Raw genomic sequence first — 57296 nt, forward strand, 5'->3', positions numbered from 1 at the left:
CGTTTTCACCTTTTGCTGTATCAGCATAATTTCCGCTACACATTGTAGAGAAGGTGTATGTTTTCTGATAACTTGCTTTACGTAATATTGATCTGAAAAGAATAAATGATGCAAGTTAAAATCCCCTTCCTTCAGCTTTCCGATAGTATACAGTCCTTTATTGACAATATCATAACCCTTCTTAGTATATTCCAGCAATAGCTGAAGCTTTATGATCTGCCTGGTGAGATATTTTCTTTCTGTTTTATTTTGGTTAAATATGGACTGCGCATCGCAGGTAGCTACTACTACCGTCAAGCTGATTGCGAGCCATATGTATGCAAATCGTTTCATAATTTTCTTTTATGATTCTTTGTCTGGCTGTTCTCCCGTTGCAACTGTGCTAGTATCTTGACAGCGGGGCGTTTCTTAACTTCTTCTAAGAGGTATTTGTGGATGTCGTTGGCTGGAGGAATGGGATAACGGGGTGTTCCGATAAAAGTTTTGGATATAGAATCAATTTCTGCATGAACAGACTTGATATGCAGATCTTCGGAAGAAGGATGATAGTAATAATGCAGCCGGTAGTGCATGGTTTCCGCAGGTATATCCGTTTGCAGTTTCCCTTTTACGATAAAGTCATGTTTTTTGCCGGTATCCTTTCCCGATTTTCCAATTTCTGCATAGAATTTTCTGGTAAGAGAAGCGTCATTATATCCACATTCTTTCAGGAGACTTAATTCCGCTTCAATCATGTCCCGCATTCTGTTCTCCGTATCTTCCCTGACCGTACTACGGATCGTATCGCTTAGTAGCTTCACTCGTTGATAAAGTTCTTTTGCATTCCATACGTCGCTTCCCTGTTCGATGGGTACGGACAGCGGGATGCCATTAAACAATGCTTCTACTTCTTTCAGGGATAATTGGGATAAAAAGGCATCATACTGGTAGCGGAAGGTGAACAGCACAATATCCTTTTTCTGGTTAAAGAACCCGAATGTATGGAAGGTCACAGGTTCTGTATCAAGCAATGTCATGTCCTTATCCAGCAAGTTGTTGATTTCCGTTTTGAGGTATTCTTTATAAGCGCCATCCGGTTCTCCGTTCTGCAGGCCATTTTCATGATAGCCATTCCATTTCAGCAGCAAAGCCTGTTCTTCTATGATAGCATCCAATTCTTTCATATTCCTGCTTTTTGATACCATTGCTGTAAAGTATCCAATTCCGCCTTTGACCGGGCGCGTTGCAAGCTCAACAAACGGTTTCGCTGGTTAAACTGCCGAAGTGACGCTAAGTGCGTGTCCAGCGCCTCACTGGTTTTCCGGATCATCTCCAATCGCTCCCCGTCAGACATTTGTACGCTGAATGATTTCATGACCGATACAATATCGTCTACACTACCAATGCTTGCTTCCAGGATGTTAGTGTAAACATTATAGATGTAGGTCATCTCCGCCTCTGAAAAGTTTTTGTCCTTACTTACTACTAGCCAGGCATGTTTATACTCCTCAAAAAGTTGCTTTTGTGTGTCAACAATGTCAGTAAACTGTTTATAGGAAATGATGGATTTTACACGCCACAATTCGTCGAAATATTCCTGGTAGATCTCCTTTTGTCTTTCCGTCCAATCAGAAATTTCCTGTAGTTTCAGTTTGGACAGCGCATTTTCGATTTGTCGTTGTGCATTCTGAAGATCAATGGTTTTACTCTGCGCTTTTTGTATGCCGAGATCGATAGCGCGAATCACTTTTTTAGTTAGTATTTTTATGGCCTCCAGCACCACCACTTGTGAGTGTGCTGTGCGCGCCGTAAAAAGCAGCACACCGGCGACCAGAATCGCTTTATATAATGGAGCACGCATAGATTTAAATTTTGTGAGTTCACTGTTACGCCCTTACGGGGGAAGGTGTCGCATTTTGCCTCATTTCAGCAGCCAGCATGGAAATTCCCCTTTTAATACTGCCGTATCGTTTTGTGTATTCCTGTACCTGCATCTTCTCTCTTTCCTCCGTCGTATAAGTCAGGTACTCTTCCAGGCTCACTTCTGTTCTGTATACCTTACTGATCACGCCGCCCAGAGAAATAAAAACTTCCTTATACTTTTTGGTTGGGTCATTGGCCTTGTTCATAGAAAGAATCAGCGTTTTTTCTTTATCGGTCAGGCCGAGTAATTCCTGTATCCGGTCGAACTTATTGATGTATTTGGACTGATCGAGCAGAATCTTGCAGTCACTATTGTTAATGATAGCATCCTTGACAATGGGGGAACTGATGATATCGTCTACTTCCTGTGTAACGACTACGGCTTCTCCAAAAAACTTTCTGACGGTCTTAAACAAATAGCGGATATACTCTGCCATGCCCTGCTTGGCAATCGCTTTCCATGCCTCTTCTATGAGGATGATCTTGCGAATACCTTTCAGCTTCCGCATTTTGGAAATGAAGAGCTGTGTAATAATGATCGTCGTAGTTGAAAATAAAATGGCGTTCTCCTTAATATTATCCAGTTCAAACACAATGAAGGGTTGTTCCAGCAGATTGAGGTTTTCTCTGGCATTTAACAGATAGTCGTATTCACCACCGCGGTAGTAGGGCTTTAAAACGTAAAGGAAGTTGTCAATATCAAAGTCTTTTTCCTTTATGCCCTCCTTGCGCAGCGCAACCATGAAGGTTTCCTGTAGAAATTCATAAAATGTATTAAAGCACGGAAAGACTGTCGGATTGGCCTTGAGATAATCTAAATACGCCTGGAGCGCGCTGGATAGCGAGATATATTCTGATCGTGTGAAAGATTCATCCTCTTTTTTCCAGAGCGCCAGCAAAAGGGTCTTAATACTTTCCTTTCTTTCGGTATCCAATCCTTCCTCACCGATAAAGAAGGGATTGAATTTTATGGGATCATTTTCCGAATAGGTAAAATAATAGCCATTTACCAGTTCGCAGAGCCCCCGGTAACTATGTCCCACGTCCACTACTACGCAATGGGCGCCACGTTCAAAGTAGCTTCTTAGGTAATGATTACAGAAGAAACTTTTTCCAGCACCACTCCCTGATAATAGAAATTTATTTCTTGAGCTAGTGATACCCCGCGCCAAAAATTCATCTGATATGTCGACGTGCTGTGGCAGGCCGCTGATGCGGTCCCCTAACCGCAACCCAATGGGTGATAAGGAAGTTCGGTAGTTGGTTTCCTGTATAAAAAAGCAACTAGCCTGTTCTGCGAATATGTCGAAGGTTTCGCTTGCAGGAAGATAGGCTGCTCCTCCGGGCACGCCGGCGAAGAAGATTTGTGGTGCAGTCACGGATTCCTGCTTGGCCCGTGCATCCATTTGTGCCAGGGCTGCGGAAATATTGTTGCGGATTTCCTTTTCTTCACTTTTATTATCTGTCCAGGCAAGTATGTTATAGTGTGCCTTTATAGGCAGGCGCTGTTGTGAAATGGCTTCATTCAAAAACTGGTTGACCGCATCCCGGCTAAGACTGTTTTCCCGTGAGTAAGCAGACAGCGATTGCAGGCGCAGACGTTTGCTCTCCAACTTTTTGATGGTTTGTTGCGCATCCTCTATCAACAAGTACTGATTATAGATATGGTTACAATTCAGCAGCAGACCCAGTGGAGCGGCCAGTGAAACAGAGAACTTGGTTTTGTCGGTACTGTACTTATCGTAATTAGTACGGGGGCCACATAACGATGGCATATCTTCAATATCAGCCAGCGTGAACAGTTGGGTATGAAGATCCCCGATTTTTAGTTCATCCAGCAGTTCTATGTCCCGGATCATTGGGGGCTGGTCCTTGTGGAGCAAGAAACAATACCGTTCTATCAGGCCAGGGCTATCTGTTGTCCCGATAAGGTCGGGGGTATTTAGCCTATGTGCCTGAAAGTAGGTGCTGTCTTCCAGGATTTTGAAGAACTGACCAGCTTTATCAATGAAAGTTTGCAGTTCCCTGGTGTCAATAGTTTGGTTAGGTACAATGCCAGACCGGATCAGGCTGGATGATAAGGGAGAAGCGGAATGTTGCCCACGTGCCCTTTTTGTCAGGAAGAGGTAGCACTGGTGATCCAGGTAAGGACGCTCGTTGAAATACCGCTCGCTACATTTAGATAAAAAGGAGCTGTCCGGGTCTGAGAAATCAGACTGGTATGTGGCTTGCATAAACCAGTCCTGTTTATGCAGTATGGTATGCACCGGCAATAAACGGATGGCCTTCAGCCAGGTCTGATGCAGTGCCTCATAATCTTTATCAGACAGCGTAAAGATCTCCGGTAATGTGAGCTGGTAGGCCAGTGTGATATCTCCCTGCCGGGAAAGCAAACAATCTTTTTCAATTTTGTATAGCGGCAGAACGTCTTCCAGTTTTTTTCTCTTCCTCATAATCTCTTTCACTTAAATGGGTAAAACATCGTGTGGTAGAAGCGCTGATATATGCTGGCAGCCGCTTCCTGGATGTATGTTTTATTAATCCATGCTCCCCGAACTTTTTACTGAACCGCTGAATGCCGGTATATAGTACGGCGCCAGTGGGAATCACTATTCCCATACAGAGATAAGTATGCAGGCCGGTAATATATAACACGGCAAACAGCAGCAGGAGCGCCACCAGCCCGATAGCCAGATAAATAATATACTGCGCTTTGATGCCTTTGAATTCTATGCTACGGCTAATGCCTTTGTTAATAGAATATACTGTAGACATAGAACAACGATTAACCTATACCAAAAAATGATCTTAAGGCCGTTGCCACGATGACCAGGAAAATGCAGGCCCCAAACCAGCTCGCAGCAGCTTTAGAGGTGTCCTGATCCCCACTTGACCACTTATTATAGACTTTAACGGCACCAATCAATCCTACGACTGCTCCAATTATATAGAGTAGTGTTACGCCGGCTTCGAAGTAATCATTTAATAGATCGGTTGCAGATTCAATGCCGGCAACGCCATCTGCTTGTGCCAGGCAGTTAATGACCGCAAATAGTAGTACTGCGAATAGTAATAAGAAATTTCTGGCGACAATACGTTTCCTTCCGCGCAATTTTCTTTCACACATACGTATTTTTATTTTTGAATTTGGAAAAATATAGAAAGCCCGCCTGCATTGTCACTCAGCACTTTCCGATTCACTAGCAGACGGGCTTCACCTCACCAACAACCAACCACCCTCCTGTTAGTTCCAAAGCGATTGTATTTCCTCAGTTGTTAGTTTAATCCCGCAATCTCTTTCGACAGATAAAGCGATATAAGTATTGATGGAATCGAAATATTCTGTGTCCAGCAGTAACTGGTAAGGCTGCACGATTGATCTGATCTTGGTGCTTACTTCTTCGGGATTGGGCGGCTGGGAAGCAATATGGTTGATAGTATCCTGGATCTTATCCACAATGTTTTCTGCTTCTTTTAAAAGTATCGTATCCTCATCTTCCAGTATTTCGAGCCCGGTTTCGTCTTCCGGTTCGGATATCAGGACATGGTCGGCGGCGGGAGGAAGTGACATAGGAGGAACCGTTTGCTGTGCTTGTTGCATCCGGGGAATAATATCTGTATGCAATGGTGTGCTTTCTGCAAGTACGGTTTTGATATTTTGTGGCTTCAGTATTCCTTTTCGGTACAAAAACCAGTAATATATGACTAACAGGCCAATGACAATTACTAATGCCGCTTCCATCTGGCTACTTTGAATTAACATAAAATGCTTTTTCAGTGAAACAATCAAATCATTCATGTTTCAAAGATGGGGTGAAGAAGAAGCGATATTTCAGAGTATTATCCGAGGCTCGGAAAAATAATTTTACTTTGATGGTTTATACTGCTGGTGCATTTTATCCATTCTTTCTTTCAGTTTTACTACCAATTTGTCCATAAAAACGGCTTCCTCCTTTTTGCGGGAGAGGATTTCCTGAAAGGTGCGGGATGTGTTTTTGAGTTCGATAGAGAACATTACTTCAAAAACTTCGAATATTTCATGCAGGGATTCTTCCAGTATATTGGCTTCTTTACAGGCGTAACCGAATTCGATGAGTCCCACTTTGGGCCCTTTCCAGGTCAGCTGTCGCTTGTTCCCCGGAGGTTGAACTTTGGCGGCACCAGCAATGGGTGTCATGGCGTGCTGCAAATAGGCGCTGAGCATATCGTTGGCTATGATTCGGGAAAACAAGTAATCTTTGGCCGTAGAAAAGTCGGGATCTGCGTCGATATGCTTGTAAGAAGGAAGGAATATGCCCGTGGTGGGGTTTCTGGCAAAGTATTCCTTATCCAGATAGGTGGCGCCCATGCGGTAGTAGAGGTATATGTCCCGGTGGTAGTCGGAAAAATGCTGTATCCGTTTCAGATGCTTTTGGTAATATTTATCCAGTTGCGGGCGGTTTCCAGCTGGCTTTCTTAGCTCGATCTCCCAAATTTTACTGTAGTAGATCAGTTGACCGTGAAAACGGGGTTTAACAGACTTGAAGAAATGAATTTCCTGTTCCTCCGAGAGAAGCGGGTACTTACGGAGCTGCGTTCTCAGCGCTGTCAGGTGCCGGAGGCAAATGCCTATGCAAGGTTGGCAGTACTGAAGAGGAGATGAATCAGTTGTATTGACTACTCTCAGGGCTGCGAGTAATTGTTGATAGGCTTGCTCCCAGTGGGTTGCAGAAGGCGTGTCTTTGGATTTCATACTACGCTGTTTAATTATTCTAACAGAATCACAAAAACAACACCTGATGCAGATTACCGGGTAATTACCTGTAATTACCCGTAATTACTTTTGTGTAAGGAAATTACCTGGATTACTGAAGTTCATTAAGATTAGTTTGTTTTACTCTCGTTTTCAGTACGGTGGTTAATTTCTCCAACCATTCAATAATTTCCAATATGGATTGAAGGACGGCAGCATTTTTAGAATAGAATTGCGTGTGAAAGGAATTTTCCGATATAGATCTTTGCCCGGCGGTGGAAAAATGAGCAGCAAAGAATCGAATAATATCCTTTGGTTTAGCTTCAGGAAAGAAGCGGATCGTATCGAGAGCGTTTGCCAGTTGTGCCAGCTGGAGAGAGGTAAGGGGAACCTGTAAGGTGGTAGCGTTGTGTGATTCGTCTGGAAAGGAGGACTGTGTCAGCAGTGTTTCTTTATCGATCAGGTACTGATACTCTTCCTCAATAACAGAAAGGACCTGGTGTACAATAGAAGGTTGTCCCGGCAGCAGATTCATATCGGGTTTTTGGTGTAGTCTTCGCAAGGTGCTTACATACCAGTTGACTTTCTCTACGCGGTCTGTCAGGGAGGGTAAGGCTTCTAGTTTATCGTGGAGTCGATCCGTACAGAAAATCCGGTATTCGACATTATTGAAATTGAGATAATACAGCTTATAATGGATTTGCCAGTTCAGATCATTTTTGTCCGACATATCCAGTAAGGGTAACCACTCATTGATGAATTCCTGGAAATACAGCAATGTCCTGTAACTGTAGGGATTGTGATTCCTTTTCAGAAACTCGTTGAGCGGCCGGAAAGCCACGTCCAGTAAATCTTTTTCAAGATTCTCCCGGAAATACAATTGTTTGAGCTGTTGGAAATTGAAATCTATAATGGATTTGGCATTTTGGAGAAAGGAAGTCGGTAGCGGCAGATCTTGGTCGATATACTGCGTATAATATTTTAGCAGATGCGAAAGGATTTTCTCCAGTGAAAACTGAAGGTTCTGATAAAGTTCAGCGAGTAGCGGATTGTTCTGAAGTACAGAATGGTGATTATATTCTTCTACCACATCCATAAACCGTAGCAGGTCCAGGTGGTTGGCCTGAATGTAACGCTCCGCGGGTTTGGGTTTCAACAGGTGTACCTGTGTTTGGAAGGCTTTAGTGACCTGGTGCGCCTCTTTTGCTATCCAATCGTTCCAGCCCTGGATATCTGTGACTGAAGGAGAAGCGCCATTAAGTGCGATGGGGTTGATACTTGCTATAAAGTGCTCTAATTCATGAATTTCAAATTTTATCATGGAGTTGCCATTTATGGTTAAACAAACCAGATAATTATCTGAACGGTATACAGGATAAATTAATCTGTTGGGTTATATAATACATATGTTATTCATACCAAATATTTAGTGATAAGTCTGAACCCACCCGCAAAAAAAGGATTGCGACTCATCCGTGGAAAAATGAGGCTTGGGGGGTAGGGAGGATCATTGTTTCGGTGACTATTTAGTTCGTCATTCAAGCTAAGATGTTGTAAGGTATTAAATTGTAGGCACTTATCAAAAAAAACGAACTTATCCGTGAGGGTTGATAGTTTACATTGTATTTGTAAAAATACTATACTTTTGCCTGTAGGATATTCATTATGTGATCATTAGATATTAGTACCATAGCGTGGTACTGATTTTAGCTATATTGGTTCTAATTTTATTTATTGAGTTGCAGGTGTTCCCTTTTTTAGTTGCCGGCTGAACTCAAATTAACACATCCCCAAAATTGGAGTAGAGTGGAAATGTGACGCAAAACTTATATCTTATTGAATTATTTTGCAAAATAATGAATAGACTTATACTTATTGGAAATGGGTTTGACCTAGCACATGGAATACCTACACGTTATAATGATTTTTTGTTGGGATACCTCAAACGAGCATTTGTCGAGGCGGGGAAAGGAAAGAATTATCAGGACAAGCTGATGATGATTGATGCGCATCTGTATAGCGAACAAATTGGAAATCGTGGCGGTTTACCGCAGACTACGGATGAATTGTTAGACTACTGCTACCAAAATGGGTTTCTGGAAGAGCTGTTATATAAACGTAAAGTTCCTTTCGGGTCACAAGATGTCTTTACAAATTTTACGGTAAATATTCATTCTGATTTTTTCAAATTCCTGTTGACAAAATGTAAAATTTCCAATTGGGTTGAAATTGAGAATGAATTTTATTTTCAGTTAAGTAAAATTGTGCAAATGCAAGATGAGCATTTAAAGGAAAAGGCTTTACGTGCATTAAACGAATCGATGGATGGCCTTATCAAGGCGCTTCAGAAGTATTTAAGTACCATAGAATGCAAGGCCGAGAATAGTAAGTATGAAAATATTTTAAGGGATTTTATCTCACTTAAAGAAATACCGCTGGTGAAATTGGAGGGCTATACGCAACCCCAACAAACCATGATACTCAATTTCAATTATACTTCAACGATTAATCGGTATGTTGAACGCCTCGACAAAAGTTTACAGAATACGATAAAAATCAATAACATTCACGGAACTTTAAGTGATCCCGATAATCCAATGGTATTCGGTTTTGGGGATGAGTTAGATGAATATTATAGTTTAATGGAGAAGTCACGTATCAAAGGTTTTTTTAAGTACATCAAATCATTCTGGTATTTCAGAACGGAAAACTATCACGACCTGATTCGTTTTATAGAATCGGACAGTTACGAAGTCGTCATATTAGGGCATTCCTGTGGCTTATCTGATAGGACTATGCTGAATATGGTATTTGAACATGAAAATTGTAGGAGCATCAGAATATATTATTATGAGAACGGAATACATAATAACTTTAATGAATTAACAGAAGAAATAGCCCGGCATTTTTCTAATAAAACTTCTTTGAGAGCGAAAGTGATTCCCAAGCCTAAATGTGTTCCAATGCCACAAGCACCTGTTTCTGTACATCAAGAAGTCCTATCCGTGGGTAAACCCGTAAGCTGAAAAGCAAGGAGTTGGTGGATGATCTCTTGCATGAGGAAGGCCAGCGTCCCACCTTGATTCCAATTTTTTGCAATTGCGGTTGAAACAGCCTCACATGGTATCGAATTTATTGCGATCATAACTTGATAACAATTGCTTTCACTACACCCCAAACTTCAAATTCATCATCCCCCTTTACCAGGTATGGCGTGTACGCGCTGTTCTCCGGATGTAATACCCATCCAGCGCGGGATTTCACCAGTCGTTTGATGGTAAATTCTTTGTTCAGCAGGCCCACTACTATATCACCATGATGCGCCTTTTTACCTCTATCTACGGCAACGACGCTACCATGTGGCATATGAGCTTCTTCCATGCTGTTGCCGTTTACACGAATAAGGAAAACAGAGGGTGTAAGGCTTAATAGTTCTTCTGGTGTAATTTCATTTTCGTGGTAGTCCTGGGCCGGACTTGGGAAGCCGGCGTTGATAGCGGTATCAAAGAAGGGGATTTTATGGACGTGTTTTCCCGACCGCCCTGTGGCAGTTTTCTCTACTGTTCTCATGTCGCTAAATTTACTAGCAATATTAACTAAAATTTTTAGCATTCAAATTGTTTGTTCTCAAATCACAATTTTACCCTGGTTGGTCTGCCTTCAAAGAGAGAAAAATTGATCATTTTTGTTTGATTTTCACCTGAATATGGATAGCATTGGTTTGAGCTCTGTATGCTGCGACATTATTGCCGGGTAATTTTTTTCCTATACCCATAGTGCCGAGGACCGACCCGGATTTTATTCTGTGTTATTTTCTTGACCAGCTTGCCGTTTATGTACACTGCCATGTCTGATACGAGGAAATTAAACCCAAAACGATTGAGTGTTTTTAGATTCACAGAGGGGCAATCGTCAAAATAGTGGCGAATTTTAGTAATATAAACGTCCATGTTACGGGATATGAGATAGTTATATTTTCCCCATACTTCGGTAGCGATTTGTTCTTTGCTCAGTGGTTCATTGGGATGTTCCATGAAGAATTTCATGAGATTTCTGGTGCGGTCCGTTAGATTTTTCCTTATAGGTCCCTGCATCAGCACATGTTCGTTATAATCAAATATGGTATTTTTTTCAAACCTGTATTGTGCCGTAAAGCCAGATCCTATTTTTTTGGAACGGCGCAACCATACGGCGATACGAAGCAAGAGCTCCTCTAAACAGAATGGCTCTGTCAGGCAGACATCAGCGCCAGCCTTGTAACAGTCTATCCTGTCAGTGTCGGCTTGCGTTTCCACCAGCAAAAATATGGGTATGGTGCTATTCATATTTCTGATTTTTGTTATTAAGGTGGAGCCGTTTGTCTGTGAAAATGTAGTTTTTATGAGGCACAGATCAAAGAGATATCTTTTAAAACAGGCAGCTGCTAGTTCCATATTGGTACAATGAATCACCTCGTATCCGTATTCCTCTAAATGATTTTTGGTAGTTTTTTCTCGGTAATAGTCGGGTTCAACTAAAAGGAGCTTTACTCGTATATCTTTTATCTCCATTGGATTTCGTTTTGGCACTAAACAATGATTGATCGTTTTTGGGCGGGCACCCTGAATACACTAAATCCCTTCCTTAGAAAAGGACGGGCTTCATATGATCTTACTTTTCGATTATGAAATGTGCATCGTACCTCCGAAGTTTCGAAAGTATGCTGCGTATTCTTGTCTTTACCGTACGTACCTATAGGGATGTTTAATGCCGCGGCCAGGTCAGACCCGGTAAAGCCGTAATAATATTTTAATTGAATGATCTTCACTTCCTGTTTATTTAATGAGGCAAGCATGATGCTGATATCGGGATATACGGGAAAGTCCCTGTAGCAAGACATACAGGAAATGCGATTGGGGGGGTACGTCCTGCGTTCCTGCGATATCGTTTTGGCATATTTGCTTCGTAGAAAACCAATTGTTGCATGTTGGGCAATATTTGCCATCCAGGTAAATGGCATCCCTTTAGCCGGATCGTAATTGTTCCTATATAGAAAGATTTTGTAGAATGTTTCCTGCAGCAGATCTTCTCCATAAATTTTATATCGATCTCCTAGCAGACGGCATATTTTTTTCTTTAAGGCGGGGTGATACTGTTGGTATAAGTCCGTAAATGTTTGTCCAACATCTCGAAGGGAATGACTGATACCATTGGGCGCCGAGAATGAGCGCGATTGGATGGGTAGTATTGGGTTTATATATCTCATTTGTCTTAAATATTAACGGAGACAAAAACTACTTTACTACTATAAGACAATATATGGGGGAAATGGGGTGAAATTGATTACTGTATTTTAGGATAAGATTGATTAAATAATTGATAATAATATATAAGAGTGTCCGATTTCTGCATGTACACGAATTCTCACCGTCCTCCTACTTCCATTTAGAAGATGATCGATCAAAAAAGAGAAAATTTGCTAGATTTGCTGGGCCACACTCATCAGCTGAAGGTGCTGGTAACAGTTGCCGGTATGACGGGTGTAACCAGAAGGAATGAGCCGGAAAATTGGATTTATTGTAAGAATTCTTGATAGAATGGTAGTAACAATGAAAAAACGTTCATTCGTAACATTGCTTCCTTATGTCATTTTACTTGCCATCTTATGGTTGACTATTCTGTATTATGGTTTTTAAAGGTACGGTATTTCAGAAGCTCTGGCAGGAATTTAAGTGTTAAAGGCGCCTCCGATGGAGCAGCAGGATAATCAACTCCCGATGTAAAAAGCGACAGCTGAAATAGAAATAGTCCAGATGCATAACATCACGTTGATTGGTACAAGGCATGCAGAATGTGGCAAATGCAATTCAGATGAATTGTATCAGATTATTGGGAATATACAACCTGAAGTAATATTTGAAGAAATTCCTCCGTCCTTCTTTGATGCCTATTATATAAATAAAACTCGAAACAATTTAGAGACAGACGCTATAAATAAGTATTCAGAAACCCATAAGGTAAAACAAATACCGGTAGACTGTGATAATGTACCTTCTGAATCTTTTTTTCAGGATCATGGTTATATGCTTAAACGGATAGAGGGCCTTATAGATATAAACGGCTTTAATTATCGAAGTTTAGTCGATTCTAACTGGGCATATGTACAAAAGTACGGTTTCAAGTATCTCAATAGTGTTTGCTGTATTAACATGAACGATGAGATATACAATACGATAGAAAAAAGTTTGCAAATATTGAACAACGGTAAACTATTTCAAACCCATCAATTAATGAGCGAAATTAACGAGAAGCGGGAAACGGTTATGCTTCAAAATATTTACAAATATAGTGAAGGCCATAGCTATGATAAAGCTATATTCATTTTAGGGGCCGGTCATAGAAAATCAATTATGCAAAAAATTCAGAAATATCAGAGGTCAGAAGAATTAAAGCTGAATTGGACGTTTTATATGTAATAGTTAATGTTTCTGTATCCTCCTGGCCGTGGCATATACATATGTGGACTGTCACCGCAAGGCTATAGCTGCAAACGGATAAGTTTATCAGCAAACAATCGTCGATCGGCGTTCATAAATGATTGTATGATGGGCATATGGCATTCTTCGTATTGATTTCCAGAACCACAATAACATCTGGATCGCTGGTCTTTACCTTCAAGCAGTAGTTCTACTAGCTGTTCTCCCACGGATTTGTATTTATACCAAAGAGGGGAGTTTACCTCTCTTCTACCTTCGGATGTTTCGGGTGTGTTGGCTAGAATCAGATTCCTTAATGAATCCACTGCTATGAAATCATCCACGATCTTATTATTTGTGATGTTCAGTTTAATGGTATCAATCACTCTTCCATCATAATTTATCCTATCGTCTGGTATAAAGAGCGTATTGTCAAATGCTGGTGTAGATGGCGTTACGTCAATTAGATTACCCAAAGGATTCTCCCATACAGCATGGTGAATGGCATCTACCGTGAACTGTGACTGAATCACTATCCAGCCGTATTGCAATCGTCCGCCCTTTAACAACACTTTCTGCGCAACGTTTTTATAACAGAAATTTATTTGGGCATTCTCCAGTGGGATCACAGGTACGTGCAGCATTTCATATTCAGAATTTATGTGATCAGCCATTTTCAGGGTGTGTTCTGTGATGGAATTTGTAAACATGATTAGTAATTACGGTAATGGGTGATTTTTATTTTCGTAAGTAATATACTAAAAGTAGGCTACCTTTTTCTTAATGTGAAGTTAAGGTGATTCGATTCCACTCTTAAATGCCTGACAATAATGCTTATTTCACCCCTGTCTTTGGCTGCTCCATCACACCTAGAAAGTGGTGCCCCAACCAATCCAGCAGCATAAACTCTCTTTGTTCCGCTATGCCGAGGTCGGATGAAAAGAAGGCGTTCATTTTATCAAACGCTTCACTATGGCTATAGTATCGTATATTTTCTACTAGCCGGCGACGCATCCAGGGAAAAAAGGAGGTAAGGATTTTCCATCTTCCACTTTTCGGCGTGATGCTTACGAAGCGTGTAATTCCCACAGATACTTGCAGTGTATAATTTGCCGCCAGATCAAACAGGCACGACTGATGCTCTTTTACCATAATGCTTCCATTCCAGGTAATACCTGAAACCAACGCAAAAACCAATGTGGAGGTACTTGCCGGTGAAATGTGGAATGTACGTTCCCCCATTGAATGAACAATTACATGCTTTACTTCAAAATTGCTCAGTGAGAGGCTTTCTACTAGTATCAGATTTTCCGGGGAGAAAAATTGCACAGCGATATCGCTTCCCTTTATATATTGAGGGACTTCCGGATTTTCATCGGGGGATACCGCGGTAAGCTGTAGCTGATCAAAGGTCATGACAATGGAATAATACTGAAAATAATATTTACTGCTGCAATAGGATCGCAGTCATGAACGGGGCCGCTGCACCTGCGATCGACCAATCCAAGCCAAAGCCTCGGCAGGTGTTTAAGCGCAGCGGCACCTCCGAAACCCGCTCTGGAATAGGGTTGATCGGCTAGAACCCAATACCACTACGGGGCTTGATGCCTAAGTGGTTCTTGAAAAGAACGGCTGACAGTGAGACCCGCTCTGGGACGGGATCGGTCAAAAGCCAATACTACAGCGGAATTTGGTGCCTCGGTCGAGAAGACATGACTATAGGAAGATCCTCACATCAATTATCCGAAAATGCTGTATTGTTCCTTTCTAAACTGCTCAGTAGCAACTGGTCGATCTCCTGCTGCAGCTCGGGTGAACATTCTATATGGTGTAGCCGAAAGAATTCATCCCAACCGGTGGCCTCAGGTGCGGGGCTTATACCATTCGCCTCCTGGACGAGTATGATTTCTCCATTCTCATCTTGCGCCAGTGTAAACTTCTCTTTCGTATTTGTGAGCAGGCGAGCCAGTTCACTTTCTACAAAGAATTCAACGGCATAAAGTATGCTCTCCTTACGGAGTATTTCATACAGGCGATAGCAAATATATGGCACGGAGAAGTGCGTATCTCTGCTGATCTCCCGGCATATTTGATGGTAGATTCCGGTTGACATAATGGTAAATTTCATAGCACGTTTTATTTGATCGTAATGCGTCTGGTCGGTCAGAAGACACGACCAGGAAGACCACTCCCTCCTCCTTAAACATCTGCCGAGGCATCTAAGTCTACGACAAGAGATTCAGCATCCAATCGGTCAGCTATTTGATCTTCCAAGAACTGGCGGTGATCCTTCACATACTCCATGTAGAATATGCGGAAAAACTGTTCCCAGGTCCACGTAGATCCTTCGGGGCTAATAGTCGCTCCGTCTTTGAATACTATCTGTTCTCCCCCTACTTTCGGTACCAGGTCAAATTCACCTCTTCGATTCAATAAAAAGCTGAAAAGGTCACTTTCTACGAAGAAGGCAATGGCCGTCTTGATATCCCGTTTGTACAGCTCCAGAAACACCAGGTGGCATACGTAAGGCACCGGCATATGAAATTCATCCGCCAGCTTGTGACATATTTGGTGAAAAGATCCGTTGGAAGAAAAGATATTGTATATCATGGAATTTGATTTTACTTATGATGCTGTGATTCGGTTGTGTCTTCTGACCAACCACCAGTGGCTCATTCCCTGTATCCGATGCATGTAGGTCAGAAGACGCGACATGGAAGGTGATAAGAAAATGCCGCGGGAAAAACCCATGGCCATAAGAAATAACCAGCCATTGCATCTGCTGGCCGGCCAGAGGAAATGGTCGGCTGTACTGGAAAGCTGTAGACAACTTTTTGTATAACATTTTTCAATTATTTATGATCCAATCCCACCTCCAGGGTGCCGTGGTTGTGTCTTCTGACCAACCACCTGTGCCCCGGTGTGCCGGTGCTGGTCTACAGCGGCTTGAGCTGGTCGGTCGAGCATGCTAATAAAATGGCGAGGATAGACATCCCTACCAGGTTATGCATACATTAGACATGAGACTTTTTTGCGCAGGTCGGTCAAAAGACACGACCTACAATACCGAATATATTTTGATTGTTATTTCCAGGTCGTGTCTTTTGACCGACCTGCATCACATCAGTTTTATTGTTTTCTACAATGCATCCGCTTTTCGTATGCTGATCGACCTGCCTCCCATCGGAGGTGTCGCTGCACTTCATGACCGATCACCACATATACTACTAAAACCCTGGTTGATACCAAGGTTTTCTTTTCTCAAAACTAATCGCGGAGCTTTTCAGCTCACAAGTATAACTGTACTGCTTTTCGAGATGGGAGGTGCTACGAAACCAGGTACGTTTTCGTTATACTATAATGATCTCAGTAAGGTGTTTTGGGGAGAGTACATTGGATGAAGATGATATCTTTGATAGTTACTTAGTTCGTTCTCTTATGTGAGGTGAAGCTGCCGACGCTATAGGCTTTGCCAGGGCTTCCTCTATTTCTTTCATCAATCCCTGTTCACTAAGTAAGGGAGTACCGCGCTGAACCAGGATGCCATTCTTATCAATAAGGAAGGGTGATGGGTATCCGGTGATGTTATAATGGCGAATAAAAGGATGTTGGGTTCCCTGTCCATCGGTGTATAAGTTGGTAGCATGCTCACCCGTATAGGCTCCTCCTTTGAGTCCTCTTAACCATAGATCTTTAGTTCCGTCTATACTGATGGTAATAAATACGACATCGTCATTTTTTTTATATGCTTCTTCTACTTTAGAAAGCACACCTTTGTAATATGCTGCGCATCCCCCGCAACCGGAATACCAAAGATCGATAAAAACGACTTTCCCTTTTAGGTCAGCAATTGAAATGTATTTACCACTAGCGTCAGGAAGGGAGAATTCCTTGATAGGCGATCCTAAAGCTGCCCTATTAATATATTCTTGCAAGATAGTGTAGTAATTATAGTTGGAAACAGTTTTAAGCATGTCTTTAACTATTTCCTGTTTATCTGGTCGAAGAAAATAATCTACGCTATTGCCGGTAAAATAATTACTTAGTATTAAGCGATCACGAAAATCGCCTGAATATCTTGATCTAATAGTTTCATAGGCTCCCTGATAACTGGTATTTATTCCATTTCTGATAAAATCATTAATTATTTTATAGTTAATATAGCTTACTAAGTAAGGAGATGTCCACAAGGTTGAATCTGACGTTTTTAAAGTAGCAGGAACGCAGTAGCGGTCGTACAGGGAATTCAACTCCGTACTTCTGCGTAATCTTGTAACAGAATCTGCTCTTTGATTAATACCTGCTAGTCCGTAATATATGTAAAGTTTGTTCCACTTTATCCATGATACGCAGTCAGTCAAGAGCAATGATAGGATATTGCCTTCTATTTTTCCACCATAACATTTTGCTTCTTCTATTGCTTCCTTTTGCAACTTGTCCCAGAGAGTTAATTGGTATTCCGCAAACCCATATTCATTACCATTTAATGAGTACTGTTTAGCTTCGTCAAAATTCACTTTATTTTGAAAAGAGGCCGATGATGTTTTGCTTTTAAGGCGAAAAGCGAAAGTATATTTGTCGGAACCAGCCCCGGAAAATAAAGCCTTATACTTATTGCTATCGAAATTGCCATCACCCGAAGTTACCCTGTTCTTAATTTTACTATATGTTAGGTGTGCTTCAACATTATCACCAGAGTCCATCAGATACAAGGAAAGTACCTCATAAAGTTGACCTTGGAATTTGTATTTATCTAGTCCGAGGGAAAAATAAGTAGGTTCGTCTATATTAGGTATGGAAAACTTAAATGTGCCATCGTGTATGGGTGAGGTAAATTCCCTATGCTTTGTAATGTAGCGCATGGAATAGTCTATCAAGCCGTCCCATATGTACATGGTGACGGTGTCCCCTTCCTGGGCGCCCTCAATGGAACCTGATAATATAGCAGTATTACTCTGCGCTTTTAATTGAACTTGAAACAGCAATAAAATGATAACAAATCTAGGAAACATGTTGTTCTTTCTTTACCATAAGACAACAAACCAGGTAAGTTATAGTGTCAAAAATGGGGAGTAAATTTTGAGGGGGGCTGTGCCGGCATGATCCGGCACCTCCGATGGGGCTGCTGCCCGCTGGCGGGCAGGCTGGTCAGAAGACACAGCCTGGAATACGAAGCCTCGGCAGGTGATTAAGCGCAGCGGCACCTCTGGGGGTGATAGCTCGCACCGCCGACATAGGTTCAGTTGATAGGTCGGAAAGACAGGATCTGGAGGACTTAGTAGGCAGGCTGATAGGTGCCAGAATAGGCAAAGTCGGTCAGAAGGCTTTTTACCACATTCAGGTTGCGTCTTCTGACCAACCTGCTAATAGATTGAGACCACGCTGGCTTCCAGGTCGCCATTGACCGACCAGCTCAAGCCGATGCCGGCTAGACAGCTCATCAGGGGCCGGTTATGAATAGGACTTAACTGCGGTTCTATTGCAGCAGCAAATATTATCTTCCGCATTATTCCTTTGTCATGACCTTTGATCAGCTACAGCTCGCCGCGGTATTCCTCGATGAAAATCCGGAAGTTCCCCAATATATCAAGGGAAGCGATGTAGCGTTGCAATTTTTCTCTCCGGAAAACCTGACGCCGCCGATCAGCCAGCAGCCCCACCACCACGTTGGAGGTGCCGCTATTGCTTAAACACCTTCCAAGGCTTTGACCAGAGAACCCCATTCCAGATCGTGTCTTCTGACCGACCAGCTGACCCTTCGCCAAGGAGCCGTATTCCATGCCGTGCCTCCTGGACCAACCAGCTTCCTAGCTGTGATGCCGGACTCTTACCCATCTGATAATCAATTGGTTGAAAAACGAACTTTTGATATTTTCAAAATGTCATAAAATAATGATAATTTATCTCTGATTTTGACACTGCCGGTTACAAATATTTTGTCTTCTTTTTTATTAGAGGGATTCTTCAAGTTAACCACCAAGTTGTAACTGTATTTATTGTAACTGTAATTTTTCAAAACTAATCGTATGCTGAGAGGTCTACTGCTGTCACTCTTTGTGGGGATATTCTTACCCTGCACTTTTGCTACTGCCAACCAAAATGATAAGAAGTTATCTATTTCCGGCACCTATACTTATAAGGAATTGTTTAGTATCATGCTCCAACAAACGGGCAAACAGGTTTCCTATGCCCACAACACTATTAATGATCAGGAAAAGGTCAAAATTGATCTAAAGGAGGCTACCATCGACGAGGTCCTTACCCTGGCATTGCGGGGAAAGAATATACGCTGGATCTTGTCCGACAACTACATTAGTCTTAGCGCGAACAAGTCTACCAATCCGGATTCAAAGACAATAGCACCTGCAGACACCATACCACAGCATACCATAAGTGGGCTCGTCACAGACACTTTCGGTATTCCCTTGCCTGGAGCCACTGTCTTAGTGCGGGGTAGTTCCCAGGGCACTGCAACCGATGGTAATGGCCGCTTTATACTAAGAAATATTAAGCCAAATGCTGTGTTGGAAGTCGGCTATACAGGATATGAAAAGCGGATCACAGCAGTGGAGGGGCGCAGCGAAATCACATTAATACTGTTGCCTGCTGTAACAGAACTAAGCAACGTCGAAGTATTTTCTACTGGTTACCAGAACATACCAAAAGAAAGAGCAACGGGTTCATTTGTACAGATAGATAACAAGCTATTTAATAGACGCGTAAGTACAAATGTTTTGGATAGATTGGATGGAGTGACCCCAGGGCTGATTTTTAATAGAAACACCCAGGGCGGCCCCCAAAATCAATCTGCTATTGCTATCAGGGGAAGGAGTACCATATTCGCCAATCCTGATCCTCTAATAATTTTGGATAATTTTCCATATACAGGAGATATTAATAATATCAATCCCAACGACATAGAATCCATTACCGTATTGAAAGATGCTGCAGCAGCTTCTATCTGGGGAGCTTATTCAGGCAACGGAGTTATCGTGATCACTTCTAAAAAAGGAAAGTACAGTGAGAAACTAAGTGTATCGGTTAATAGTAATATTACTGTTGGCGAGAAGATCGATCCTTTTTATACGCCACGTATGTCATCAATCGATTTTATTGAAGTGGAGCGTTTTCTTTTTGAACAAGGGGCATACAATGCAACACTAAATAATGTTTCTAGCTATATTTCTCCTGCGGTCGATGTAATGTTCAAGAACAGGCAAGGGTTAATTTCTGATGATGAAATGGAAGCACAATTGAGGGCGCTAGGAACTGGTGATTTTAGAAGCGATCAACTGAAATATGCGTTGCGGAATGCTATAAATCAACAATACAATATTGGTATCAGGGGGGGGGCTATGAACAACCAATATTTCCTATCTATAGGATATGACAAAAATTTATCCGGGATTAGGTATAACAATATGGATAGGGTAACGATCAATGGAAATAATACTTATAGCCTACTCAACAAAAGAATTGAGTTTACAACAGGTTTTATCCTATCGAAGAGCAAGTCAAATGCGGCTCCTATGGCATCCGGGATTATTGGATATGAAAAACTGGCTGACGAAAATGGCAATTTCTTATCAATAGGGGGCAATTCTTTAAGGCAATCTTATATAGACACAGCAGGTAGTGGGCTGCTTTTGGACTGGAATAACCGACCATTGGATGAAATGAGATTGGCAGATAACGTTACTGACATAAATGATATTCGCGTCAATAGCGGATTAAAATTTAAAATTACTAGTGATCTAGAAATAAACGCCCTTTACCAATACGCAAAGGGAACGACTGAAAATAATGTTTATTATAATACTGAAACCTTTACAGCTAGAAATCTGATCAATACCTATTCTCAAATTAATAGGCAAACAGGTATTGTATCCTATAAAATACCCAATTCTGGAATCTTAGATTACAATAGCGCTTCTTACGAATCGCAAAATGTTCGAGGCACTATTAACTATAACAAATCGATAAAGGGTAGGCATAATATTACAGGCCTTGCCGGGTTCGACATATCAAAGAAAATAACGCTCTACGCCCCAGCTAACAGGCTATATGGTTATGATAAGAATTTCGAAACCGCGGCACCTGTAGATTTCTCTGCTTTCTTTCCACTATACTATAGTGCTTTTGGAACAAGCCAAATCCCCAATAATCCCTTTGGAATTGTAAGGAGAAGAATAACAGATAATAATATTTCGTATTTCGCTAACATAGGATATAACTATGATAATAGATATACTTTGACGATCAGTGCAAGAAAGGATGAATCCAACATATTTGGGGTGAATATAAATAATAAGGGGGTTCCGCTATGGTCTATTGGAGGATTATGGCAAATCAGTAATGAAGCTTTCTATAACATTTCATTTCTTCCCTACTTAAGAGCGAGAATCACTAATGGATATAATGGGAATGTAGATCGCACCCTTTCTTCATTTGTGACAGCGAGTAATACAATAGGATATATCAATAGTTATAATGCGCCTGGATTGATAGTGCTTAATCCCCCTAACCCTGAATTGCGGTGGGAGAAAATCAATGTAACGAACTTTGGTGTCGACTTTGGATCGAAGGGAGGTGTCATTGCAGGATCCCTGGAATATTTTACAAAAAAGGGGGTAGACCTGATCGGTAATGCTCCTTTTGCACCCTCTACCGGAATCACCCAATTCAAGGGAAATACTTCCAGATTGAACACAACCGGTTTAGACATCGTTTTAAACACTAAAAACGTTAACAGAAAATTAGTATGGACAACGAATTTTATCCTTAGTATAGCTAAGGATAAAGTGATTGATTATAAAGTGAAAGAAAACAATGTGTCCTTTTATGTGGGGGGAAGTACAACACTATACCCCTTTGAAGGGCGACCATTATACAGTTTGTTTAGCTATAAGTGGGGGGGGGTAGATCCAGAAACTGGCGATCCGATGGGGTATTTGGATGGAGAGCTTACTAAAGATTATACTAAACTATTGACATCCCCTAACTTGGACGAGCTTATTTTTCATGGGCCTAGCAATCCCACTATATTCGGAAGTGTTAGAAATACATTTAGCTTATTCGGGTTTGAACTATCAGCAAATATCATGTACAAATTCGGTCACTATTTTAGAAGAACGTCTTTAGATTATACATCTCTATTTCAGTTAAATTCAGCGAATGCCATATACAATCCAGACTATACAAAACGGTGGATGAAAAAAGGGGATGAAAGTTATACTTCTGTACCTTCAATAGAATATCCAAGAAATCCAAACAGAGCTTCATTTTATAATGGATCAGAAATTCTTGCAGAGAAAGGTGACCATATCAGGTTGCAGGATATTCATCTTTCCTATAATATTGCACTGCCTGCAAGCCTTGAACTCAAAATTAATTCTGTTCGAATATATGGCTATGTCAATAATATAGGTGTACTATGGCGTGCCAACAGATTGGGGATAGACCCTGATTTTGCGCCACGCCTCAATAGCGGTAACGTATATCCAAATGTAAGGAGCTATGCTATTGGGTTGAATGTAGGGTTTTAGCTATAGCCTTCCTTATTACCTTTTGGTGTTAAAATTCCTGGTCGCGTCTTCTGACCGACCAGTACAAGGTAGGAAAAATGATGATAACGTGTAAGAGCATCAGTGGTCGGTCAGAAGACACGACCACGGCAAAATTTAGTAAAATATTAAAAAGTGTAACATGAAAATATCAAATATAAAAGCTGTAATTCCCCAACGCCATATTTTATTTACATCATTGCTAGTCATGTTCATCATAGCACTTTTTACATCCTGCCGTAAAGAGTTACTAAATGAAAAGCCATCGGCCTCATTGACAATCCCGTCAGATATAAAGGACTTTCAGGGAATGTTGGATTATGCACTAGTAATTAATTCAAATAGCCCTTCACTGGGTGAAGAATCTTCAGATGATTTTTATATGGAAGATGCAGTCTATAGTAGCCTAGACGTAAAAACAAGAAATAGCTATATTTGGAAGAGAGATATATTTGAAGGAATTGGTGGTGTGATTGATTGGAACTCACCTTATCAACAAGTGTTTTATGCCAATATAATATTAGATCAACTGAATAGCGTAAAAGATATTGAGAAGAATACCCTTGAATTTAATAGGATTAAGGGGGCTGCGTTATTTTTAAGATCATACGCATTTTGTGATTTACTTCAAACATTTGCATTACCATTTGATGAATCAACTGCGGAAACCGATCTAGGTGTTCCATTAAAACTTTCTTCAGATGTAAATATAAAACCGGAAAGAGCCAGTATTCAACATTGTTATGATCAGATAATAAATGATCTTGTGGCTGCTGAGAACTTGATGACCAATAATGTAGATTATGATCATCCTAATAGAGCGTCAAAGCCAGCAGTATTTGCTTTGCTTTCAAGAATATATCACTATATGAGGAAATACGAGTTGTCTGAACAATATGCAACAAAGTGTTTAAATATTTATAATAATATTGTTGATTTTAATAGCCTTAATACTTCGGCAAGTAATCCATTTGGAGGGGTTAAGGCTGAAGGAATGATTTACCTTAATAAAATTAATCCAGGACTTCTATTTCATTCTTTGCGTAGCAACGCTATAATCGATAGTAGTTTATATATGTCATATGACGATAATGATCTACGTAAGTCAGTTCTCTTCATTATTCGTAATAATAAACCATTTAGGAAAACTTCCATGGGTGGATCTGGGGCTTATTTTACAGGCTTGTCTACAGAAGAAGTTATTCTCAATAGGGCCGAATGTTATGCTAGGTCTGGTAAACACGATCTAGCAATGAAGGATTTAAATGATTTGCTTGTAAATCGATATAAAGCGGATGAGTTTTCCGAACTGACTGCATCTTCAGCAAGCGAAGCTCTTGGACTTATATTAAAGGAGAGAAGAAAGGAGTTAGTTTTCCGTGGTATAAGATGGTCAGATATTCGTAGACTCAACAAAGAAGGCGCTAATATTACATTAAGGCGAATTATCGCGGGAGTTGAATACACTTTGCCACCCAATGATAAACGCTACGCCTTGCCGATCCCTCCAGATGAAATGCTGCTGAATCCAATGCCGCAAAATGAGAGGTGATTGGTCTATGCGTCAAAAACGGATTAAATTGCATGATTTCTCCAATATAGCCATCCCGGTCAAGAACGTGTAAACGCCCGAGTAACAGGGTATTGAAATGCCAGCTATTAAAGAATAGCTTAGCTCTTTGAAATATTGGACTATGGAACAGCAACTGACCCGTCAGGAGGCGAATAATGGCAAGACCATTGTTCGCCGGTCCGAGGAGGACATCCTAAAGCACCTGGATGAGCAGGAAAAGAGCGGCTTCACGGTTAAGGAATACTGTGAGCTTTATGAGATTGTAGAACAGACGTTTTATTCCTGGCTAAAGAAGTACCGGCCCAAGCCAGAGGATGAGGTAAAGGGTTTTGCGCCGATAGAAGTGGTTTCGCCAGTGGTACCGGTCTGGCCGCAGCTCTTTGCTGAGGTTGGCAACATCAAGATCTACAAGGAAGTACCAGCTGAGTATCTAAAATCTACTCATGGATACAAATCTCATTGAAAATTCCATCCGGCCTATCGCCCTGGGTCGTAACAACTACTTGTTCGCCGGCAGCCATGATGCCGCGCAAAATGCGGCGATCATTTACTCACTGCTTGCCACCTGCAAGCTGCATGAACTAAATGCCTACGATTGGCTGAAATACGTGATCACTGTTATGCCCACCTTCCCGGCCAGCCGCATCCAGGAACTGCTACTGCAGAACTGGAAGTCCCTCATCACTGTTCCATAGTTACCAGTATCAAAATAATTGAGCTGCAGGCGCGCCTGGGTACTCCCCGGCCTGTGGTTCATTGAAACAATATTTTCTAATCAAAAAATACCGGCCAACTAAGGCTGATACCTGTAGTAGGCCGAGGGATTACAGAACGTCATCGATTTTGGCCGGGTTTCTTTTTTCATATTACACGGACATCAAAGTTCCTGGTTGTGCTTCTGATGGGCCAGTTGTCCCGCTGGGATTTCCGGCCGAACATAACTTATCGATCAGTATGATCTGTTCAGTTAGGTACATCCATGTAGTGGTTGGTTAGAAGACATAACCACTGCATCAACCTTCGCTATGGCAAATTATGGTCTTTCAAATACTCCAGTGCATGTAAACCAGCGTCCTGCAGGTGCGGAAGCTGTCACAGCATAAACATAACGGCAGAGTTTTACATGTTCTTGTATGCAAGTATAGTTTCCTTCGGAGGGATGCTGTAGTGCGTAATGTCCAGAAAGCCGTTCGGGTGCACTCGGATCGGGTGGAGTTCCATCCGGTGTTATTATTGCCGAATATCCTATACCTCCTTGAACATAGCACGGAGGCTCATTATCAAATGAAAATGCATAAACGCTACCGATACCAAGTATTAGAGCTGCAACTAGTATAAGCAGTTTAATATTCTTCATGCGAAACAATTCAAGGTGTTAAAGAATTTAAAGCCGTGGTTGTGTCTTCTGACCAACCACTATATCTTTTCTCCGATACTGTACAAGGCTTATGCTTTTTACTCCCTCCCTGGGCGCAGGAGGCGGTTCCATCCCCCTGAAAGCCGCAAAAGGTTTCTGACAGGCTCTCCGGGAGTTTAAACTCCGTTGAATCCATTACTAATATGGAAGTAAAAAGCTGCTGAAGATGGCTGGGTAACGTTTGTTCCAGCTTACTGAAGCCGGTAGCCTGCGCCACTGAAGTAATAGATTTTACTGATAATATTTCTCCTAATTTTTCCATTAAACGGCCAATTTGAATGCCAGCACTTGAATGTCGTTTCTTCCTCTATGAAATTTACCAGATAATTCTGGTTGACGGCTATTGTCAGAAGACACCGCCACGACAGAACACCATCGGATAATCAGTTGAAAATGATCAGTATGGTCCCTGTATTCCAACCAACTACCTCAGCCTACCCTAGAACGAAGGAGGGCCACCTCATCAAGCTATTGCTATGGCAAATTGTGAATTCTGGCTCCGGAACATTGAAACCACCTTCCATTTGGAGCTTCTTCAGTGATTGCATATATAAAGCGACATGTTATAGTTGGATTTGTTACACAATTATATGTTCCAATTGCGCCACTCGGATTATATATACCAGGTATTCTGTTAGGATCGCTCGGGTTAGGAGGGGTTCCATCGGGAGTTGTTACAGTTAAATAGCCTATGCTACCAATGACAAAACATGGTGCTTCATCAACAAATTTGAAGGAAAAAATCAAAATTGGAACTAGCATAATCGTTCCAAAAAATAAAATCTTCTTCATTTTTTAGTAGTTGTAATTAGAAAATAGTAAAAATAAGTTAATCCGGCTCATTATAAATCAGATTGCCAGTACAGCGATACCACCTGCCAAATGGATCGAAATCAGTAAAAGCATACACATACCTGCATATTGTTTGATTATTGGCTATGCAACTATATCGATACTCTTCATGTTCGTTATAATGCGATGGAATCCTTTGAACATCGAATGGGTCCGGCGGTATTCCATCAGGCGTACAAGGTTCGTAATAACCAATGCTCCCTGTTTTATAACAGGGATATTCATCTTGGGATAAGATGGCGGAGCTAAAAATGAAGGCGGTAGCAACTAAGTAGCATACCATCATTATTCGTTTCCGATTGGGTAATATCTTTCCCCTTTTTTTCATTGATTAGTTTATCAAGACTTTTCTTTCCTGGTCGTGTCTTCTCTGTTGGACATGAGAGTATCGGCCTGTAATAAAACCTACGGGATCTCCAAAAGAGAGGCCCCGTAGGAATAAATACTTAATCTTCAAATAACACTAAGTTTCCAGTACAAGTAAACCATCTACCTGCCGGTGCCTCGTCAGTTACCGCATAAACAAATCGGCATGTAACTGGGGGATTAGGCACGCAGGTGTGATTGCCGACAATCTCCTCAGTTTGGTAAGTTCCTTGAATTCTTTCAGGAGCAGTAAGGCTGGGAGCCGTACCGTTAGGAGTTATTATTGATGTGTAACCCACACTTCCTTCAACGAAGCAAGGTGGTTCATCAGCAACAGAAAATGCATAAGCTGCACCTACGCCCAGTACCAGGGCAACTGCTAAAAACAAAGATTTGATCTTGTTCATGGTGAAAAATTTAGGGTATTAATAATAAGTGAATTATGGCTATCATTTTGGGGCAGGTGACGGCCTCCCTGCATTACGCGCGTAAATATGTTGCAGTAATTATGCTCTTGCGAATGATCTGTTCGTGGAACTCTGGTCCTTCCTGTGCAGCAGTATTCCTATCACGCCTATGATCACAAAAAAGCTGTTGAAGTAAATGTGCTGAAACCATGTGAGGCTGGAGATCGCGCCACCGCAACTACACGGAATGGCACCTTTGAAGAAAAACCATAAATACACGACATATCCTGTAAAAATGGTCATCAATCCCGTTGCCGTGTATAATGCAAGTTTTCGTGTTTGCGTGAATGCCAGTCCTATGCAAATCAAAATTTCAAATGCAGGTACTGCCCAGGTCATAAATCCGGCAAGCTGATCCGGAAAGGGCTGGTTCAGCATTTGTAGGTAGGATGTTTGATAGTGGGACAGTTTGCTCACACTGGCATATAAAAACATAACGATGAAAAGAAATACGATTATTTCGACAATGATGGCTCTTGCTTTCATGGAGAAAAAGTATGAGTTATATAATATTAGTCTACGATGTTAGTCCGGGCGGATGCTGGCTTTAACACTCCGATCATCCAAATCTTCAATGATCTTATATTCACCGACACAAGAAATCCAAATGCCATAGGTGGCGTCGTATATATACCTGCAATGAAATCTATCATCCACTATACAGGAATAGTCAAAGGCATATGCTCCAGGGATTCTAAACGGTGACGATGGATCAGGAGCTGTGCCATCGGGTGTATACGGAGAGGTATACCCAATGCTACCTACTGAAAAGCAGTCGGCTGCTTGCTCTCCAAATGAAAATGCCATGCCAATACCAAGGGCCAATGCGATTTGAAGCAGGTGCGATTTCATCATTTGGAATTTAGGGGGACCTGTCTGCCTTTTATATGGTTCTGCTTTCATGGAATAGTACCGGGTTAAAAAAAATTACCTTAATCGGATAAGAGTTATACATACTATGGGTATTTACTGACCCTTTTTTATCTGTGTTCTTTCTTTATCAAATGTCATCCTTTATTTTCAAATGTCGATTATCATTTGGAGCATAGATATATTCATTTCAAGCATTTTTCTATCGTAACGAAGAAGGTGGTTTGCCGAATAAGTCTATGAAGGCGCGGGTGAAGTTTGATGCAGAGGAATAGCCCAGCTCTTGTGCTATTTGCTGAATGGGTCTTCTGGTGTGCCGTAGCTGGTAGTGGGCTTTTTCCATCACTTTGGACAGTACAAAGTCGGATAGTGGCATTTCAAATAGTTGCTGAAAATACTTGCTAATGGTGGACGATGACAATGGGTAATGACGCGATAACCAGGCGAGTTTGCCTGTTTGCAGGGAGGGATAGCAGCTGATATAGTTTCTGATTTCCATCAGCGTTTTCTTATGGGGCAATGGCGGCAACGCCTGCATAGCCTTGGCATCGAGAAGAGCTACCTTATATTGGAAAAGCAGATCCTTTACCAGTTCTTTTAATGTGTCGGCATGATCCATAGCCGATGGCGAAAAGCTGCTTAACGTTTGCAGCAGTTCTAGTATAACGAAATTGATCGGGATCGTATACAAAGGGTATCCCGATGCTTCCAAGTTCCATACGCTATTCAGTAATTCCTTAAGTTCCGGTACCATATCCACCAGCTCAAAAAGAAGCTTAGCCGAGAGTTCAAAGTGTATGCTTCGGAACAAGCCGTCCCCAATCACCGCGGTATTGGTGCCTTCTCCTAGGAAGAATATGCCGGCCTCGTTAGGCGACAGCCTGTATTTGTATCCGCCTGTCATCTCCGCAAAAGCAGACCCAGAAATTGTGAACTGAATGGCAGCGGTAGCTGCATGAGCGGTAAGCGCTACAGGCGTAGGACAATGAAAATCGGTGATGTATTGAAAAAGGGAGAATTCCTTAAAAACACTTTCCTGCACGATGACAACGCCTTCAGCCTGATCGGAGTACTGATGGTTTAACCAGGGAAACAGCAGTTTTCGATATTTTTTAGGTACTGGATGGTCAATGAAGATGTTGCCGCTGCCGGCCGTGTTAACATGGAGCTTCATAGCACTGCTTTTGGATTTTGAGGGGTTACATAGTAGGCTTCCTATGTAATGTTCATAATTGTTTGAATGTACGATTTTTCCCTTGCAGAATGCCTGGGAAGGAACTTTATTTTCCACTGCAAAGGCATGGCAGTGAGATGTTGTAGTGACAAAGGGAAGACTTCACGCTATATCTATTTTGTTATTTGATTGTTAAGATAAAATATATGTCAAAATGTAATTTTGTTTAGTCAAAAAAAGGCAGTTGATTAGGTGGTGGTATCTTCAATTTGTTTTAATTTTACACAATATGTTGGCGGAGCATAACGATATCTTGCTGAAATCCTTAAAAGAAGGTGATGCGCGGGCTTTTGGGAAACTATATGAAAAGTATTACCATAGTCTGTATTATAAGGCTTTCAGCATCGTTCGAGATAAGTATATAGCAGAGGACCTGGTGCAGGAGTGTTTTACAGATTTTTACCAGAAAAAGCTGTACAATCATGTGCATACCAGCCTACAGGCTTTGTTATTTATCCGAATAAAACACCAGTGTCTGAATTATTTGGAGAAGGAGAACCGGGAATCCAGCAAGAAGAGAAAATATAGTCATGTTGTCTTGGCGACGGAAAGTATGGATTACGTAGAGCAATATATGGAGAACAAAGCGAAATCTGAGGAGTTTGAAAAGATTCGCCATCATTTGTCTGGCGTACTCGACAAGTTACCCCAGCAACAACATTCCGTATTACTTTCGCTGTACAGGGATGGAGCTACTTATAAAGATAGCGCTCACAGCATGGGTATCAGCTTGAATACGTTTCAAACGTATGTGCAGCGGGCCATTAAAAAGTTACGTCTTCATTTTAACACAGAACAGTAAATAACCCTGATTTGTCAGTATATTTAGCTTTCCACACATGAATAATACATTCGATTTAGAATTGCACGCCCACACGGAAGCACTGGTATATAAAAGATATACAGGCGAGATTTCCGAGGAAGAAGAGGTCGAATTATCGAAGTTGTTAGCTACCCACCCCCATTTGGAAAGCATTCAGCAGGAACTTGACAGACTCATAGCAGCAGGGGTACTGGATAAGACACCACATATAAGCCTCACTTCTTCGCAGCGTGCGGCATTTGAAGATAAGATACACCGATCTTCCAGGATAAGGAAGGTAAGGCAGTGGGCGGTAGCCGCAAGCGTTCTCGTATTATTGGGTGTTGGTGGTCTGTATTTCTTCACCAGAACTACACCCAATAACACTGGCGTAACAGCAGGGATACATGTCGCCACCACTGGCGTGGTGCTCACCACTGCGGATGGACAGGTAATTGCGCTTGGAGAAAAGAAGGAGATTTCTACCCCTCAAGGCAGCATAAGCGCTTCTATGGATTCCATGCTGGTGCAGGGACAAGGAGAGTTAGCCAGCCGGCTCAATGAATTAAAGGTACCGGAAAAACTGGACTATGCCGTTACCTTGCCGGATGGAACTAGGATCAGGCTGAATTCTGCTACTATCTTACGCTTTCCCTTTGCTTTTCAGGGTGACAAGAGAGAGGTGTATATTGATGGCGAAGCGTATTTTACCGTTGCGTCCAACGTTCAGCAGCCGTTTATAGTAAATACGCCTTCAGGGTCTATCGAGGTATTAGGAACAGAATTTAATGTGAATACCTATGTCGCTAATCGGCTGATCACGTCGCTGGTATCAGGCGCCACCATCGTTCACAGCGAAAAGGAGAAAATGCAGCTTTCGCCAGGTCAGGAAGCTACCGTTTTAAAGGGGAATGCTATTGAGAAGGCGTCTTTTGATCCCTCTACTACTTTATCATGGATGAAAGGCGTATTCTATTTTGACCAAGCGCCATTAAAGGAAATAACTTCTATGGTAGAACGCTGGTATGGGTACAAGGTGGTATTTGACGATCTAGCATTGAGAGATATTTTACTTACTGCTCACCTGAATAAGCACCAGCCGATACAAAGTTTTTTAACAATGCTGCAAAATACCACCTCTATAAAGTCCTATTTTAAAGAAGGAAGTTTACACCTACATTGATCTGCGCATAGTTTTCCCCCGATTATTATTCATTTTTATTGTCTACAGCCGAAGCGTCATTACGGAATCAAATTCAATCTGTCGAAATGATGCCCTTTCCGCCAAATATATCCACCCCCGGTTTTATATACCCCTCTAATGGTGGCTGAAATAGAAGTCCAGATGCAACCGGATACTTCTGCAGCCTCTTGAAGGCTATTGTACCGAGCAATAGGATTGCCTGCTAGATCGTATTGAGTAACTTTTGTTCCTTTTACCCGACGATAGTTTTGTTTCCGTTTATAATGAAACGTGTTTAGATCAATAGAACCGGACCTGCCATGGCGCCAATAGTACCCTCCTGCTGTGTTGCCACGCCCGTTTGCCACATCGCTAATAGCATTACTACTTATACCTGTGCATCTGCCGGCTTCATGAATGCTTGTGAATATTTGGATAAGTTTGCCTGAAACATCATATTGAGATACTTCTTTTGAAGTGGTAAGTACAGAACGATAGACGGCAACACTAAGATCAACATGAGCAAAAGTATTAACCATCCTACCAGTTGTTACAGATCTTCGTACTTTCTCGCCAATTGTAACCTTCTTTAAATTCTTCGGATTCACGTCTAGGCCATTTCCATTCTTAGGGATTATATTGATCATGTGATCGGTGAGGTCGAATTCTTTCACAAAGTGATAATACATCATCTTGCGAACAGAAAACTGATAAAGATTACCTTCTATCATAAAGTGGCATACCAGCTGAAAGGTATTGTCGTTATGAGTTTTATTTGCGGCTTTAATAACGCTTTGGGCAAATATCCTTTCTGGCAGAGCCTTATGTATCCCATTTGACTGTATGATTGAACGTGCAAGCCGCTTGAGGCGGCCGTGGTTTGAAATCTCCACGTATCCTTCCAGGTTTATGAAGTCTTTCCATACCTCACCAGGTCTATTTGCTAAACATTTATCCAAATGTGGAGGAGGAAGCTTTGTGAGGGTTTTGGCATTCATGGTTAACTATTATTTCCATCTTTATATATGGCAATATAAATTGAAGTACCGCAATAATATTGCAGTACGATAGTTGCCGGTATTTTTAGGAGATAGTTTAACAGAACATGCGATTATTACCGGATAAAAGCACAGGAAATTTCTATGAAACAGTTTATTTTTTGTTAAGGTGCTTTGTTTATTCACCCGACAGGCTAGCTTTCATTGTCTATAGTAATGGAATCATTTCGATATTGATTATGGTATTCTAATCTTTAAATTATCAAATTACTATGACTAGAAAGCAAACTACTAATTTCCTTCTCGAAAAGCATCAACAGATTTTTTCACTTAGCAAGGTATTCAGAGAGAAAATCTGTGAGGAATGTAATTGGAGCGAAGCTACTTACTACAGGAAAGCCAAGAAGAATGCAAATAGCATAAGCAAAGCAGAGAAAGAGAAGATTATAGCTATTGCAAATGACTTGTTGCATGAGGCTTTGATGGAAAAGTAATAAACGATAAATGGAAGGGGAGACAAAAATCGCCTGCTTCAGAGATACTGGATTTTTTTGATTTCATCTTTATCAATAAATACCCATTTTCAGCCTTTTTAGCTCTTCTTCGACAGCCAACATACCGATATTAGTATTACATAATGCTAGTGGAGTTTTGTTCCTAAATGCCTTTGACGGACGTCGCATCCATTTGTCTGCTCTTGCCTTATTCATAAATGCACGATATACACTGCTATATAGATACGCCAGGGAATAGAGGTGGTCGGACACAGATACGCTAAATACCTCTCCGCTCTTTTTCAGATAAAGCGTCCGATCTGTAAGGTCTAACAATTCAGCAATCTCTTGATAAGAAAGACAAATTACATCCTTTAGCTCAACGAGCTGGTCTTTACTTATTCTTTTATCAACATGATTCAGTATCTCCATTAATCCTATGTTACGGAGTATCAATATTGAGTCATAGGTGGAAAGTAGTCCGGATGTTTTTACGGTTTTATTCTTCATAATAATCAGCCATATTCTTGTGAATGAATTATATACTCCTTATGTCGTTTAGAAAAAGCCCGTTTTTAAATATAGAATTTCATTTTTCTCTGTTTTTATGCCAGGCTTATGATATGCCAAATTTCACACGATCTATTTCATTACGGACTTCATGTAAACCGATGCGCGTCATACACGCTTCTATCGGTGTTGCATCAAATAAATATGGATTCTTACGAGTCATCCATTTATTGAATTTCTCTCTATCCTCCCATACATTGTAGCCTTCCACATATAAATGCACTAATTCATGTAAATTGTCAATTGCGTGTGCCGGCAATGGCGCTTCACCAGAAGTGTTGAGAAAGTTCGCAGGCAAATTCAGTGCATTCCTTAAATCTTTAAATTCAATACCCATTTCTAGTTGAAGCTGGGATAAGTCGCTGGATTTAATACCCTGGTTGTTCATAGCTTTCACCCATGCATTATATCCCATTGCAAAATAGGTGTAAAGGCGCGGCGCTATTTTATCCAATGAGTACGCAGACTTTTTCATGACCAGTATGTTTTAATGACGTTGGAAGGAGCATTCTTCTATCTGTGTATGCATTTTTACTTATCTGGATATGCATAAATGCCATAGGCCTGCAATTTGCTCATAATAAGTGATAATTTATCAATCAATATAAAAGTCATAGAATCACATTCCGTTCATTAGAATAAATGCCCCTATCTTTAAAGGATGGATCATTCCACATCAAAAGAATTAATGCGCCGAATCACCCATTCACCAGGAAAGATGGCAGGTCGCCCTACTATTAGAGGATTACGCTTCCCGGTAGCTGATGTTCTCGAACTGTTGGCATCTGGTATGAGTACTGAGCATATACTTATACAACATCCTTTGTTGGAAAGAGAAGATATAACAGCGGCTTTATTTTATGCGGCCTTGGTGATGAAAGGAAAGGACTATTAAATGTGGATAATTACAAAAGTCAACAAAAAGGATAAGCTTACCTCCCAGTACCAATTAGGTGTTCCGGGAGTAAGCGTAGCCTAAAAATTAAAAAAATACTTTCGGAGGCTGACAAGTTCCCGCGTTATCAGGACTGTTGCCTTTCATGCCCACGCTGCCCGGTAATTGCCGGATATCTTCACCTAAATTTCCGGGATTAAGCCCCCGTCCCGTAATCCACCATCCCTCTGTTCTGGGGAGCTGTATTCCGCCCATTGATAATATATCCAGTACGAAATTGGCGCAGTTGTAGTTCTCTATATGATAGGTGCCGGCATAATGAATGGCGCCGGATAGCATTTCGCTCAGCTGATCCCCGCCGACATAAGTTTCCCATTTTATATCATATTTGCGGCCGGCGTCATCGCCGAGCATACTGGCGCCGGATTTCTTCTTCATCGGGTCTATGGGTGTTTGTGCGTAGAATCCGATGGTTCTCCTGATCAGCTTGCCGTTCACTTGTTGTTCGAAGCTAAGAAAAGTGTGTCCGATGCCCCCAAAAATCGATACTGGATCAGTAGTGCCGGGGGTGGGCTGATCCACATAAAGCGTCACTTTTGCGGAATAAGAGGTATTGAAGCATTCCAGGTGCCGTTTGACGTTCGCAATTGGCTTTTGAGGAATGGCAAGCGTAGCCGGCTGTGTCGCCGGACTAGGAGCAGGTGTAGAACCGCCGCCACCACCGCTTACACCAGGTCCCCCCGGTTTGGTAGCGGTTCCGCCGGGGCTGCTACCCACGGGCGGGGTCCATAAAATTTGACTCACGCATTCTGTAAAGTGATATACTGTACCGACGCAGTTGCCTTTACCATCCCCCATACAGGTGGACCAGTGATAACAGCTGGAAACTACGATAGGGCTGCTGTTTACAGCAATGGATCGGCTTGCATTGGCTGTCAACCGGTCCAGACGCTTTTTTTCATGTGGCGCTATACCTGCTACAGAGTAGACCTGTTTCCCGAAACCGTAATGGTTAAGGGCGTTGAGCGCATGGTTAACATCAAACGCAGTCGGGCTGGCATTGGTGCCTTGATCACTATACTTATCTAGCTCCCTTCCGGAGTACACCTGGAACCGGAGTGTGGAATCTCTCTCAATAGCTACGAAGCCTGCAAAGAGGCTGTCCCGATCCATTTTTAGCGGCACCAGGAAGATCTTTGTGTCGCCACGTTCTCCACTAAGATTTTTTCCCCAATACGGTTTTCCTATACGTTGGGCGGCAGCGTGGAATGGATGACATAAGGAGGAAGATTGTAATAAATCGATTGTATTTTTCAAATCAGCGTGTAAGCGGTTGTATACCCAGGAAGGTGGAGTAATCGTAGGTGCGGGTGTATGCTGTGTAACAGGAGCTGTTGTATGCCGCTTGCATGCAGACCAGCACACACAGGCAATCAGTACCGCTAGTAGCGGGATATTAACAATGGATGAATGTTTCATATTTTTATTTTTAATACATAGGTGTATATCTGCGGTATAAGGGGGGCATCAGAATTTAAGAGGGGTAAAACAAAAATAAAAGCAAATAGGCCGGGAGGCAGCTACTCCCGGCCCCCCAGATCGTGGGGAATAATTAACCGATTTTTGTTTTCTTTGAAAGATCAGGGGTTTTTTCCTGTGCATTAAGGAGCTTTCCTGCAGCAGTCAGATTACGTTTGGGCGCATCCTCACTTTCTCCCGGCTTCACGGTAAATTTTTGATTATTGGATATCTTGCCCTTATTCTGCTCGAATTTAATTTTCTGGCCTTCTTTATCTCGCACTTCAATCACGCCGATATTGGGTTTGGCAATAAGCGACACACGCTCCTTGACACCGTCTGGTTTTTTCACGACGGCCATACCAGGGTTTCCCTGTTTCATTTCGCTGATCAACTTCTCCTTGTCATCCCTGCTCAGATTTTGTAAAGGAAGCTTACCCAGCTCGACGACAAGATTAAAGTGCGTGGTATTATCGTAGTAGCTACGAAGAATGCCATTGTCATTGTCATCCTTTCGGGTCAGGTCAATGGTGGACCATCTGCCGACCCTTTCTCCCTCTTTCATAAACTCACGATAGACAAAGAGGTGTCCGTCCGCCTTGTTCATCATATTATACATCTCATCGGCAGTATAACCGTTTTGGGCATAGAGGCTGAACTTGTGCGTTTGGGGGTCCTCATTTTCCCGGCTAATGGTGGCGCTGATGTTATTGAGATAGTACCTGTCATCCTTCTTCACCAGTTCAAGATCATATTTCATTTGATCACTTCCGAATGTGCCCGTAGCATTCAATATGATACTATCGCCACCTTTCTTCATTTTAGCAAACAGTTCATCGTCCAATACACCGCCAAAGCCTAACCTTGGTAATACTTGTTCTGTTAAAAACACATAATTTTCACCGTTCATACTTCACATTTTTATAGTTAAAAAAATTACACACTTTTCCCGGTGGCAGGAGTTGCGGGGTTCTTGGGTGTTTTAATGAGATGTTGGAGTGACGGGTGATTCCTGATCTTGTCCATCTCGGTATTGATAATGTGGCGCACATCGCTTTTGATGCGATGAAAATTTTCCATCACTGTACGCTCGTCCATTTCTCGAATCTGCGGTATCGGCTGATAATGCTCTTCTTCTGCTCTGATAGCTTCAATATCATTGATGATGCGGCAATGGAAGACTTTGTTTCTAATGGGATCATCCGGGGTATCAGAAACGGCGCCAACAAACTCACCGGAACTCAAATTTGAAATGCGCGATATAGGAATGGCGCTATCCAGTTGCGTGGATTTACTAAGAGAAGTATCGCTGGCATTAATCGAAAGCGATTCCTTTTGCTGGTTGATCTTTCCAATGCGTTCACTTAATGTCTTGGCGCTTTCTCCCAATACCTGTCCACTGATTATATTGCCGCAAATGTTCATAATCACTTCAGCCTGCTCCTTGCCGTAATCCCTTACTAACTGCGACATATCCTGCACTCCGACGAGCACGCCAATTTTATTCGATCTGGCAGTACTTATCAAATCCACGCTGGCTGTAAGGCTGGGGTACTCATCATAAATAAGCGCGCAAGGGCGTTGGTTTTTCCTGTTGATTAGCTTATGCATTCTTTCTACGTATAAGCTCAACACTGCCCCATACGTGCTTTGTTTGACAGGGTTGTTCCCAACACAAACGATTTTGGGATGTTCGGGATTATTAATATCCAGCGTAAAGTCATTCCCTGACAGGACATAGTACAAGGAAGGGGAAACAAGCCGGGCAAGCGAAATTTTAGCGCTCGCAATCTGCCCCTCGAGTTGTTCAGCTGCACCTCGTAAATAGGCGCTTATAAAGGGATTGATCAATACCTCTATATCCAGCTCCAGCGACAAAACAGGGAAAAGTTCATCATAATCTACCTGGGCAAGTTCGATGGCATGGGGAAGCGTACAGTACTTCCCGTTGTCATATTTTCGCAAAAACCAAAAGATGGCGGTAACAAAGAGGATACAACTCTCCACGAAAAAATCGCCAGATTTTTTTATAAAGTCCCTATTTAGCGCTTGCATCAATGTTCTGCTGCTTTCGGTGGCATCCGTGAGATCGATCATTGTTTCGGGATACAGTACGTTACAGCGATGCGTTCTGGTAAGATCATCGAAATTGATGATATAGAGTCGCGGCGGAACCGGGTAGGTATGCCCGTACCGTAGTGCATGATTGTATAAAATGAGCGTGAGGTCCGGAAACTTGAAGTCGTATAGGAAGAAACAAAATTGCTTCTGTACCAGTTGGGTAATATAATTGCGAACAACCCAAAAACTCTTACCACTTCCGGGGGTTCCGGCCACTATGCATGCGCGAAAAACCTGAATATTAATCCATCCTTTTCTTTTTCTACCCTGGAATACATATTCCGTAGGTAAGTTTACCGTGTAAGGAGAGCTCAGGCAACGTTCTTCCTGGGGGAAGGATTCATTGTAATCGTTGAATATATCTTTATCCCGACGATTGTTCAGCAGCCGGGTGATTTTCGTTCCCCCTGTTAAGATAAGCAGGAAGCCCATGCCGGTGACACTGATATACAACCCGGCTAGCGTTGCCGGCGCTGCCCTCACTTCCAGTAAGAAAGATGAGGCGAAGAAAAAGAGCAGCCCGGTACTGAGGTAGAGAACAATGGGTTTGGCCGAAAGGTGATCGCTTTTCTTTCCTTTTACGCCGATCAGGGAAACCGTAAGTAATAATAGAACAGAAAGTTTAGGTTTATTCACCCCCTGTAACCCTGAAAAGTTTTGCGACAGGTTATAAACTATCTTGTTCACTAGGGGAACAGATAAACCCCTCTCCGCCAGAGCAGGGAAACAAACACTATAAAAATGGAGCAAAAGCAGTAGGATGCTTCCGAATCGTAGTAGATCAAGAATTTTACTTAATGCCTGTATATTTTCTGTTTGCATACATTCACATTTTCAACTTCACTTTCCATGTATACCTAGTTTCCTGTATTTCTCTTTTTCTTCTTCTTTTTCCTTAAAAATTCATTAGAAGAGCTAATGTTCTGGTTTTCCTCCGCCCACATACCTTTCAATATGGTAATAGCGTAATGCGGTATATGAATTTGTTTGTCAAATGGTCTGTGTTGATGCGCTGCGCTTTCTACCGTTACGCTCTCACCATCAATGGCATTATTGGGTGCCAACTTGTTTTGTAGCACTGCGACAGAAAGTTCAATATCCTTTTCAGTCAGCACGATTTTCTTAAAATGGTCTACCAGGAGCACATTTAGGATCATCCCTTCTTCATCCCTTATAATGCTGCATTGTATCTTTTTTTTATCGAGCGTTCGTACAAAATCATTTTCAGTCATCCGGCCGCTTTTCGATAAAACAGTTGCTACTACCTTTTTGGCATGGCCGGTATACAAATGCTTACGATGGCACTCCTTATCAAATTTTGCTTGCAGGTTTTTCAATGTCGGTTCAAAATGGAAGGCACTGGCTTTAATGGGTATGCCTTCTTTTCTGCCGCGGTCATTAATGATCGAATAGGTAAGCCCACCGTTGTTCCGAATACGACTGCCTTCTTTGCCAGGATCTGCTGTTATATTTTTTAAAGCGAGGAGGGTATTGAACTCCGATAATGAGGTAAAATGGTAATAGGCCAGTACCTGTTCCACTACCCGTGCTATCTCACTTTTCGTTTCCTTTTCGCCGTAAATAGCCGCACGGATATCGGCTGGCGCTATTTCATTTCTTTTTTCTTTTCCCCTGCCTTCCGCGATCACGAGGCCATATTCCTGTTCCATTGCTTTTCGAGCCGGCTCTGACTTCCTGATGCCGATATAGCTCAGGTTCATTTGCCGACCATTCGGTTTAATCGACGTGGTAACGATATGCAGATGGGGGTGAACGGTATCTGTGTGTTTATATACCAGGTATGGCTGCGCTGAAAAGCCAATGCGGCTCATATAATCCCATGCGAGCTGCTGCATTTTCTCTGTATCCAGGATATCGTCAGGTGAAAAGCTCAGGAAGATGTGAAGCGTTTTTTTGGTGATATGCTGGTTTCTGTCATTCATGCGTTGAAAACGATGGAGTTTCTCATAAAACCCGAGATCCTCCAGCTCACAGCCAAACCGGGAAGCCAGGATCAATTCGGCATGACCGGCATTTACCTTATGTTCATTATAACTAAGCACGTTTCTCAAATTTTCAACTGGTCTTATTTTGACAAACATGATTTGCTCAATTTTGAAATAAGGCTGATAGCCTTGTCCACTTTGCTTTCCATCTTTATGTACCGCGCCAGTCCTATCTTTGCGTAAAATCGCTTCCTTTCCTCTTCAGGGTAGGTGTTGAAATAACGGGTGATCTGGTTGATATTGACGCCGATGGCCTTGATCTCCGCTCGTAGGGAGGCAAGTTCTTCCAGTACCAGCTCCATCGTTTCATCGTGTATATAGGTTTTTACCGGCCGGTTGTGGATAATAGTGCGAACCAGCCCCGCCAGCGTTTCATCCCTGGTTTGTTGCAGGAGTCCATGCAGTTGATCGTAGGCGCGCTTGTTGATGCGCGTCATGATGGGATACTCCAATCGTTCTTTTGTCTTCATAAGCTCCTTTTTCTATGAAGGATCTGTTGCGATCTCGCTATTGCTGACTGCGCCAGCAGCGGTGTTGATTACAACACCACATCTTGCCGTGCGCAACCAAGAGAGAGGTGCACGGCTCCCCTCCATCGTCGGAATGGGAGTAACCGCCCTTACGGGCTCTAAGGTGAGGTAGGGTTATTGGTCGTCCCTCGGTGTTTATTATTTGATACGCCTTGAGGTGCCTGCTGCTAGGTTTCTTTCCTGTAGTGTAAATAGTTCTTTTAGTTGCTCTTGTTCTTTGCTTTCGATATAGTTTATTTTATGCTCAAAATCAATTAATGCTTCTTGTCTTGTTGCCAGTCCTTTTAATGTATGCCAATAGTTTCCATATAATATTTCGCCATTGGGAAATGCTGGATTAAACCTTTTAAGTAAGATGGTAATATTATGGATCGTTGAAGTTCTTGTTAGCGCCTGAATCTCGACGTGCGCCTCAATGACTGTTTGTGTCTTGCAATGATCCAACAGCTTGATGCTTTCTGAGAATATGCGGTAAGAAGGATCACCGGCCGCCGTTTCAATAAGATCCTTGTAGGTATAACCCAGCGCTTCCAGGTTCTCTTTTAGTTTACTATCTGCTAAGGTTTCTGACATGCTGTATTCGTTATGTGATGTGACATTCGGTTTCGGGAATCGTGTTTCACTTAAAACTTTTGTTCTTCCTTCCCGCCTTGTGTTTCTCCCTTTGGCTGAACTTTTCCTGTATTTTCTCTAGCCGTACCTTCTCCAGTACTTCCTTTCTGATCTGGTCTTTTGTGGGGAAAGCCCCGTTATCCCTTAAATAAGTGTTTCCGATCACCGTCACTCCTTCCAACTTTCGAGTTGTTTCCAGCTGACAAGAGGCATTGATGGAATGTAGATACTGTACGCCATCCGCATCATTTCTTCCCACAATGAAAATATATCCGATTTCATCCGGATCACTGTATATATCATCCAGAATAATGGCGTTGGGAATTTTCATTCCTTCAACGATCAGTTCGGGAGTGGGTTCCCCGGAGGAAAGGAAATCCTGGTAATTGTGAAATCCGAGTTCCTGAAACTGCCGCTCTATCTGCTCATCTATATATTTGTTCTTGGTCATTTAGCGAAATTTTGATGATTTTTCGGATACCGTATTTCGTGATGGAAATGGATGATCTTTCAGACAATGATGCTTATTGGTGATTTTGCCTAAACACACCCTAATTCCATTAGCTCCCTTAATACCCCTGGGGAGAAATGTATTTTCATATCTTGTACTATTACGTAAAACGGCGCATCGTTACCTTCTCCGGTTTTTTTGTCCGGCAGGTGCTTGTCGCAACGTTTCCAACTGGTAATCGTTTTTTAGTTGCTTTTTATATTGCTTCAAATATATTTTGGCCACTTCGCTTGCTCTGTATAGGGTAGCCGGATCATGGCATATCACAATTTTCTCTGTCATGAGCCGGTTGGCGATAAATTGAATCAGCGAGCCTTTGTCCTCCTTTTTTTTAAGATTGATATACCGCCATTTGCCATTGTCCATAAACAGGTGGATCAACTGATTGTCATCTCTTCTATAACCCAGCCGGCCGAATCTGGTATAACCGTTTTTTTCCAGGACATGCGGAAATACGTTGGTATCTGATATTTGTTTCATCACTCGTCCAAACTCCCGAATGTTCCCGCTAGGGAATGTCTTTTCAAAATCCTCGTTTCCGTTTTTAAAGAGCATGTCAAGCGATATTTAAATAAAAGGGGTCAGTTAGTTAGGCCAGCGATGAATGTCTACAATCAAGCATAGTTACAGCTTCTGACCACTGGCCCCTGTCGGCTCCGCTTTTCTGGATACGGAACTACCGGGTTTTGAACCAGGCGCCGGTAGCTGCAACAGTTTATTGGGATTGATGCTGCTCACTTGCAGGGCCATTAATATTGAATTCTCTGAAAACAACTGCGGGAAAAGAGCCTTCAGACAATTAATCTCGGTCTGTTCCATATTTCTGCTCGTGCTGGCTGTTGCATCATATACGGACCAGGTGTTGGAAAACTTACAGATATAATACATGCGTTATAATTTTCTGCTTTTAGAATTATTTTGGTAGTTAAAGCCCAGTCGTTCGAAGCTTTCTTTTAGAATATCATCATCATTTCTCATTAGTGAATATCCTTGTTGAAGCGCCACGGCTCATATTTAAATACGTCAGCGATCCAATGATAGGCGATATGCTTCCATTTTTTGAAGGATGCTCCGTTTTTGTTCTTCCAGCCTTTTTTCTCATAAAAGAAGAAAAAGCACTCCGCTTCAGCGGCGGACAGCCCTTTCTGGCTAAAGTAAATCCTTACCTCATCTATGCTGGGGGGCATACATCGTGTCACGTCTGTAAAATTTCCAGGGTCACAAATTACCCGCATAGCTATTTTGTTTTAAAGAGTTTACTATAATCCCGCTTTTGAGCTTCAAGAGCAGCATCTACGTCCTCTGCGTTATAATAGATGATGCCACCTATCCGGCTAAATGGTATGGTGCCATTACTTCTAAGTGTCTGTAGTGTTCCGCTGGATATGTTGAGAATCTTTTTCACTTCATATGTTTTTAGCCATTTTTTGGGGGAAGTCTCCACATGGCGGGAGAACATCGCCTGCATCGCAACTAGCAGCTCCTTCTTGAACTCCTGTAAATCGTCCAGGGTTACCAGCCTTTGCAGGTCGGCTGGTCTGAACCCCGAACGTTCTAATACGCGCACTTTACTCATTGCTACACCATTTTCATACAGCAAATATGGGGTAGAAAAAAAGTGAGTTTTCAGAGTAGGGGCAGAGGCTCGGTAAAATAATTATTGGGGAATGGGAGCTTTATAAGGGAGGGGGTGGGTGCTACTTCTTATAGTTTTTCATACTTTTTGGGGAAGGCTGTTTTTGGGGGATTGGATTTTTAAAGCTCGCAGATTGGGTTATGTTTAACTCTGTTTGTCGTCATAGATGCCCCCAAAATCAATATCCACCATGAAAAGCCTATTTTCTGCAAAAAATAGCCTTCTTTTGCATACATAGTAAATTTATGCTAAATATTTTAGTATAAATTTACTAATTTTATTGTTTTAAGTGATATCGTGTTTTATTGGCTTACCTGGTTGGGCAATAAATTCCGATTTAAAATTGGATGGTTTAGGGAGATGTCCCCAAAATCCATTTAAAAAAATTCCTTCAAAAAGGTATTAAACAAGATAGATGAGGATTTTTAAAAAATATATTTTTTATCAAGAGTATGGGAAAGCCGTTTGAAAAAGAGTTATACAAAATTGAAGATACTTTTCAATGGGCAATAAATCAGGATATAAGCGAATTAAAATCAGAACTATTATATAACAAACTTATTCCTCTTTTTATTGTCGGGTCGGGAGGTTCATTAAGTGCATGTCAATATGCAGCAATCTTATTTCAGCAGTATGGAGTGATGGCAAAAGCTGTAACTCCACTTGAGTTATTCTATTCGAAAAATGCTTTGCGCAATTCAAATATATTATTTATCAGTGCAAGTGGTAAGAATACGGATATATTATTTGCATACAAAACAGCGATAAATCTTGAACCCAATAGAATTTATAGCCTGTGTATGAGAAGAAACAGCCCTCTCGCAAAGCTGGCAACAGAAATATCCATAAGTCGGCATTATGAATTTGATATTCCTTCTGGTAAAGACGGTTTTTTGGCTACTAACAGCTTAATTTCTTTTTTTTCCATTATATATAACATTTTTAAGCCGACATCTGATTCAGGTTCTTTAGCTATTACCGATAAAGAGTCCTTTAGTGGCTTGGGAGATTTTTTGAAAAAAGTTTCGCCAAACCATACATTTAATATACTTTATGCTGGTTTGGGATATCCTGTTGCTGTTGATATTGAATCTAAGTTAGTGGAAGCTGCTTTGGCTGATGTGATCATTTCTGATTACAGAAATTTTGGACATGGAAGACATCATTGGTTCGCTAAAAGAAAAGCTAACTCTGCTATAATTGCGATAGTAACGCCCGAAGAAGAACTGATAGCTCAAAAAACGCTTTCATTATTACCTTCAGATATTCCAACTTTGGTTATTAGGACAGGATATGATAATTCGTTTGCAAGCATTGACTTGCTCGTAAAATCTTTCTATTTTATTAATGCCTTGGGTAAATTACAGGGTATTGATCCAGGAAGGCCAGGTGTACCAGACTATGGATCTAAATTATACAACCTTAGATATTCTTCTTTATTTAAAGAGAAGGCCAACTTTCACGACATTGAACAAATTGCAATTCTGAGGAAAGTAAAGGTCCCATCAATCGATGAATTAACTGATGCGGAAAAGACATTTTGGAAGGGGGCCTATAAAAATTTTAAAGATACATTGAAGAATACTGATTTTGGTGCCATCATATTTGATTATGACGGCACCCTTTGTTCTTCATCAAGCCGATACACCGGTATCAATGATGATGTTACAAAAGGGCTTATTAAAATACTTGCTAAAGGGCTGGTAATTGGCATTGCGACAGGGAGAGGCCAATCTGTCAGAAATGATTTACATAATAAAATCCCTGTCAAATATCATTCTAATGTGATTATCGGATATTATAATTGTGCAGACATTGGAACTTTAAATAATGCTCGCCTACCTGGTAAAAAAGGGACAAAAAATGTATTGTTAGAAGATGTATTTGAGCTAATTAAAAATTACTCGTTTCAAGAAGAAATTTGTCCCGAACTAAAGCCTAATCAGGTGACGGTCGAAATAAAAAATAAAAAAAATTGGCAGAAAGTCCGTTCAATAATCATTGATCTTGTTTTAAGTAAAAATTACTTGGGCATTCAGATATTGGAATCCAGCCATTCTATTGACATTATTGATCAAGCATCAACTTGCAAACTCAATATATTATCTTACTGCAAAAAGATAGCCAGAAAGAATAAAAAAGCGCAGGACTGTTTATGTATTGGTGATAAAGGACAGTGGCCCGGGAACGATTATCAACTATTATCGTCACCGTACTCACTAAGTGTTGATGAAGTATCATCTTTGAGTGAAATGTGTTGGAATTTAGTGCCGCCCGGCATAAAAGATACTAAAGCAACATTGTATTATCTTTCTTATTTAACTTTCAATAAAAATGGAGCCGCCATTACTTTACCATGAGGTCAGGATTAGCAGAAAAACTTTTAGCCAAAACCATGAACTGGAGTGCGGAAGAAACTTCCAGGCAACGGCCTTTACTTCAGGCATTAGCCAGCTTTAAATATAACGAATATCAGCAGTTCTCTCCAGGTACAAGGTTTATTGAAAGCCTGGTAAAGTGGTTGTCGCAATTTGAAACTGAAGAAGAAAAAAATACGGCCTATCAATTTGTATTAGATTCTCTGATTTTTATCTCAAGTGATCAAATGGCACATTTAGTCAACATCACATACGCGGATAAAATACAGCCAATAGTTATAGCGAAAACGGCCAGTGTAATCAGACTGAATCCATTTTGGGTGAGCAAGATTGTAAAGAGTACAACATATAAGGTTAGCCTGAGAAGATCTCTATTTATTGGGCTAAGCGATGGCTCAAAAATTGACTTGTTAAGAAGAAGCACTCCCAGGATTAGTAATGAGCAAGTGTTGACAACATATTCCATTTCTGAAGAAAAAAGAAACGATATGTTGAATGAATTAAAAAAGGAAAAAATCAATTCGAAATTTAATACTGTTTTTCTGATAGATGATTTTACGGCAAGCGGAACAAGTTATTTCAGAAAATCGGGAGAAGAATGGAAAGGAAAAATATACAAATTTTTGCAATCAATTCTTCCCAACGGAGAAAATGCAAGTTTAAGACAGGAAAATGAGCCTCTTGATATACATATTATTTTTTACATAGCTACAATTGAGGCTTTAGCGAAGTTGAAAGAAAATATACAAACTTATAAAGATGAGCACCCTGAAAGCAATTTTACATTTACTATAGATGCGGTACAGATTATTGGGAGTGAGATAAAAACAGAGATATTAAGTAAAACAGCTTTTATAGACTTAGTTAAAAAATATTTCGATAAAAGTATTATTGATAGGCATTATAAAGAAGGCAAGCACGATGAACCTTATTTGGGTTTTAATGAGTGCTGCCTCCCAGTTATATTGAACCATAATACGCCCAACAATTCGTTGCCAATACTATGGTTCCCCGATGATAAAATTATAGGGCTTTTTCCCAGAGTAAAGAGGCATAAAGATGAGTAGGCTAAGAAATCCTTTTAGATTACGGGCTTCAGAGAAAATTGAATCTAATGCCAGCTTCCTTAAATTATACAATCCAGTTATTCTGGAATCTATAATGGAAAAGGACAAAACCGGCAATCTCTGGAATAATGTATTGTATATCCATAGTTCCCCGGGAGCAGGAAAGACTTCCTTGCTAAGAGTGTTTGAGCCTGATACATTAAACACGTTATTGAATAACAAATCTGCGCCTGACAGTAAGACTTTATTTGGGATATTAAAAAAATTAAACGTATTAACAGATAATTCTGTTCAGGTATTAGGTGTTACGCTGGTTTGTACAAGAAACTATGAAATATTGGAAGAACTGAATGTTTCAGATGCGCAGAAGAAGCGATATTTCTTTTCTTTATTAAATTCAAGAATTGTTTTAGCAACATTAAGGTCAATTGTAGAATTACTAAATATAAATTCTCCTTTTAATGAAGTTTTAGGCAGGATAAATTACAATTACGACAATCGGGACAATTTTTTCAGTGATCTTACTGTGCCTTGTACAGGGGCGGAACTGTATAAATGGGCCTCTAATATAGAAAAGAAAGTTTATCAGGCAATAGATAGTTTTCTTCCGTTGGAAGAAATAAGGCCACAGGGGCATGATGAATTATTTTCGGTAGGAATTTTAAAACCAGAGTATTTTCAGCTTGACGGAAAGCAAATATTTAGTAAAATATTGTTCATGCTTGACGACACGCATAAATTGTCGTTCACGCAGCGAACCGCCCTTAAAAAGTATGTAATTGAGAAGAGAGGCAATTTTAGTATCTGGATTTCCGAGCGTTTGGAAGCCCTTGATCCCAAAGACAATTTAAGGTCATTTGAAGGTCGAGATTATGAGATTTTAAATCTTGAAAAATTTTGGAGTGATAGGCCCAGTCGGTTTGAATCTGTACTGGCAAACATTGCGGATAAACGCGCAGCAATATCTACAGAAGAAGTCAATTCTTTTAGAGAATATTTGGATAATGAATTAGAAGAAGAACATTTTAAAAACAATCTTGTAGAATCCATTAATGAAACTAAAGAACGAATTTTAAAAATAACGTCTATCACAAATAAATTTGATGAATGGGTGAAATTTGTGAGCGCCCAGGAAGGAAGCGAATTGGAGTTGGCCATACTTTACAGAAAGCTGGAAATTCTGATTCATAGAAATCTGGGTAAACAGCAGCTTGCGTTTGACTTCCCTCTTACAGACCAGGAGTTTAAAGAAAAACTAAAACCAGACTTGGAAGTATCATCGAAATTGTTTTTATCTCAACCATCAAGTCTGCCCTATTACTTCGGATTTAGTGACCTGGTTAAATTGTCATCAAATAATATTGAACAATTCTTATCTTTTTCCGCGGAAATGTTTGAAGAAATGCTTTCCAACCGGTTGTTAGGTAACAAAGTAAACATTGAAACTGAAGAGCAAGAAAAAATACTGAAACGAGCTGTCGAATATAAATGGAATGAGCTAAGCAAGATTTTGCCTTACTCAAACAATGTTATGAACTTTCTGACAAGGTTAGGCGAAAGTTGCAAGTCTGACACATATAAGCCAAATGCCCCCTATGCCTTAGGTGTTACGGGATTTGCAATTAAAATAGCAACAGATATGTTTAGTAAAGATGAGGAATGGTATCTAAATGACATTTATGCTCCTTTATCAAATGTTATTTCGACTTGCGTTGCGTTCAATTTATTAGAAATGAAAGCTATTAGTCAAGGGGAAAAAGGTACTAAGAATGATGTTTACTATTTAAATAGATGGCTTTGTGTAAAGTTTAACTTGCCATTTTCTTATGGTGGATGGCGCCATAAGAAAATAGATGAACTGCTTAAATGGACTAAAATATGAATGGTTTAAGGTGGGACCCATCAGTATTAATAAGAGGTGATAAAACGTCTGAGTTTTGGAGTAGTCATTTCAACTCAGCCCAAAGAAGCGTACTCTTCATTTTGGGTAAAGGGTTTGACGTAAGGATGAATATTGCAATTCAGGAATTGATTAAAAACTGCCCCACAATTAAATTAGAATGCTGGTTGATTGAATTTGATGAAGGAACAGGATCAAATTCAACTAAGTATTTAAAGCATGTTCAGGAGAACGAAAAGGAATTAAGTACCTACCTAACCGGCAAGCAAATAGTTACCAAGAAGATTTCGCTCTGGAATTCAAAAGTCAAAGGGAAAAGAAAACGGATCGGTGATAGACAAGCCGCGCAAATTTTGGAATCTTATGAACAAATAAAACAATTTACCGACATTATCATAGATATTAGCGCTCTTCCAAGAGGAGTGTACTTTTCTTTGGTTGGTAAATTTTTGACTTTCATTGATAACTACGCAAAAGATAAAAAGCCTAATCTTTTTGTTGTTGTGTCAGAAAATGCAGATATCGACAGTAAAATAAAAGAGAAAGGAATTGATGAAGATGTCGGTTACCTGCATGGCTTTGGCGGTACCCTTGAATTAACATCTGAATCTGAAGAGCCGGTAATTTGGTTCCCGATTTTAGGAGAAGACAAAGCGGAGCATCTGGATAAGGCCTACACGCACATACGGCCAAATGAAATATGTCCGGTGTTACCTTTTCCATCAAAAAACCCAAGGCGCTCAGACGCCCTAATTAAAGATTATTATCAATTGCTATTTGATAGGCTAAATATAGAGTCGCAAAATATAATGTATGTTCCTGAACAGAACCCCTTTGAAGCATATATACGTTTGACAAAGGCTATAAGGAACTATAACACCTCTTTACAGGCATTGGATGGTTGTAAAGCTGTCATTTCTACATTTTCAAGTAAATTATTGTCAATAGGGTCGTTACTAACTGCTTATGAGCTAATAAATGAGATTGGTGTTGGTATATTAAATGTTGATTCTCAAGGGTACGATATAGATTCGTTTGATGATTTGAAAAGCATAAAAGATAATAGTGAACTTTTCGTAATTTGGCTAATAGGAGAAGCGTATGAAACTTAAAAATACAATACAAAATAATTTAATTTGTTCAGGAGCTGGGCTCGTTGCCTTAGATGTTGTTATCAGTAACGATATAGAGAAGCCTACACAGTTTTACGCTGGCGGCTCTTGTGGAAATGTGCTGACAATCCTTTCATATATGGGATGGGATTCTTATCCAATAGCACGCCTTTCAAATAACGTTGCATCAGACTTGTTAAGTCAGGATTTAAACAAATGGAAAGTTAAAGAGGATCTTTTAACATTTACGGAGGATGGAAGTACACCAATTATTATTCATCGCATTCTAAAAGATAAACACGGATTTTCAAAACACAGGTTCGAGTTTAGGAATCCCGAAGATGGAAAATATCTTCCTTCCTATAAGCCATGCCTTTCAAAATCGGTTCAGGATATTTTACAAAAAAGTCCTGTTCCAAAGGTTTTTTATTTTGACCGCATTAATAGGGCTTCCATAGATTTGGCAAAAGCACACAAGGAAAATGGAGCTACAATTTTCTTTGAACCGTCAAGTATCAAAGATGAAAAAGGCTTCAAAAAATGCTTAGAAGTTGCAGATGTTGTAAAATTTTCAGAAGACAGAATCCCTAATTACACAGCTATTTTCCCCAAAGGTCAGGCTCTAATTGAAATCCAGACCTTGGGGGAAAAGGGTTTAAAATATCGAAGAAATGGCTCCGCAAAATGGTCAGAAGTAAAAGGGTATATAATTGAAAACGTAATTGATACTGCGGGTGCTGGTGATTGGTGTACTGCAGGTATAATTTCTACCTTTTTCTCACACAATTATTTGCTAAAATCCGTTACTGAAAGTCAAATTGAAAGAGCACTAAAATTTGGACAAATTCTAAGTGCTATTAATTGCACATTTGAGGGCGCAAGAGGTGCAATGTATAATTTGGGCTACGATGAGCTCGTTTCTAAGGTTGAAAATGCAATGACTGCTAAAACCAACGTCATATCGCTTATTAATCGTCAGCCAATGAAACGAACGCTTCCTTCTAACTCAATTAAAATATCATCGCTCTTTGTTCACGCTCGATAGCGAGTTCTTTTTTATCTAAGAAAAATTCCCTTTATGGTCCGCGAGGCGTATCTTTGTAATGATAAAAAGTTCTTTAATAAACTGTTTCAAATAAGCCCAAATGGCGCGGGTACCTTTTCGGGTACCTCTCTTGGTGTGATATAATATTTACAGGTTTTTCAGGCTGGAAATGAGATCGTTGAGGTCCCGTCCAGTCCGCGAGAGCCGGTTCCGTCCGGTCCGCAAGATTTATCAGAAACCCGCGCTTTGCGCGGGTTTCTGCTTTCCATAAGCTAACGGAGATTCCTTTATCTATAAGCCAAATTCTGTCACAATTTTCAGGCGCCGTATGATGACTACCAGGGAATAATGAGAAACGACAACAAGAATGCAGGCAGCCATTATTTGAACTGCAGAAATTTATTGATGTCCGCAGAATAACCCAGCTGGATAACGGCAAAACGATTTCCTTTTACGCTGATATCTGTATTTAGTGCAAGCCGGGCATACAAACGCTGACTTTCATCCCTGGTAGCATAATAATATATTTGCGCCTGATAAGTCGCTATCAGGTTCTTCCAGAACTCATGCTTCACGTAAGTATTCTTTGAAAGGTCCAGCTCATTGTAATACCCGCCGCTTTGTCTGACATCATCGCTGAGAAGCGTCATGCCCGTCAGGCAAACGGAAACATCCACGCCTACCCTGGAAATGGCCTTCAACCTGTATAGTGCCTTCAAACTGTACTTTGTTGACCAGAGGCTCATGTTTCTGGGCGTTATAATTTCCTTATCATCTGTTAGTTGAACCAGGCTATCTCTCGCTCCGGTACGGCTGGCGGCAATACCTGCTATCAGATGCCCTTCGTGCACATCATCCGTGTATTTTAATAGATTCAGCTTTGCCCCGAACTCAAGGTTCTGGAACTGCATCAGATTAAATGAATGGACATAGGAGAAGGTATCACCGGGTGTTTCATTAGGCAATAATTCAATATACTTCAGCTTATTCTCAATTTTTGAGAGCGTAAAATTGATTTCGAAGTAGTTAAAGAAAGAGAACGTTGAATAACGCAATCTACCCGGATAGCGATCTCGTTGCAGCGAGCCGTAAAACTTCGCTTCAGCTTGCAAAAGGCCGTTCGGCTTGTCTTCCTGTACACCGACTATATCACTGAACAAATTCAATGTAATGATCTTGTTCACATCCGTTTCAGGTACCAGCACCGATGCATTATTCTTTGTAAAGAATACCCTTGATCGCTGGGGCACGAAGGTTTCAATGACCTCTGCATTCTGTGGAGGGGTATATTTCAGTACATCGTCAAGGTTAAAGAGATATTTTGATCTGCCTTTTGTGGAATGATCTGCTTTCCGGTTAGTTAAATAGAAGAAATTATCCAGCAAAAATTCTGAAAAAGATACACTTCTCATATCCACAAATACGGTATACTGCTGCTTTTCATTAAATCCATATTCCAGCCGGCTAACTCTTTGCAGACCATGATCCGTAAATATTTCCATACTGTCATTGTACCTGAATTTTATCACCCTCAGAAAACCATCTTTTATCGTGATTTCCATGGAATCGATAAATAAACGCCCGGCCTGAACATTCAGCGACTTGCCCCTGCATACGGTATCTCGATAGGGCATTGTCAAAGCTGGTGATAATGCCTTTATGTTATCCATCAGTCTGTCGATCTGCTTCTTATTAAGGGCGATCAATTCGTTATTCCGGTTGATTGTTCGATCAAGGGAGCCGAGCTTTGCGTTTAGCGCGTTTAATAGCGTAGTATTCGCAGAGTCCACCAGCCGCAGGCTATCCCTTTTATAGCGCAGCTCCTCCAGAAGGCGGCTGGAATCTTTACTATTCCGGTCAAGGCTGTCGCTCATTCTTGCAAAATGTTCCATCCGGGCAAGCAAGGGTTGCCGGGCAGCAATAAATATTGATTTATCAGCCCCTAAAAGACTGTCCGCCATCAATGTTATTCTTTGGGGAGATTGTGCACTTAAAGTTTCGCAGTTGAAGTCCCCTAGCGGTTCCTCCTTATAAAAAGGAATGGTATCTACAAACCTGAATATAGCCTTCAGATCGTTCTTTGCGATATCATTCCGGGCCGTTTTTGTGATGATGGTTTCCACTACCAGCCAGTCTATCTTCTCAATCTCGGAAGAAGTAAACATTTCTGCGATTGTCTTGCCCGCGAAATCTGTGATCCAACCGGCAATCTTCTCTTCGATGAGACCTTTTACCACTGTATGGCTCAGGTCGTTGATGGGCATCTCTGCTGTGTTACTGCCCTGGGTGATCTTCAGTTTAACATCATCCTTGTTTGTAACGGTCACTTCAAGAAATACGGAATGCTTGGGGGAAGCTGTAAAGACGATTTTTTCCAGTTTCTTCACTGGTTGGGATTTTAAAGGGCTCAGGCAGGCCAATAAAATGGTACAGCAAAGTAAAATAGTACGCATGTTTGTGGTATTGAGGTTACGTTTTGGGAATTTTCTACAATTACTGGGACATTAATAAAGTATAGGCTATAGCATTAACCTTGATTAATTCCGGTACGGGAAAACCTGTTTGATACCAAGATACTATTTGCCGGGAAACTGGCAAATACCCATTTATGAGTATGCCCCTGGCGACGAAATCATCCCTAACCACCCCGGAACAAAAAAAATTGCTCGCTATCCAAATTTTTACTTACTTTGTAATTCAAAGTACTTTTACAACCACATCACCCTACAAGGTGATTTTTTAAAATTCATTCACTTTGTAATTCAAAGTACTTTTAACAAACCACGAAACGAACTAAAATGGAAACACAACAATCCACCAACACCCTCTCCGGCAACTCCCGAAAAATAATGATCAAAGGCATCATCACCGGCGCCCTCATCCTCCTGATGATGATCCCCACCCTCTTCATCGCCAACCTCGTAAGCGAAAGAGAAGCCCGGCAGAAGGAAGTGGCGAAGGAAGTCAGCGATAAATGGGCCGCCGCGCAGACATTAACCGGCCCGTTCCTTTACATTCCCTATAAAAAATACATCGCTGCGAAAGACGGCACCACAGAAGAGATCCGCAGCTATTTCTGGGTGCTGCCGGACAAGCTGCAGGTGGACGGGAAGGTCAGCCACGAGATCCGGCAACGCTCGATCTACAAAGTGCTGCTATACCGCGCCAACCTGCAGAACAGGGGGAATTTCATCATACAATCTCCCAAAGAAATCGATCTGAATGCCATATTGTGGAACGAAGCAAGGATCTGCTACAGCCTGTCGGACTTCAAAGGAATTGAAGAAAGACTGACCATCCAGCTGAACGGGAAGGAATATGAACTATCCCCCGGCCTGCCGAATGAGGACATCTGCAAAACCGGTTTGTCCGCCCCCATTACGCTGCGCCCGGAAGATTCCGCCGGCGTCATGTCGTTTGCGATGGACGTAAAGCTGAAGGGCAGCGAGCAACTGCATTTCATCCCACTGGGCGGCAACAGCAATTTCAGGCTTCAGTCCGGGTGGGGCAGCCCCTCCTTCGATGGCAACAATCTCCCGGCGGAAAGATCGGTAAGCCCTTCCGGCTTTACCGCCAGCTGGGCGTTCAACAAGGCTAATCTCCCTTTCGGCACGGTACTCGAGAATCTCGGCGCTGACCTGAAACCGCTGGCATTCGGGGTCACCATGCTGCAACCGGCTGACCAGTACGCGAAAACCGACCGCAGCGTTAAATATGCGATCCTGTTCATCGGCCTTACCTTCGCATCCTTCTTCATTGTGGAGCTTTTGCTGAACAAACCCGTACACCCGGTGCAATACGCATTGATCGGTCTTGCGCTGGTCATCTTTTACTCCCTGCTGCTATCCATCAGCGAATTCATCCTGTTCGATCTTGCTTACCTGATCGCATCACTGGCGACTATTATCCTTATCACCTTATACGCCCGCAGCCATTTCAGAAGCTGGAAGCCGGCGGGAATATTCTGCGGTATACTCACGGCATTATACGGGTTCATATTTGTCCTTATCCGCCTGGAAGACACGGCCCTGCTGGTGGGCAGCATCGGCCTGTTCCTCGTGCTGGCGCTGGCTATGTACGCAAGCCGGAAGATCGACTGGTACGGGGCGGGTTCATGATCTTTTAGTGTTAAATGGAAAATGAGGTTGCCCTGAAAAGTAATTTTTACCCGGATGTAATAGACCTGCGCCATTCTAAAACCGGTTAAATTACTTTGGGCAGCCTCTTTTTTTGTCTGATTTTATGCCTGGTCCGAAGCCTTCCCCGCTCTCGCATCCCGCGTATTCTTCTGTACGGCTATCGCGGAAAACAGGCTAAGGATGAACGACATCGCATAAAATCCCTTTTCACTTCTCATCAGCGTGGCGTTCCATAAACCTATCGTGAGCAATAAAACAGATAATAACGTGGCGAACCACGAAAGGCCGTAGTAAAGGTTCGTAACAGGTATGCCTTCCATCTGGTCGCGGACAGCTTTCTGCACGGATATAGCGGAAAAGAGGCCGAACATCAGTACCGTGAAATAATATCCTTTTTCATTCAACTCCATTTCAGCATTCCACAATCCGATATTAAATGCAATGACACCGGTAAAAAGCGCTGCCCAGGAAGCGGCAACGAAAGCGGCAGAGGGTTGTTGAACAGTTTTTTGTTCCATAAAGCAATTTTTTATGAAACAAAACTATAGGTGGATGTTGACAGATCTTTTGACAAGGATCAAAATCCGTCATACTAAATGTTAAAGCCTGCCGCGGATACGGCTGAGGGTTTCTTGTGAAATGCCGAGGTAAGAAGCCACATAACCCAATGGCACTCTTTCAACTACGTGCGGTGCCCTCTGCAACAGGTGCTCATAACGTTCGGTAGCGGTCCTGAACTGCGAATTCACGAAACGTTCCTCCAGCCGGATGTAATACTTTTCATACGCAATACGCACCAGCCTTTCTACCTCGTTATATTCCTCAAACAAGCCGCCGAGCGTTTCCTTGGAGATCGCCCATAACACACAACCTTCCATCAGCTGAATGTTCTCCACCGCGGGCTGCTGCGTAATGAAGCTGTGAAAGGAGGTTACAAAATCATTCTCGAACCCCAGCCAGTGCGTGATCTCCTTCCCGTCCAGGTTATAAAAGCCACGCAGGCAACCTGTTTCCAGGAAATACAGCTGCCGGCAAACGCTTCCTTCTGTGATCAGCAATTCGTTCTTCGGTAAAACGACTTTCGTAAAATAACGTTCCAGGTTATGTTGTAACGCTTCGCTGAGCTGATGAAAATGTTTAAGATGCTGTATAAGCTGCTCCATTGATAGATCTTTAATTCGATAAAAATACCTGATCATTTCCCTTTCAGGAAAGTCCGCCGGTACTTCATGGGATTCATATGATAATGATGCAGGAATTGCCTGTTGAAATTGGAAATGTTGTTATAGCCGCATTCGTAACATACTTCGGTGACGGACAGTTCATTTTCAATCAGCAACCTCGCGGCTTTCTGCAAACGCAGCTCCTGCACGAAACCGGAAAACGTTTTCCGGGTGCGGAGGGAAAAGAAACGGGAAAATGCATTTTCATTCATTTCCGCGATGGCGGCGGCTTCCGATAGCCGGATGTCGTGCTCGAAATTAGCCATGATCCAGTCGAACACATCGCCCAGCCGCCGGGATTCCTTCTCGTTGTACCCCACCAGCGGCGATTTCGTGATGGCCGTAACGCTGCCGGATTCCGCGATCTCCAGCAGGATGTCCACCAGGCAAAGCCATCGCTTCAACCCTGCCAGGCCGGACATTTCATGCAGCCTGTCGCAAACCTTGCGGTGGGTTTTACCGTTGATGTCCAGTCCGCATAAAGAACGTTCAAAAAGTTTTCGTAACCGGGCGGCTTCCGGCAGCTCCAGGAAATCCTTGCCCAGGGAGGCTTCCGTAAAGTGTACAACGATGGACTTCGCGCGGAGCACCGACCCGGCTTCATAATACCGGTCGTCATTCCGGTAATGATGCGGCAGGTTCGGCCCCAGGAAAGCCAGGTTCCCCGGCCCGAAATCCGACAGATGATCACCGATGAACCGCTTGCCGGTGCTTTCCGTTACCAGCACGATCTCGTACTCCGGGTGATAATGCCAGGGCGTCGGGTAATAACTGTAATCAAAATTCCTGACGACGAAAGAGTGGCCCGGCTCTTTCGGCAGATGTTCCAGCGCGGGTTTCATGGCATGAACGATTGTATTATGCGGATAAATTAATGCATATTGATCATATTTTGCAATAAAAGTACAGGTTTGGGGAGGTAAAATGGTGGTTTTTCGGAGGATGGGGATGTAGATTTGATACATGACACCTTTTCAATTATCCAGCGGACAGATCAGCGATTATAACCGTGACGGCTATATTATCGTAAAGAATTTCCTCACGGCGCCGGAAACCGGCAAGCTGCAGGACATTGCATTTGCGGACGGGCTCATGCGCCGGCATGCGTTCGACCTGAACGATCAG

At 41.7% G+C, this 57296-nt stretch carries 58 protein-coding genes (2 of these 58 running past the window's edge); 18 read left to right on the plus strand and 40 right to left on the minus strand.

Features of this window, described 5'->3' with window-relative positions:
* The 9 genes from CCY01nite_RS03805 to CCY01nite_RS03845 form a co-directional block, all read right to left on the minus strand.
* A protein-coding gene (locus tag CCY01nite_RS03805; RefSeq protein WP_146857963.1) for a hypothetical protein crosses the window boundary here: on the minus strand, window positions 1–333 show its 5' portion. It extends 312 nt beyond the left edge of the window; the window shows 333 of its 645 coding nt (coding positions 1–333); the start codon lies at window positions 331–333; the stop codon falls past the left edge of the window.
* The gene (locus CCY01nite_RS03810) at window positions 330–1163 is read right to left on the minus strand and encodes a hypothetical protein (RefSeq protein WP_146857964.1); all 834 of its coding nucleotides are present in this window, start codon (window positions 1161–1163) and stop codon (window positions 330–332) included. The genes CCY01nite_RS03805 and CCY01nite_RS03810 overlap by 4 nt, the downstream gene beginning before the upstream one ends.
* Window positions 1160–1840, minus strand: a complete 681-nt coding sequence (locus CCY01nite_RS03815) for a conjugal transfer protein TraI (RefSeq protein WP_146857965.1) — start codon at window positions 1838–1840, stop codon at window positions 1160–1162. The genes CCY01nite_RS03810 and CCY01nite_RS03815 overlap by 4 nt, the downstream gene beginning before the upstream one ends.
* Before the next feature lie 25 nt (window positions 1841–1865).
* Window positions 1866–4355 (minus strand): TraG family conjugative transposon ATPase, encoded by a 2490-nt coding sequence (locus CCY01nite_RS03820; RefSeq protein WP_146857966.1) that lies wholly within the window; start codon window positions 4353–4355, stop codon window positions 1866–1868.
* Complete coding sequence (locus CCY01nite_RS03825) at window positions 4306–4677, minus strand: DUF4133 domain-containing protein (protein WP_146857967.1); 372 nt, start codon at window positions 4675–4677, stop codon at window positions 4306–4308. The genes CCY01nite_RS03820 and CCY01nite_RS03825 overlap by 50 nt, the downstream gene beginning before the upstream one ends.
* 10 nt (window positions 4678–4687) lie before the next feature.
* Window positions 4688–5029 carry a DUF4134 domain-containing protein gene (locus CCY01nite_RS03830; RefSeq protein WP_146857968.1) on the minus strand — a complete coding sequence of 114 codons (342 nt, stop codon included), beginning with the start codon at window positions 5027–5029 and terminating at the stop codon, window positions 4688–4690.
* A gap of 117 nt (window positions 5030–5146) precedes the next feature.
* Window positions 5147–5701, minus strand: coding sequence for a hypothetical protein (locus CCY01nite_RS03835; protein ID WP_146857969.1), 555 nt, complete (start codon window positions 5699–5701; stop codon window positions 5147–5149).
* A 66-nt stretch (window positions 5702–5767) separates the two neighbouring features.
* A complete protein-coding gene (locus tag CCY01nite_RS03840; protein WP_146857970.1) occupies window positions 5768–6634 on the minus strand; it encodes an RteC domain-containing protein in 867 nt (288 codons plus the stop codon).
* Between the two features lie 112 nt (window positions 6635–6746).
* On the minus strand, window positions 6747–7955 hold the full coding sequence (locus CCY01nite_RS03845; RefSeq protein WP_146857971.1) for a hypothetical protein: 1209 nt from the start codon (window positions 7953–7955) through the stop codon (window positions 6747–6749).
* Window positions 7956–8490: 535 nt separating this feature from the next.
* On the opposite strand from CCY01nite_RS03845, the gene CCY01nite_RS03850 reads away from it, so the two are divergent.
* Window positions 8491–9660: an AbiH family protein gene (locus tag CCY01nite_RS03850; RefSeq protein WP_146857972.1), complete on the plus strand. Its 1170-nt coding sequence runs from the start codon at window positions 8491–8493 to the stop codon at window positions 9658–9660.
* Window positions 9661–9775: 115 nt separating this feature from the next.
* Here CCY01nite_RS03850 and CCY01nite_RS03855 read toward each other — a convergent pair whose 3' ends face one another.
* The 3 genes from CCY01nite_RS03855 to CCY01nite_RS27075 form a co-directional block, all read right to left on the minus strand.
* Window positions 9776–10204, minus strand: a complete 429-nt coding sequence (locus tag CCY01nite_RS03855) for a LexA family protein (protein ID WP_186830882.1) — start codon at window positions 10202–10204, stop codon at window positions 9776–9778.
* Window positions 10205–10377: 173 nt separating this feature from the next.
* Window positions 10378–11184, minus strand: coding sequence for a response regulator transcription factor (locus CCY01nite_RS03860; protein ID WP_146857974.1), 807 nt, complete (start codon window positions 11182–11184; stop codon window positions 10378–10380).
* Window positions 11185–11201: 17 nt separating this feature from the next.
* Window positions 11202–11879 (minus strand): RNA polymerase sigma factor, encoded by a 678-nt coding sequence (locus CCY01nite_RS27075; RefSeq protein ID WP_146857975.1) that lies wholly within the window; start codon window positions 11877–11879, stop codon window positions 11202–11204.
* Window positions 11880–12426: 547 nt separating this feature from the next.
* Here CCY01nite_RS27075 and CCY01nite_RS03870 point away from each other — a divergent pair.
* Complete coding sequence (locus tag CCY01nite_RS03870; protein ID WP_146857976.1) at window positions 12427–13089, plus strand: hypothetical protein; 663 nt, start codon at window positions 12427–12429, stop codon at window positions 13087–13089.
* A gap of 62 nt (window positions 13090–13151) precedes the next feature.
* Here the strand turns inward: CCY01nite_RS03870 and CCY01nite_RS03875 are convergent, their stop codons facing one another.
* The 5 genes from CCY01nite_RS03875 to CCY01nite_RS03895 all read right to left on the minus strand — a co-directional run bounded on the left by CCY01nite_RS03875 (window position 13152) and on the right by CCY01nite_RS03895 (window position 18101).
* The gene (locus CCY01nite_RS03875; protein WP_146857977.1) at window positions 13152–13799 is read right to left on the minus strand and encodes an SEC-C domain-containing protein; all 648 of its coding nucleotides are present in this window, start codon (window positions 13797–13799) and stop codon (window positions 13152–13154) included.
* Between the two features lie 124 nt (window positions 13800–13923).
* Window positions 13924–14505 carry a hypothetical protein gene (locus CCY01nite_RS03880; RefSeq protein WP_146857978.1) on the minus strand — a complete coding sequence of 194 codons (582 nt, stop codon included), beginning with the start codon at window positions 14503–14505 and terminating at the stop codon, window positions 13924–13926.
* A 319-nt stretch (window positions 14506–14824) separates the two neighbouring features.
* Window positions 14825–15217 carry a hypothetical protein gene (locus CCY01nite_RS03885; protein ID WP_146857979.1) on the minus strand — a complete coding sequence of 131 codons (393 nt, stop codon included), beginning with the start codon at window positions 15215–15217 and terminating at the stop codon, window positions 14825–14827.
* Window positions 15218–15288: 71 nt separating this feature from the next.
* On the minus strand, window positions 15289–15699 hold the full coding sequence (locus CCY01nite_RS03890; RefSeq protein WP_146857980.1) for a hypothetical protein: 411 nt from the start codon (window positions 15697–15699) through the stop codon (window positions 15289–15291).
* A gap of 809 nt (window positions 15700–16508) precedes the next feature.
* A complete protein-coding gene (locus CCY01nite_RS03895; RefSeq protein WP_146857981.1) occupies window positions 16509–18101 on the minus strand; it encodes a TlpA family protein disulfide reductase in 1593 nt (530 codons plus the stop codon).
* A gap of 507 nt (window positions 18102–18608) precedes the next feature.
* Here CCY01nite_RS03895 and CCY01nite_RS26535 point away from each other — a divergent pair.
* The 5 genes from CCY01nite_RS26535 (at window position 18609) to CCY01nite_RS03915 (ending at window position 24920) form a co-directional block, all read left to right on the plus strand.
* Window positions 18609–18779, plus strand: coding sequence for a hypothetical protein (locus CCY01nite_RS26535; protein ID WP_186830883.1), 171 nt, complete (start codon window positions 18609–18611; stop codon window positions 18777–18779).
* Window positions 18780–19115: 336 nt separating this feature from the next.
* Window positions 19116–22634, plus strand: coding sequence for a SusC/RagA family TonB-linked outer membrane protein (locus tag CCY01nite_RS03900; protein WP_146857982.1), 3519 nt, complete (start codon window positions 19116–19118; stop codon window positions 22632–22634).
* A 160-nt stretch (window positions 22635–22794) separates the two neighbouring features.
* Window positions 22795–24204 carry a RagB/SusD family nutrient uptake outer membrane protein gene (locus CCY01nite_RS03905; RefSeq protein WP_146857983.1) on the plus strand — a complete coding sequence of 470 codons (1410 nt, stop codon included), beginning with the start codon at window positions 22795–22797 and terminating at the stop codon, window positions 24202–24204.
* 142 nt (window positions 24205–24346) lie between these two features.
* Complete coding sequence (gene tnpA / locus CCY01nite_RS03910; protein WP_146857984.1) at window positions 24347–24688, plus strand: IS66 family insertion sequence element accessory protein TnpA; 342 nt, start codon at window positions 24347–24349, stop codon at window positions 24686–24688.
* A complete protein-coding gene (locus tag CCY01nite_RS03915; RefSeq protein ID WP_146857985.1) occupies window positions 24669–24920 on the plus strand; it encodes a transposase domain-containing protein in 252 nt (83 codons plus the stop codon). The genes tnpA and CCY01nite_RS03915 overlap by 20 nt, the downstream gene beginning before the upstream one ends.
* Before the next feature lie 672 nt (window positions 24921–25592).
* Here the strand turns inward: CCY01nite_RS03915 and CCY01nite_RS03920 are convergent.
* From CCY01nite_RS03920 to CCY01nite_RS03945, 6 genes are all read right to left on the minus strand, one after another.
* Entirely contained in the window at window positions 25593–25904 is a 312-nt protein-coding gene (locus CCY01nite_RS03920) for a hypothetical protein (protein WP_146857987.1), read from the minus strand.
* A gap of 212 nt (window positions 25905–26116) precedes the next feature.
* Window positions 26117–26434, minus strand: coding sequence for a hypothetical protein (locus CCY01nite_RS03925; protein WP_146857988.1), 318 nt, complete (start codon window positions 26432–26434; stop codon window positions 26117–26119).
* 506 nt (window positions 26435–26940) lie between these two features.
* Window positions 26941–27267 carry a hypothetical protein gene (locus tag CCY01nite_RS03930; protein ID WP_146857990.1) on the minus strand — a complete coding sequence of 109 codons (327 nt, stop codon included), beginning with the start codon at window positions 27265–27267 and terminating at the stop codon, window positions 26941–26943.
* Window positions 27268–27366: 99 nt separating this feature from the next.
* Window positions 27367–27813: a MauE/DoxX family redox-associated membrane protein gene (locus CCY01nite_RS03935; protein ID WP_146857993.1), complete on the minus strand. Its 447-nt coding sequence runs from the start codon at window positions 27811–27813 to the stop codon at window positions 27367–27369.
* Window positions 27814–27852: 39 nt separating this feature from the next.
* Window positions 27853–28230 (minus strand): hypothetical protein, encoded by a 378-nt coding sequence (locus CCY01nite_RS03940; protein ID WP_146857995.1) that lies wholly within the window; start codon window positions 28228–28230, stop codon window positions 27853–27855.
* A 169-nt stretch (window positions 28231–28399) separates the two neighbouring features.
* On the minus strand, window positions 28400–29371 hold the full coding sequence (locus CCY01nite_RS03945) for a helix-turn-helix domain-containing protein (RefSeq protein WP_146857997.1): 972 nt from the start codon (window positions 29369–29371) through the stop codon (window positions 28400–28402).
* A 289-nt stretch (window positions 29372–29660) separates the two neighbouring features.
* On the opposite strand from CCY01nite_RS03945, the gene CCY01nite_RS03950 reads away from it, so the two are divergent.
* Both CCY01nite_RS03950 and CCY01nite_RS03955 read left to right on the plus strand, forming a co-directional pair.
* The gene (locus CCY01nite_RS03950; RefSeq protein WP_146857999.1) at window positions 29661–30233 is read left to right on the plus strand and encodes an RNA polymerase sigma factor; all 573 of its coding nucleotides are present in this window, start codon (window positions 29661–29663) and stop codon (window positions 30231–30233) included.
* Between the two features lie 37 nt (window positions 30234–30270).
* The gene (locus tag CCY01nite_RS03955) at window positions 30271–31416 is read left to right on the plus strand and encodes a FecR family protein (protein ID WP_146858001.1); all 1146 of its coding nucleotides are present in this window, start codon (window positions 30271–30273) and stop codon (window positions 31414–31416) included.
* A gap of 59 nt (window positions 31417–31475) precedes the next feature.
* On the opposite strand, the gene CCY01nite_RS03960 is transcribed toward CCY01nite_RS03955, so the two are convergent.
* Complete coding sequence (locus CCY01nite_RS03960) at window positions 31476–32414, minus strand: NUMOD1 domain-containing DNA-binding protein (RefSeq protein ID WP_146858003.1); 939 nt, start codon at window positions 32412–32414, stop codon at window positions 31476–31478.
* A gap of 272 nt (window positions 32415–32686) precedes the next feature.
* On the opposite strand from CCY01nite_RS03960, the gene CCY01nite_RS03965 reads away from it, so the two are divergent.
* Window positions 32687–32908: a hypothetical protein gene (locus CCY01nite_RS03965; RefSeq protein ID WP_146858005.1), complete on the plus strand. Its 222-nt coding sequence runs from the start codon at window positions 32687–32689 to the stop codon at window positions 32906–32908.
* A 72-nt stretch (window positions 32909–32980) separates the two neighbouring features.
* Here CCY01nite_RS03965 and CCY01nite_RS03970 read toward each other — a convergent pair whose 3' ends face one another.
* Both CCY01nite_RS03970 and CCY01nite_RS03975 read right to left on the minus strand, forming a co-directional pair.
* A complete protein-coding gene (locus CCY01nite_RS03970; RefSeq protein WP_146858007.1) occupies window positions 32981–33418 on the minus strand; it encodes an Xre family toxin-antitoxin system antitoxin in 438 nt (145 codons plus the stop codon).
* Between the two features lie 106 nt (window positions 33419–33524).
* A complete protein-coding gene (locus CCY01nite_RS03975; protein WP_146858009.1) occupies window positions 33525–33953 on the minus strand; it encodes an MbcA/ParS/Xre antitoxin family protein in 429 nt (142 codons plus the stop codon).
* A gap of 186 nt (window positions 33954–34139) precedes the next feature.
* Here CCY01nite_RS03975 and CCY01nite_RS03980 point away from each other — a divergent pair, with 186 nt between their 5' ends.
* A complete protein-coding gene (locus CCY01nite_RS03980; RefSeq protein ID WP_146858011.1) occupies window positions 34140–34373 on the plus strand; it encodes a DUF433 domain-containing protein in 234 nt (77 codons plus the stop codon).
* A gap of 87 nt (window positions 34374–34460) precedes the next feature.
* Here the strand turns inward: CCY01nite_RS03980 and CCY01nite_RS03985 are convergent, their stop codons facing one another.
* From CCY01nite_RS03985 to CCY01nite_RS04030, 10 genes are all read right to left on the minus strand, one after another.
* Complete coding sequence (locus CCY01nite_RS03985) at window positions 34461–35852, minus strand: hypothetical protein (protein WP_146858013.1); 1392 nt, start codon at window positions 35850–35852, stop codon at window positions 34461–34463.
* 133 nt (window positions 35853–35985) lie between these two features.
* On the minus strand, window positions 35986–36801 hold the full coding sequence (locus CCY01nite_RS03990) for a hypothetical protein (protein ID WP_146858015.1): 816 nt from the start codon (window positions 36799–36801) through the stop codon (window positions 35986–35988).
* A gap of 26 nt (window positions 36802–36827) precedes the next feature.
* Window positions 36828–38834 carry a conjugal transfer protein MobC gene (gene mobC / locus CCY01nite_RS03995; protein ID WP_146858017.1) on the minus strand — a complete coding sequence of 669 codons (2007 nt, stop codon included), beginning with the start codon at window positions 38832–38834 and terminating at the stop codon, window positions 36828–36830.
* Between the two features lie 35 nt (window positions 38835–38869).
* A complete protein-coding gene (locus tag CCY01nite_RS04000) occupies window positions 38870–40114 on the minus strand; it encodes a relaxase/mobilization nuclease domain-containing protein (RefSeq protein WP_146858019.1) in 1245 nt (414 codons plus the stop codon).
* Window positions 40099–40488 (minus strand): plasmid mobilization protein, encoded by a 390-nt coding sequence (locus tag CCY01nite_RS04005; protein ID WP_146858021.1) that lies wholly within the window; start codon window positions 40486–40488, stop codon window positions 40099–40101. Before CCY01nite_RS04005 ends, CCY01nite_RS04000 begins: the two co-directional genes overlap by 16 nt.
* 198 nt (window positions 40489–40686) lie before the next feature.
* Window positions 40687–41121, minus strand: coding sequence for a hypothetical protein (locus tag CCY01nite_RS04010; protein WP_146858023.1), 435 nt, complete (start codon window positions 41119–41121; stop codon window positions 40687–40689).
* A 46-nt stretch (window positions 41122–41167) separates the two neighbouring features.
* Window positions 41168–41611 carry a hypothetical protein gene (locus tag CCY01nite_RS04015; protein WP_146858025.1) on the minus strand — a complete coding sequence of 148 codons (444 nt, stop codon included), beginning with the start codon at window positions 41609–41611 and terminating at the stop codon, window positions 41168–41170.
* A gap of 180 nt (window positions 41612–41791) precedes the next feature.
* Window positions 41792–42226, minus strand: a complete 435-nt coding sequence (locus tag CCY01nite_RS04020) for a hypothetical protein (protein ID WP_146858028.1) — start codon at window positions 42224–42226, stop codon at window positions 41792–41794.
* A gap of 422 nt (window positions 42227–42648) precedes the next feature.
* The gene (locus CCY01nite_RS04025; protein ID WP_146858030.1) at window positions 42649–42870 is read right to left on the minus strand and encodes a hypothetical protein; all 222 of its coding nucleotides are present in this window, start codon (window positions 42868–42870) and stop codon (window positions 42649–42651) included.
* A 38-nt stretch (window positions 42871–42908) separates the two neighbouring features.
* Window positions 42909–43247, minus strand: coding sequence for a helix-turn-helix domain-containing protein (locus CCY01nite_RS04030; protein WP_146858032.1), 339 nt, complete (start codon window positions 43245–43247; stop codon window positions 42909–42911).
* Between the two features lie 512 nt (window positions 43248–43759).
* Here CCY01nite_RS04030 and CCY01nite_RS04035 point away from each other — a divergent pair.
* Genes CCY01nite_RS04035 through CCY01nite_RS04055 form a run of 5 tightly spaced genes read left to right on the plus strand, consistent with a single transcriptional unit; the run spans window position 43760 to window position 50809 of the window.
* Entirely contained in the window at window positions 43760–45667 is a 1908-nt protein-coding gene (locus CCY01nite_RS04035) for an HAD hydrolase family protein (RefSeq protein ID WP_146858034.1), read from the plus strand.
* A complete protein-coding gene (locus CCY01nite_RS04040; protein WP_146858036.1) occupies window positions 45664–46752 on the plus strand; it encodes a phosphoribosyltransferase-like protein in 1089 nt (362 codons plus the stop codon). The genes CCY01nite_RS04035 and CCY01nite_RS04040 overlap by 4 nt, the downstream gene beginning before the upstream one ends.
* Window positions 46745–48634, plus strand: a complete 1890-nt coding sequence (locus CCY01nite_RS04045) for an ORC-CDC6 family AAA ATPase (protein WP_146858038.1) — start codon at window positions 46745–46747, stop codon at window positions 48632–48634. The genes CCY01nite_RS04040 and CCY01nite_RS04045 overlap by 8 nt, the downstream gene beginning before the upstream one ends.
* Window positions 48631–49764 carry a hypothetical protein gene (locus CCY01nite_RS04050; RefSeq protein ID WP_146858040.1) on the plus strand — a complete coding sequence of 378 codons (1134 nt, stop codon included), beginning with the start codon at window positions 48631–48633 and terminating at the stop codon, window positions 49762–49764. Before CCY01nite_RS04045 ends, CCY01nite_RS04050 begins: the two co-directional genes overlap by 4 nt.
* A complete protein-coding gene (locus CCY01nite_RS04055) occupies window positions 49754–50809 on the plus strand; it encodes a PfkB family carbohydrate kinase (RefSeq protein ID WP_146858042.1) in 1056 nt (351 codons plus the stop codon). Before CCY01nite_RS04050 ends, CCY01nite_RS04055 begins: the two co-directional genes overlap by 11 nt.
* A 380-nt stretch (window positions 50810–51189) precedes the next feature.
* Here CCY01nite_RS04055 and CCY01nite_RS04060 read toward each other — a convergent pair whose 3' ends face one another.
* Window positions 51190–53196, minus strand: coding sequence for a hypothetical protein (locus CCY01nite_RS04060; protein WP_146858044.1), 2007 nt, complete (start codon window positions 53194–53196; stop codon window positions 51190–51192).
* Between the two features lie 411 nt (window positions 53197–53607).
* On the opposite strand from CCY01nite_RS04060, the gene creD reads away from it, so the two are divergent.
* Window positions 53608–54927, plus strand: a complete 1320-nt coding sequence (gene creD, locus CCY01nite_RS04065) for a cell envelope integrity protein CreD (protein ID WP_146858046.1) — start codon at window positions 53608–53610, stop codon at window positions 54925–54927.
* A gap of 122 nt (window positions 54928–55049) precedes the next feature.
* Here creD and yiaA read toward each other — a convergent pair whose 3' ends face one another.
* From yiaA to CCY01nite_RS04080, 3 genes are all read right to left on the minus strand, one after another.
* A complete protein-coding gene (yiaA, locus tag CCY01nite_RS04070) occupies window positions 55050–55466 on the minus strand; it encodes an inner membrane protein YiaA (protein ID WP_146858048.1) in 417 nt (138 codons plus the stop codon).
* 81 nt (window positions 55467–55547) lie between these two features.
* On the minus strand, window positions 55548–56111 hold the full coding sequence (locus CCY01nite_RS04075) for a Crp/Fnr family transcriptional regulator (RefSeq protein ID WP_146858050.1): 564 nt from the start codon (window positions 56109–56111) through the stop codon (window positions 55548–55550).
* Window positions 56112–56143: 32 nt separating this feature from the next.
* A complete protein-coding gene (locus tag CCY01nite_RS04080) occupies window positions 56144–57013 on the minus strand; it encodes a helix-turn-helix domain-containing protein (protein WP_186830884.1) in 870 nt (289 codons plus the stop codon).
* Window positions 57014–57134: 121 nt separating this feature from the next.
* On the opposite strand from CCY01nite_RS04080, the gene CCY01nite_RS04085 reads away from it, so the two are divergent.
* Window positions 57135–57296: the beginning of a phytanoyl-CoA dioxygenase family protein gene (locus CCY01nite_RS04085; RefSeq protein ID WP_146858054.1), read on the plus strand. The gene runs 666 nt beyond the window's last position; the window shows 162 of its 828 coding nt (coding positions 1–162); the start codon lies at window positions 57135–57137; its stop codon lies off the right edge, out of view.

The sequence above is a fragment of the Chitinophaga cymbidii genome (assembly GCF_007992715.1).
In the GTDB taxonomy this organism is placed as follows: domain Bacteria; phylum Bacteroidota; class Bacteroidia; order Chitinophagales; family Chitinophagaceae; genus Chitinophaga; species Chitinophaga cymbidii.

Bases quoted from the DNA above. Each gene is read 5' to 3' on its own strand.
- CCY01nite_RS03810 (WP_146857964.1), bottom strand. From the start codon at position 1,163: ATGAAAGAATTGGATGCTATCATAGAAGAACAGGCTTTGCTGCTGAAA.
- CCY01nite_RS03815 (WP_146857965.1), bottom strand. From the start codon at position 1,840: ATGCGTGCTCCATTATATAAAGCGATTCTGGTCGCCGGTGTGCTGCTT.
- CCY01nite_RS03820 (WP_146857966.1), bottom strand. From the start codon at position 4,355: ATGAGGAAGAGAAAAAAACTGGAAGACGTTCTGCCGCTATACAAAATT.
- CCY01nite_RS03825 (WP_146857967.1), bottom strand. From the start codon at position 4,677: ATGTCTACAGTATATTCTATTAACAAAGGCATTAGCCGTAGCATAGAA.
- CCY01nite_RS03830 (WP_146857968.1), bottom strand. From the start codon at position 5,029: ATGTGTGAAAGAAAATTGCGCGGAAGGAAACGTATTGTCGCCAGAAAT.
- CCY01nite_RS03835 (WP_146857969.1), bottom strand. From the start codon at position 5,701: ATGAATGATTTGATTGTTTCACTGAAAAAGCATTTTATGTTAATTCAA.
- CCY01nite_RS03840 (WP_146857970.1), bottom strand. From the start codon at position 6,634: ATGAAATCCAAAGACACGCCTTCTGCAACCCACTGGGAGCAAGCCTAT.
- CCY01nite_RS03845 (WP_146857971.1), bottom strand. From the start codon at position 7,955: ATGATAAAATTTGAAATTCATGAATTAGAGCACTTTATAGCAAGTATC.
- CCY01nite_RS03850 (WP_146857972.1), top strand. From the start codon at position 8,491: ATGAATAGACTTATACTTATTGGAAATGGGTTTGACCTAGCACATGGA.
- CCY01nite_RS03855 (WP_186830882.1), bottom strand. From the start codon at position 10,204: ATGAGAACAGTAGAGAAAACTGCCACAGGGCGGTCGGGAAAACACGTC.
- CCY01nite_RS03860 (WP_146857974.1), bottom strand. From the start codon at position 11,184: ATGGAGATAAAAGATATACGAGTAAAGCTCCTTTTAGTTGAACCCGAC.
- CCY01nite_RS27075 (WP_146857975.1), bottom strand. From the start codon at position 11,879: ATGAGATATATAAACCCAATACTACCCATCCAATCGCGCTCATTCTCG.
- CCY01nite_RS03870 (WP_146857976.1), top strand. From the start codon at position 12,427: ATGCATAACATCACGTTGATTGGTACAAGGCATGCAGAATGTGGCAAA.
- CCY01nite_RS03875 (WP_146857977.1), bottom strand. From the start codon at position 13,799: ATGTTTACAAATTCCATCACAGAACACACCCTGAAAATGGCTGATCAC.
- CCY01nite_RS03880 (WP_146857978.1), bottom strand. From the start codon at position 14,505: ATGACCTTTGATCAGCTACAGCTTACCGCGGTATCCCCCGATGAAAAT.
- CCY01nite_RS03885 (WP_146857979.1), bottom strand. From the start codon at position 15,217: ATGAAATTTACCATTATGTCAACCGGAATCTACCATCAAATATGCCGG.
- CCY01nite_RS03890 (WP_146857980.1), bottom strand. From the start codon at position 15,699: ATGATATACAATATCTTTTCTTCCAACGGATCTTTTCACCAAATATGT.
- CCY01nite_RS03895 (WP_146857981.1), bottom strand. From the start codon at position 18,101: ATGTTTCCTAGATTTGTTATCATTTTATTGCTGTTTCAAGTTCAATTA.
- CCY01nite_RS26535 (WP_186830883.1), top strand. From the start codon at position 18,609: ATGACCTTTGATCAGCTACAGCTCGCCGCGGTATTCCTCGATGAAAAT.
- CCY01nite_RS03900 (WP_146857982.1), top strand. From the start codon at position 19,116: ATGCTGAGAGGTCTACTGCTGTCACTCTTTGTGGGGATATTCTTACCC.
- CCY01nite_RS03905 (WP_146857983.1), top strand. From the start codon at position 22,795: ATGAAAATATCAAATATAAAAGCTGTAATTCCCCAACGCCATATTTTA.
- tnpA (WP_146857984.1), top strand. From the start codon at position 24,347: ATGGAACAGCAACTGACCCGTCAGGAGGCGAATAATGGCAAGACCATT.
- CCY01nite_RS03915 (WP_146857985.1), top strand. From the start codon at position 24,669: ATGGATACAAATCTCATTGAAAATTCCATCCGGCCTATCGCCCTGGGT.
- CCY01nite_RS03920 (WP_146857987.1), bottom strand. From the start codon at position 25,904: ATGGAAAAATTAGGAGAAATATTATCAGTAAAATCTATTACTTCAGTG.
- CCY01nite_RS03925 (WP_146857988.1), bottom strand. From the start codon at position 26,434: ATGAAGAAGATTTTATTTTTTGGAACGATTATGCTAGTTCCAATTTTG.
- CCY01nite_RS03930 (WP_146857990.1), bottom strand. From the start codon at position 27,267: ATGAACAAGATCAAATCTTTGTTTTTAGCAGTTGCCCTGGTACTGGGC.
- CCY01nite_RS03935 (WP_146857993.1), bottom strand. From the start codon at position 27,813: ATGAAAGCAAGAGCCATCATTGTCGAAATAATCGTATTTCTTTTCATC.
- CCY01nite_RS03940 (WP_146857995.1), bottom strand. From the start codon at position 28,230: ATGAAAGCAGAACCATATAAAAGGCAGACAGGTCCCCCTAAATTCCAA.
- CCY01nite_RS03945 (WP_146857997.1), bottom strand. From the start codon at position 29,371: ATGAAGCTCCATGTTAACACGGCCGGCAGCGGCAACATCTTCATTGAC.
- CCY01nite_RS03950 (WP_146857999.1), top strand. From the start codon at position 29,661: ATGTTGGCGGAGCATAACGATATCTTGCTGAAATCCTTAAAAGAAGGT.
- CCY01nite_RS03955 (WP_146858001.1), top strand. From the start codon at position 30,271: ATGAATAATACATTCGATTTAGAATTGCACGCCCACACGGAAGCACTG.
- CCY01nite_RS03960 (WP_146858003.1), bottom strand. From the start codon at position 32,414: ATGAATGCCAAAACCCTCACAAAGCTTCCTCCTCCACATTTGGATAAA.
- CCY01nite_RS03965 (WP_146858005.1), top strand. From the start codon at position 32,687: ATGACTAGAAAGCAAACTACTAATTTCCTTCTCGAAAAGCATCAACAG.
- CCY01nite_RS03970 (WP_146858007.1), bottom strand. From the start codon at position 33,418: ATGAAGAATAAAACCGTAAAAACATCCGGACTACTTTCCACCTATGAC.
- CCY01nite_RS03975 (WP_146858009.1), bottom strand. From the start codon at position 33,953: ATGAAAAAGTCTGCGTACTCATTGGATAAAATAGCGCCGCGCCTTTAC.
- CCY01nite_RS03980 (WP_146858011.1), top strand. From the start codon at position 34,140: ATGGATCATTCCACATCAAAAGAATTAATGCGCCGAATCACCCATTCA.
- CCY01nite_RS03985 (WP_146858013.1), bottom strand. From the start codon at position 35,852: ATGAAACATTCATCCATTGTTAATATCCCGCTACTAGCGGTACTGATT.
- CCY01nite_RS03990 (WP_146858015.1), bottom strand. From the start codon at position 36,801: ATGAACGGTGAAAATTATGTGTTTTTAACAGAACAAGTATTACCAAGG.
- mobC (WP_146858017.1), bottom strand. From the start codon at position 38,834: ATGCAAACAGAAAATATACAGGCATTAAGTAAAATTCTTGATCTACTA.
- CCY01nite_RS04000 (WP_146858019.1), bottom strand. From the start codon at position 40,114: ATGTTTGTCAAAATAAGACCAGTTGAAAATTTGAGAAACGTGCTTAGT.
- CCY01nite_RS04005 (WP_146858021.1), bottom strand. From the start codon at position 40,488: ATGAAGACAAAAGAACGATTGGAGTATCCCATCATGACGCGCATCAAC.
- CCY01nite_RS04010 (WP_146858023.1), bottom strand. From the start codon at position 41,121: ATGTCAGAAACCTTAGCAGATAGTAAACTAAAAGAGAACCTGGAAGCG.
- CCY01nite_RS04015 (WP_146858025.1), bottom strand. From the start codon at position 41,611: ATGACCAAGAACAAATATATAGATGAGCAGATAGAGCGGCAGTTTCAG.
- CCY01nite_RS04020 (WP_146858028.1), bottom strand. From the start codon at position 42,226: ATGCTCTTTAAAAACGGAAACGAGGATTTTGAAAAGACATTCCCTAGC.
- CCY01nite_RS04030 (WP_146858032.1), bottom strand. From the start codon at position 43,247: ATGAGTAAAGTGCGCGTATTAGAACGTTCGGGGTTCAGACCAGCCGAC.
- CCY01nite_RS04035 (WP_146858034.1), top strand. From the start codon at position 43,760: ATGGGAAAGCCGTTTGAAAAAGAGTTATACAAAATTGAAGATACTTTT.
- CCY01nite_RS04040 (WP_146858036.1), top strand. From the start codon at position 45,664: ATGAGGTCAGGATTAGCAGAAAAACTTTTAGCCAAAACCATGAACTGG.
- CCY01nite_RS04045 (WP_146858038.1), top strand. From the start codon at position 46,745: ATGAGTAGGCTAAGAAATCCTTTTAGATTACGGGCTTCAGAGAAAATT.
- CCY01nite_RS04050 (WP_146858040.1), top strand. From the start codon at position 48,631: ATGAATGGTTTAAGGTGGGACCCATCAGTATTAATAAGAGGTGATAAA.
- CCY01nite_RS04055 (WP_146858042.1), top strand. From the start codon at position 49,754: ATGAAACTTAAAAATACAATACAAAATAATTTAATTTGTTCAGGAGCT.
- creD (WP_146858046.1), top strand. From the start codon at position 53,608: ATGGAAACACAACAATCCACCAACACCCTCTCCGGCAACTCCCGAAAA.
- yiaA (WP_146858048.1), bottom strand. From the start codon at position 55,466: ATGGAACAAAAAACTGTTCAACAACCCTCTGCCGCTTTCGTTGCCGCT.
- CCY01nite_RS04075 (WP_146858050.1), bottom strand. From the start codon at position 56,111: ATGGAGCAGCTTATACAGCATCTTAAACATTTTCATCAGCTCAGCGAA.
- CCY01nite_RS04080 (WP_186830884.1), bottom strand. From the start codon at position 57,013: ATGAAACCCGCGCTGGAACATCTGCCGAAAGAGCCGGGCCACTCTTTC.